This window comes from Nocardia sp. NPDC003726, from assembly GCF_053586955.1.
In genome coordinates this window covers 1-47759 of the sequence record NZ_JBSFNF010000036.1, presented here as the reverse complement: position 1 = coordinate 47759, position 47759 = coordinate 1, and the positions used below count along the sequence as shown (strand labels likewise).

The 47759-nt window shown below is 69.4% G+C and carries 46 protein-coding genes and 1 pseudogene; 23 read left to right on the top strand and 24 right to left on the bottom strand.

Annotated elements, in window-relative coordinates:
- Nucleotides 1–131 precede the first annotated feature (131 nt).
- Complete coding sequence (locus tag ACWDMM_RS31085; protein ID WP_195082608.1) at nt 132–419, bottom strand: 4a-hydroxytetrahydrobiopterin dehydratase; 288 nt, start codon at nt 417–419, stop codon at nt 132–134.
- A gap of 52 nt (nt 420–471) precedes the next feature.
- The gene (locus ACWDMM_RS31080) at nt 472–648 is read right to left on the bottom strand and encodes a hypothetical protein (RefSeq protein WP_085994939.1); all 177 of its coding nucleotides are present in this window, start codon (nt 646–648) and stop codon (nt 472–474) included.
- 230 nt (nt 649–878) lie between these two features.
- On the opposite strand from ACWDMM_RS31080, the gene typA reads away from it, so the two are divergent.
- The 6 genes from typA to ACWDMM_RS31050 all read left to right on the top strand — a co-directional run bounded on the left by typA (nt 879) and on the right by ACWDMM_RS31050 (nt 8567).
- Complete coding sequence (gene typA / locus ACWDMM_RS31075; RefSeq protein ID WP_195082609.1) at nt 879–2777, top strand: translational GTPase TypA; 1899 nt, start codon at nt 879–881, stop codon at nt 2775–2777.
- Between the two features lie 894 nt (nt 2778–3671).
- Entirely contained in the window at nt 3672–5399 is a 1728-nt protein-coding gene (locus tag ACWDMM_RS31070; protein ID WP_323124755.1) for an ABC transporter family substrate-binding protein, read from the top strand.
- Nucleotides 5396–6280, top strand: a complete 885-nt coding sequence (gene mshB, locus ACWDMM_RS31065) for an N-acetyl-1-D-myo-inositol-2-amino-2-deoxy-alpha-D-glucopyranoside deacetylase (protein ID WP_357112453.1) — start codon at nt 5396–5398, stop codon at nt 6278–6280. The genes ACWDMM_RS31070 and mshB overlap by 4 nt, the downstream gene beginning before the upstream one ends.
- A gap of 188 nt (nt 6281–6468) precedes the next feature.
- The gene (locus tag ACWDMM_RS31060; RefSeq protein ID WP_195082612.1) at nt 6469–7938 is read left to right on the top strand and encodes an amino acid permease; all 1470 of its coding nucleotides are present in this window, start codon (nt 6469–6471) and stop codon (nt 7936–7938) included.
- 36 nt (nt 7939–7974) lie between these two features.
- The gene (locus ACWDMM_RS31055; RefSeq protein WP_169332723.1) at nt 7975–8133 is read left to right on the top strand and encodes a hypothetical protein; all 159 of its coding nucleotides are present in this window, start codon (nt 7975–7977) and stop codon (nt 8131–8133) included.
- Nucleotides 8130–8567, top strand: coding sequence for a hypothetical protein (locus tag ACWDMM_RS31050; protein ID WP_323124754.1), 438 nt, complete (start codon nt 8130–8132; stop codon nt 8565–8567). Before ACWDMM_RS31055 ends, ACWDMM_RS31050 begins: the two co-directional genes overlap by 4 nt.
- A 1-nt stretch (nt 8568) precedes the next feature.
- On the opposite strand, the gene ACWDMM_RS31045 is transcribed toward ACWDMM_RS31050, so the two are convergent.
- The 3 genes from ACWDMM_RS31045 to ACWDMM_RS31035 form a co-directional block, all read right to left on the bottom strand.
- Nucleotides 8569–10401: an APC family permease gene (locus ACWDMM_RS31045; protein WP_449940866.1), complete on the bottom strand. Its 1833-nt coding sequence runs from the start codon at nt 10399–10401 to the stop codon at nt 8569–8571.
- A gap of 62 nt (nt 10402–10463) precedes the next feature.
- Nucleotides 10464–12059 (bottom strand): PH domain-containing protein, encoded by a 1596-nt coding sequence (locus tag ACWDMM_RS31040; protein ID WP_357209293.1) that lies wholly within the window; start codon nt 12057–12059, stop codon nt 10464–10466.
- Nucleotides 12056–12553 carry a PH domain-containing protein gene (locus ACWDMM_RS31035; RefSeq protein ID WP_357112442.1) on the bottom strand — a complete coding sequence of 166 codons (498 nt, stop codon included), beginning with the start codon at nt 12551–12553 and terminating at the stop codon, nt 12056–12058. Before ACWDMM_RS31035 ends, ACWDMM_RS31040 begins: the two co-directional genes overlap by 4 nt.
- 377 nt (nt 12554–12930) lie before the next feature.
- Between ACWDMM_RS31035 and ACWDMM_RS31030 the strand changes: the two genes are divergently transcribed.
- The 4 genes from ACWDMM_RS31030 (at nt 12931) to pruA (ending at nt 19027) form a co-directional block, all read left to right on the top strand.
- Nucleotides 12931–15546, top strand: a complete 2616-nt coding sequence (locus tag ACWDMM_RS31030; RefSeq protein WP_449940862.1) for a bifunctional FO biosynthesis protein CofGH — start codon at nt 12931–12933, stop codon at nt 15544–15546.
- A gap of 284 nt (nt 15547–15830) precedes the next feature.
- A complete protein-coding gene (gene fdxA / locus ACWDMM_RS31025; RefSeq protein ID WP_014987978.1) occupies nt 15831–16154 on the top strand; it encodes a ferredoxin in 324 nt (107 codons plus the stop codon).
- Between the two features lie 8 nt (nt 16155–16162).
- Complete coding sequence (gene dapC, locus ACWDMM_RS31020; RefSeq protein ID WP_449940876.1) at nt 16163–17272, top strand: succinyldiaminopimelate transaminase; 1110 nt, start codon at nt 16163–16165, stop codon at nt 17270–17272.
- 120 nt (nt 17273–17392) lie between these two features.
- On the top strand, nt 17393–19027 hold the full coding sequence (gene pruA / locus ACWDMM_RS31015) for an L-glutamate gamma-semialdehyde dehydrogenase (RefSeq protein WP_195082617.1): 1635 nt from the start codon (nt 17393–17395) through the stop codon (nt 19025–19027).
- Here pruA and ACWDMM_RS31010 read toward each other — a convergent pair whose 3' ends face one another.
- On the bottom strand, nt 19028–19891 hold the full coding sequence (locus ACWDMM_RS31010) for an oxygenase MpaB family protein (RefSeq protein WP_449940855.1): 864 nt from the start codon (nt 19889–19891) through the stop codon (nt 19028–19030).
- 168 nt (nt 19892–20059) lie between these two features.
- On the opposite strand from ACWDMM_RS31010, the gene ACWDMM_RS31005 reads away from it, so the two are divergent.
- Nucleotides 20060–20692 carry a TetR/AcrR family transcriptional regulator gene (locus tag ACWDMM_RS31005; RefSeq protein WP_195082619.1) on the top strand — a complete coding sequence of 211 codons (633 nt, stop codon included), beginning with the start codon at nt 20060–20062 and terminating at the stop codon, nt 20690–20692.
- 1 nt (nt 20693) lies between these two features.
- Here ACWDMM_RS31005 and ACWDMM_RS31000 read toward each other — a convergent pair whose 3' ends face one another.
- A complete protein-coding gene (locus tag ACWDMM_RS31000; protein WP_195082620.1) occupies nt 20694–21413 on the bottom strand; it encodes a hypothetical protein in 720 nt (239 codons plus the stop codon).
- Nucleotides 21414–21512: 99 nt separating this feature from the next.
- Complete coding sequence (locus ACWDMM_RS30995) at nt 21513–22364, bottom strand: oxygenase MpaB family protein (protein WP_195082621.1); 852 nt, start codon at nt 22362–22364, stop codon at nt 21513–21515.
- A 137-nt stretch (nt 22365–22501) separates the two neighbouring features.
- Here ACWDMM_RS30995 and ACWDMM_RS30990 point away from each other — a divergent pair, with 137 nt between their 5' ends.
- A complete protein-coding gene (locus ACWDMM_RS30990; protein ID WP_449940850.1) occupies nt 22502–23917 on the top strand; it encodes an acyl-CoA synthetase in 1416 nt (471 codons plus the stop codon).
- A gap of 47 nt (nt 23918–23964) precedes the next feature.
- A complete protein-coding gene (locus ACWDMM_RS30985) occupies nt 23965–24351 on the top strand; it encodes a PPOX class F420-dependent oxidoreductase (protein ID WP_357209299.1) in 387 nt (128 codons plus the stop codon).
- A gap of 68 nt (nt 24352–24419) precedes the next feature.
- Here the strand turns inward: ACWDMM_RS30985 and dapD are convergent, their stop codons facing one another.
- Nucleotides 24420–25367, bottom strand: a complete 948-nt coding sequence (gene dapD, locus ACWDMM_RS30980; RefSeq protein WP_357112430.1) for a 2,3,4,5-tetrahydropyridine-2,6-dicarboxylate N-succinyltransferase — start codon at nt 25365–25367, stop codon at nt 24420–24422.
- A gap of 311 nt (nt 25368–25678) precedes the next feature.
- Here dapD and dapE point away from each other — a divergent pair, with 311 nt between their 5' ends.
- The 6 genes from dapE (at nt 25679) to ACWDMM_RS30950 (ending at nt 32236) form a co-directional block, all read left to right on the top strand.
- A complete protein-coding gene (gene dapE / locus ACWDMM_RS30975) occupies nt 25679–26782 on the top strand; it encodes a succinyl-diaminopimelate desuccinylase (protein WP_195082625.1) in 1104 nt (367 codons plus the stop codon).
- A 262-nt stretch (nt 26783–27044) separates the two neighbouring features.
- Complete coding sequence (locus ACWDMM_RS30970) at nt 27045–27854, top strand: LOG family protein (RefSeq protein ID WP_195082626.1); 810 nt, start codon at nt 27045–27047, stop codon at nt 27852–27854.
- The gene (locus tag ACWDMM_RS30965; protein WP_449940844.1) at nt 27848–28417 is read left to right on the top strand and encodes an LOG family protein; all 570 of its coding nucleotides are present in this window, start codon (nt 27848–27850) and stop codon (nt 28415–28417) included. The genes ACWDMM_RS30970 and ACWDMM_RS30965 overlap by 7 nt, the downstream gene beginning before the upstream one ends.
- A gap of 4 nt (nt 28418–28421) precedes the next feature.
- Entirely contained in the window at nt 28422–30191 is a 1770-nt protein-coding gene (locus ACWDMM_RS30960) for a long-chain-acyl-CoA synthetase (protein WP_449940841.1), read from the top strand.
- A gap of 225 nt (nt 30192–30416) precedes the next feature.
- Complete coding sequence (folP, locus tag ACWDMM_RS30955) at nt 30417–31301, top strand: dihydropteroate synthase (protein ID WP_449940838.1); 885 nt, start codon at nt 30417–30419, stop codon at nt 31299–31301.
- Nucleotides 31298–32236, top strand: a complete 939-nt coding sequence (locus ACWDMM_RS30950) for a glucosyl-3-phosphoglycerate synthase (protein ID WP_195082630.1) — start codon at nt 31298–31300, stop codon at nt 32234–32236. Before folP ends, ACWDMM_RS30950 begins: the two co-directional genes overlap by 4 nt.
- 28 nt (nt 32237–32264) lie before the next feature.
- On the opposite strand, the gene ACWDMM_RS30945 is transcribed toward ACWDMM_RS30950, so the two are convergent.
- The 7 genes from ACWDMM_RS30945 to sigE form a co-directional block, all read right to left on the bottom strand.
- Complete coding sequence (locus ACWDMM_RS30945; protein ID WP_449940835.1) at nt 32265–32600, bottom strand: hypothetical protein; 336 nt, start codon at nt 32598–32600, stop codon at nt 32265–32267.
- Nucleotides 32601–33015: 415 nt separating this feature from the next.
- Nucleotides 33016–33384, bottom strand: coding sequence for a hypothetical protein (locus ACWDMM_RS30940; protein ID WP_449940834.1), 369 nt, complete (start codon nt 33382–33384; stop codon nt 33016–33018).
- 486 nt (nt 33385–33870) lie between these two features.
- Nucleotides 33871–34728, bottom strand: coding sequence for a hypothetical protein (locus tag ACWDMM_RS30935; protein ID WP_195082633.1), 858 nt, complete (start codon nt 34726–34728; stop codon nt 33871–33873).
- A 52-nt stretch (nt 34729–34780) separates the two neighbouring features.
- Nucleotides 34781–35197 (bottom strand): Sec-independent protein translocase protein TatB, encoded by a 417-nt coding sequence (gene tatB / locus ACWDMM_RS30930; RefSeq protein WP_067804157.1) that lies wholly within the window; start codon nt 35195–35197, stop codon nt 34781–34783.
- 449 nt (nt 35198–35646) lie between these two features.
- Entirely contained in the window at nt 35647–37185 is a 1539-nt protein-coding gene (locus ACWDMM_RS30925) for a S1C family serine protease (protein ID WP_195082634.1), read from the bottom strand.
- A 10-nt stretch (nt 37186–37195) separates the two neighbouring features.
- Complete coding sequence (locus ACWDMM_RS30920) at nt 37196–37594, bottom strand: hypothetical protein (RefSeq protein WP_195046890.1); 399 nt, start codon at nt 37592–37594, stop codon at nt 37196–37198.
- 61 nt (nt 37595–37655) lie between these two features.
- On the bottom strand, nt 37656–38315 hold the full coding sequence (gene sigE, locus ACWDMM_RS30915) for an RNA polymerase sigma factor SigE (RefSeq protein WP_323124753.1): 660 nt from the start codon (nt 38313–38315) through the stop codon (nt 37656–37658).
- Between the two features lie 286 nt (nt 38316–38601).
- Between sigE and ACWDMM_RS30910 the strand changes: the two genes are divergently transcribed.
- The 3 genes from ACWDMM_RS30910 to ACWDMM_RS30900 all read left to right on the top strand — a co-directional run bounded on the left by ACWDMM_RS30910 (nt 38602) and on the right by ACWDMM_RS30900 (nt 40005).
- A complete protein-coding gene (locus ACWDMM_RS30910) occupies nt 38602–39234 on the top strand; it encodes an O-methyltransferase (protein WP_371855915.1) in 633 nt (210 codons plus the stop codon).
- A 75-nt stretch (nt 39235–39309) separates the two neighbouring features.
- A complete protein-coding gene (locus ACWDMM_RS30905) occupies nt 39310–39543 on the top strand; it encodes a hypothetical protein (protein ID WP_195082635.1) in 234 nt (77 codons plus the stop codon).
- Nucleotides 39544–39774: 231 nt separating this feature from the next.
- On the top strand, nt 39775–40005 hold the full coding sequence (locus tag ACWDMM_RS30900) for a hypothetical protein (RefSeq protein WP_195082636.1): 231 nt from the start codon (nt 39775–39777) through the stop codon (nt 40003–40005).
- A gap of 16 nt (nt 40006–40021) precedes the next feature.
- On the opposite strand, the gene glgC is transcribed toward ACWDMM_RS30900, so the two are convergent.
- Nucleotides 40022–41236: a glucose-1-phosphate adenylyltransferase gene (gene glgC / locus ACWDMM_RS30895; RefSeq protein ID WP_357112413.1), complete on the bottom strand. Its 1215-nt coding sequence runs from the start codon at nt 41234–41236 to the stop codon at nt 40022–40024.
- Nucleotides 41237–41373: 137 nt separating this feature from the next.
- On the opposite strand from glgC, the gene glgA reads away from it, so the two are divergent.
- A complete protein-coding gene (gene glgA, locus ACWDMM_RS30890; RefSeq protein WP_195082666.1) occupies nt 41374–42528 on the top strand; it encodes a glycogen synthase in 1155 nt (384 codons plus the stop codon).
- Nucleotides 42529–42537: 9 nt separating this feature from the next.
- Here the strand turns inward: glgA and ACWDMM_RS30885 are convergent, their stop codons facing one another.
- From ACWDMM_RS30885 to ACWDMM_RS30855, 7 genes and pseudogenes are all read right to left on the bottom strand, one after another.
- Complete coding sequence (locus ACWDMM_RS30885) at nt 42538–43368, bottom strand: putative RNA methyltransferase (protein ID WP_449940873.1); 831 nt, start codon at nt 43366–43368, stop codon at nt 42538–42540.
- Nucleotides 43369–43412: 44 nt separating this feature from the next.
- Nucleotides 43413–43580, bottom strand: coding sequence for a DUF3117 domain-containing protein (locus tag ACWDMM_RS30880; RefSeq protein WP_011211259.1), 168 nt, complete (start codon nt 43578–43580; stop codon nt 43413–43415).
- A 141-nt stretch (nt 43581–43721) separates the two neighbouring features.
- On the bottom strand, nt 43722–44306 hold the full coding sequence (locus ACWDMM_RS30875) for a DNA-3-methyladenine glycosylase I (protein WP_323124756.1): 585 nt from the start codon (nt 44304–44306) through the stop codon (nt 43722–43724).
- A 5-nt stretch (nt 44307–44311) separates the two neighbouring features.
- Nucleotides 44312–44632, bottom strand: a complete 321-nt coding sequence (locus tag ACWDMM_RS30870; protein ID WP_195082640.1) for a DivIVA domain-containing protein — start codon at nt 44630–44632, stop codon at nt 44312–44314.
- Between the two features lie 290 nt (nt 44633–44922).
- Nucleotides 44923–46059 carry an Mrp/NBP35 family ATP-binding protein gene (locus tag ACWDMM_RS30865; RefSeq protein ID WP_195082641.1) on the bottom strand — a complete coding sequence of 379 codons (1137 nt, stop codon included), beginning with the start codon at nt 46057–46059 and terminating at the stop codon, nt 44923–44925.
- 19 nt (nt 46060–46078) lie between these two features.
- Entirely contained in the window at nt 46079–46936 is an 858-nt protein-coding gene (locus ACWDMM_RS30860; protein WP_195082642.1) for a lytic transglycosylase domain-containing protein, read from the bottom strand.
- A gap of 113 nt (nt 46937–47049) precedes the next feature.
- Nucleotides 47050–47759: pseudogene (locus ACWDMM_RS30855) on the bottom strand (lytic transglycosylase); the annotation flags it as partial.

Sequence of the window (47759 nt, the reverse complement as noted above, 5' to 3'; positions counted from 1 at the left end):
GCCCACCCGCCTTTCGCGGCCCGCCGCGCTACCTTGTGACCGCCGTGTCCGCGACGAAGGAGCAAGCGGCGGTCACTCGGACGCGAGCCACAAGGGGGCCGCGAACACGCAGCGCCGCAGGCGCTGCAAATTCAACACAGCCGATCTATTTCGTGTGCCAGCGCGACGTCCAAGGCGGTGAGGCCGCCCGCGGAGTGGGTGGACAAGCTGAAGGTGACCTTGCGCCAGCGGATATCGATGTCGGGATGATGGTTGGCCTCCTCCGCGACTTCGGCGACCCGGCGCACCAGCTCGATGCCCGCGGGGAAGGTGGCCGCTTCGACGGTGCGGATCAGGGTGTCCCCTGATCTGGACCACTCCGGCAATTCGGTGAGCGCTTCGGCGATTTCGGTATCGGAGAGCAGTGTCTGCTGCGCCATAACACTCCTTACTACTCGCCTCGGGCCGCCCCGGAAAGGGTGGCGGCGGGGGTCAGGCAGCGCGCGCCTGCTTGAGTGCCTTCTTCAGATCCTTGCCGGTCACACCGGCCGCTTCGCACTTCTTCATCCGCATGATGACCACGGGGCACTTCAGGCAGCGCGTCTTCTTCCGACAGCACTTCTTCTTCGGTTTCAGGCTCGAAACCTTCTTGGCTTTGACCTTGCCCACGGCGGTTAGCATACCCTTAGTACAAAGGCTGAAACGGTGCCACGAGTGGACTGCCGGTAGGGTGTAGTTCGCCGCGATGCCTGGTGAGTTTCGATTCTCCCCTGTTCTGCAGGGAGCCCGGCGCGTGCGTCAGGCCCCGGAGGCGGCAGCCTGCGTAACCACGGAGAGTCCGTGCGCGCCGGACACCGAGCACCGTCGGCTCCAACACCGAACAGCAGGAGGATTCAGGCGTGTCGTCTGCACGCGATTTTCGCAACGTCGCCATCGTGGCCCACGTCGACCACGGCAAGACGACCCTGGTCGACGCCATGCTGCGCCAGTCGGGCGCCTTCGCCGAGCGGGCCGAGCCCGTCGATCGCGTGATGGACTCCGGCGACCTGGAACGCGAGAAGGGCATCACCATTCTCGCCAAGAACACGGCGGTGCACCGGCACCACCCGGACGGCTCGGTCACCGTGATCAACGTCATCGACACCCCCGGCCACGCCGACTTCGGTGGCGAGGTCGAGCGCGGGCTGTCCATGGTGGACGGCGTGGTGCTGCTGGTGGACGCGTCCGAGGGGCCGCTGCCGCAGACCCGGTTCGTGCTGCGCAAGGCGCTGGCCGCGTCGCTGCCGGTGATCCTGGTCGTGAACAAGACCGACCGTCCCGACGCCCGCATCGAGGAAGTCGTCGAGGAGAGCCACGACCTGCTGCTCGACCTGGCCTCCGATCTGGACGACGCCGCCGCCGAGGCCGCCGAACTCGCGCTGGATCTTCCGGTGCTGTACGCCTCCGGGCGCGAAGGCAAGGCGTCCAAGGAGCGTCCGGACAACGGCAACGCTCCGGACGCGGAGAACCTGGACGCGCTGTTCGACGTGCTGCTCGAGCACATCCCCGCGCCGAAGGGCGATCCGTCCGCGCCGCTGCAGGCGCACGTCACCAACCTCGACGCCTCGGCGTTCCTCGGCCGCCTCGCGCTGGTGCGCATCCACAACGGCGAACTGCGCAAGGGGCAGAACGTCGCGTGGATGCACGCCGACGGCGTGAAGCAGGTGAAGATCACCGAACTGCTGCAGACCGTCGGCGTGGAGCGCAAGCCGGGTGAGCTGGCCGTCGCGGGCGACATCGTCGCCATCGCGGGCATCCCGGAGATCATGATCGGCGATACGCTCGCCGATATCGACAACCCGGTCGCCTTGCCGCGCATCACCGTCGACGAGCCCGCCATCTCGGTCACCATCGGCACCAACACCTCGCCGCTGGTCGGCCGGGTGCAGGGGCACAAGCTGACCGCCCGCATGGTGAAGGCGCGCCTGGACCAGGAACTGGTCGGCAACGTGTCGCTGCGCGTGCTGGACATCGGGCGCCCCGACGCCTGGGAGGTGCAGGGCCGCGGCGAGCTGGCGCTGGCCATCCTGGTGGAGACCATGCGCCGCGAGGGCTTCGAGCTGACCGTGGGCAAGCCGCAGGTGGTCACCAAGCAGGTCGACGGCAAGGTGCACGAGCCGTACGAGGAGCTGACCATCGACTGCCCGGAGGAGTACCTCGGCGCGATCACCCAGTTGCTGGCCGCGCGCAAGGGCAAGATGGTGCAGATGAGCAACCACGCCGCGGGCTGGGTGCGGATGGAGTTCATCGTTCCCTCGCGTGGCCTGATCGGCTTCCGCACCGACTTCCTCACCGAGACCCGAGGCACCGGCATCGCCAACGCCGTGTCGCACGGTTACGCGCCGTGGGCGGGCGAGATCCGGGCCAGGCACACCGGCTCGCTGGTTTCCGACCGGGCGGGCACGGTGACGCCGTTCGCCATGATCCAGCTCGCCGACCGCGGCCAGTTCTTCGTCGAGCCGGGCGCGGACACCTACGAGGGGCACGTCGTCGGCGTCAACCCGCGCGCGGAGGACCTGGACATCAACGTCACCCGCGAGAAGAAGCTGACCAACATGCGCAGCTCCACCGCCGACGTGATCGAGACCCTGGCCAAGCCGTTGCAGCTGGATCTCGAAGGCGCCATGGAGTTCTGCGCCGCCGACGAGTGCGTCGAGGTCACCCCGGAGGTGGTGCGGGTGCGCAAGGTGATCCTCGCGCAGAACGAGCGCGCACGGGAACTGTCGCGGCGCAAGGCACGCGACCGCGCCGCGCTGTAATCGCTTTCGCCGCAGGGTATTCGGTGTCGCGGCGAGTGGCACCGAATACCGGGCGGAACCGCAGGTCGCGGCCGTGCGCGCCCGTGGTGAGCCGCGGGCTTGCTTTCGATTCGTTCGCATCCGGATGCCGCCGGAATTCATCGCGATCACGAGGCGTCGCGGTGGCGATCGGAAGAATTACGTTGCCGTGATGTGTTGCGGTGAAGCGGGTGCGGCGTCATCGAAAAGTTCCGGTTGCTCTGTGCATATTTTTGATCAGTTCGGTGTTCCGATGCGGAATCGGCGCCTGCGCACGAATTGGTTCCCGGATACGCTCGACCGGTCGGAAATGTTCTGGAATTCCCTACCGCGGCTTGCATTGATGTCTTGCGCGGTTCGATCGAGATAAAAGGGTGGGCGATTTGCTTGTCGCGCCTCGTTCGTCCCGGGTAGCCGCCGCCGCGAGCTTTCTCCGCCGACGGACGACTAGCTGTGGTCCGACCAGGTAGGAGGCGTGGTCGTCCGCCGTACCCGCCGGATGGTGTGCCTGCGAATCGCGGTCGCCTTGTGTTCAGCGTGTCGGCGTGACTGTTCACTTCCAGCTCGAAGTCCATTTCGCTCGACGTCGCACGAACGAGCCCGATGCGTATCGAATTGCCGAACCGCTTGCGCACCGGCACGGCCTGCTATTGCATCGGCAAGGTATGCCCAGAATTTGCCGGGGTTCCGGACGGTATTGACGAGCCATGCCGACCCCGTGGCGCTGTTGTGTTTCCGCTCCGCGATATCCGCGCGACCGCGTTGTTTCCCTGCCCGGCACAGGAATCTGGGAACGGACTCGAGCGTGCGGTAGAGTTCCCGAGCGTGAAAGTGGGCGCAGGAAAACGCGCAGCGTGGCGCACGTTGTTGCCGGCCGTGGCAGTGCTGACGTTGATCAGCAGCTGTGCGGCGAATCCGCCGCCGCCCATCGAGAGCACCGACAGCCCGAAGACCACCCCGGTCAAACCCGCGGAGACGACAGTGGTCGTCGCGTTGGACACCATCGGCACCGCGTTCAACCCCCACCTGCGCTCGGACCAGTCCGCCGCGACCTCGGCGATCGCGTCGCTGGTACTGCCGAGCCCGTTCCGGCCGGTGCTCGATCCGGCCCGGCCGGGGGCGACGGCCTGGGTGCCGGATTCGTCGTTGCTGGTCTCCGCCGAAGTCACCGCGCAGGAACCGTTCACGATCACCTACAAGCTGCGCAACGAAGCGTCCTGGTCGGACGGTGCGCCGATCGCGGCCGAGGACTTCCGCTACCTGTGGCAGGAGATGATCTCCGAGCCCGGGGTCGTCGACCCGGCGGGCTACCGGATGATCTCGGACGTCAATTCCTCTGCGGGCGGCAAGACGGTCACCGTCGTGATGACGCAGCCCTACCCGGGCTGGCGCGAGCTGTTCACCGATCTGCTGCCGTCGCATCTGCTCAAGGACGCCCCCGGCGGGTTCGCCAGGGGAATGAACGGTCAGGTCAACGGCGTCCGAGTGTCCGGAGGGCCGTTCGGCATCCGCTCGGCGGATCCCGGCCGCGACGAGATGCTGCTGGAACGCAACGACCGCTTCTGGGGCACACCGGCGATGCCGGGTCAGATCCTGCTGCGCCGCGGCGGCACGCCCGCGCAGCTGGCGGGCTCGCTGCGCACCGGCGACGTGCAGATGGCGCTGGTGCACGGGGGCGTGGCGACCCAGGCGCAACTGGGGGCGATCCCGTCGGTGCGGACCGCGATCATGCCGCAGTCCCGGGTGCTGCACATGGCGCTCAACGGGCGCAAGGGCGATCTGAGCGACCCCAGGGTCCGCTCGGGTGTGCTCGCCCTGCTGGATCCGGCCCTGCTGGCCACCGTCGGCGCGCAGACCGGCAATTGGGTGGAACCCGCTCGCGCGCAGGTGCTCGCCCCGTCCGATCCCGGATATGCCCCGACCGCTCCGCCGCGGCCGTCGGCGGAGGAGGCGTTCGCGCTGCTCGCCGCCGCGGGGTACGGCCGGGCGCCCGAGCCGCCGCCCGTCGCATCCCCGACCTCGCCCGCCCCGCAGCCGCGCACCGTCGGCAAGGACGGCAAGCCGCTGACCATCCGCATCGGCGCGGTCGATCGGGACGCCACCGCGCTGGCCGTGGCCAATACCGCCGCCGACCAGTTGCGCAGCGCGGGCATCGACGCGACGGTGCGCAGCGTCCCCGCCGACGAGCTGTACGGCAAGGAATTGCTGGAGGGCACGGTCGACGCGATCGTCGGCTGGGAGGTGGCCGGTTCCGATCCGGCGACCGTGCTGGCGTCCCGATACGGATGCCCGCCGCCCGCGCTGCCCGGCGTCACCGGCCCGGCGCAGGCCATCGCCGAGGCGGCGCAGCGAGCGCCGAGCAACCTGTCCGGCGTATGCGATCCGACCCTGCAACCCGCGATCGATGACGCGCTGCGGGGCGGCGACGTGGGACGGGTGCTCGCCGAAGCGGAGCCCAAGCTGTGGGCCATGGCGACGGTGCTGCCGATCGTGCAGGACAACGCCGTCGCCGCGTCCGGTCCCCGGCTGGACGGCGCCTCGCTCAGCGGCGCGATCCAGGTCGGCATCTTCGGCGACGCGTCCATGTGGCGCAGGATCCCGTGACCGCGGCGACCGGTGGGCTGCTGCTGGTCCACGCCCACCCGGACGACGAGTCCATCACCACCGGCGGCACGATCGCGCACTACCGCCGTCGCGGGGTGCCGGTCACGGTGGTGACCTGCACCCTCGGTGAGGAGGGCGAGGTGATCGGCGACGAGTGGGCGCTGCTCGTCGCGGACCACGCCGACCAGCTCGGCGGGTATCGCGTTCTCGAACTGACCCGCGCACTGGCTGCGCTGGACGCCGGGCCGCCGCAGTTCCTCGGAGGCGCGGGACGCTGGCGCGACTCCGGGATGGCGGGCACGCCCGCCGCGAACAAGCCACGCACGTTCACGCGCTCCGGCGACGAGGCGGTACGGGCGCTCACGGACGTGGTGCTTCGCCTGCGACCCCGCGTGGTGGTCGGCTACGACCCGAACGGCGGCTACGGCCACCCGGACCACATCCGGGCGCACGAGATCACCGCGGCCGCGGTGCACGCCGCCGCAGGCGAGGGCTGGGACGTCCCGAAGTACTACTGGACGGTCACCGACGCCGACATGCTGCGTCTGCACACCGCCGCGCTGGCCAGGCGCACGGCCGCAGGCCTGCCGGGCGCGTTGCCGCCCGGATGGCGGCTGCCGGCCGAAGGGGAACTCGCGAGCGTGCCCAGCGACGCGGTGACCACCACGATCGACGTTTCCGAGGTGCTGGCGGCCAAGCGCTCCGCGCTGCGGGCGCACGCCACCCAGATCACCCTCGCGCCGTCGGGCCGGGAATTCGCCCTGTCGAACAACGTCGCTCAGCCGGTGCTTCCGGAGGAGCACTTCATTCTGGTGCGGGGCCGGCGCGGTCCGCTCGGGCCGGACGGGCGGGAGCACGATCTGTTCGCCGGACTCGAGTGACGAAATCAAGCGGTGCCGACGCGGGCGCCGTGCACGATTTCGGACATTTCACATAATTCGCCCGTCTGTTCCGGAACTTGTCCGGGCAGCGTGGTCCTGTACCCCCAGGGCTGGCAGTGGGCCGCATCGAAACGGCGGGTACCGTTCGGCGTGATCTCGCGACATCGAAACGGAGGATCCGTCGGTTCATGACAGCGCCCGGCGACAACGCCCACCTCGGCATCGAGGACCACGGGTACCACAAGAGTCTGAAGCCGCGGCAACTGCAGATGATCGCGATCGGCGGCGCCATCGGCACCGGCCTGTTCCTCGGCGCCGGTGGCAGACTGGCCAGTGCCGGACCGGGATTGTTCCTGGTCTACGGCGTGTGCGGGTTCTTCGCGTTCCTCATCCTGCGCGCGCTCGGCGAACTGGTTCTGCACCGGCCGTCGTCCGGGTCGTTCGTGTCCTACGCGCGCGAGTTCTTCGGTGAGAAAGCGGCGTTCGTCGCAGGCTGGATGTACTTCCTGAACTGGTCGATGACCGGCATCGCCGACACCACCGCGATCGCGCAGTACTTCCACTACTGGTCGGGGTTCTCCGCCGTTCCGCAGTGGCTGCTGGCGCTGGCCGCGCTGGTCATCGTGCTCGGCATCAACCTGGTGTCGGTGAAGTGGTTCGGTGAGATGGAGTTCTGGGCCGCGCTGGTGAAGGTGTTCGCGCTCAGCGCGTTCCTGATCGTCGGCACGATCTTCCTGCTCGGCCGCTTCACCGTGCAGGGCGCCGCGACCGGGCCCAGCGTCGTCACCGATCACGGCGGCCTGTTCCCGACCGGCGTCATGCCGTTGGTCGTGGTGGTGTCCGGTGTCGTGTTCGCCTACGCCGCCGTGGAACTGGTCGGCACCGCCGCGGGTGAGACGGAGCGCCCGGAGAAGATCATGCCCCGGGCGATCAATTCGGTGATCCTGCGGATCGCCGTCTTCTACGTCGGCTCGCTGATTCTGCTCGGGCTGTTGCTGCCCTACACGCACTACACCGCCGACGAGAGTCCGTTCGTCACCTTCTTCACCATGCTCGGCGTCCCCGGCATCGGCAGCGTGATGAATCTGGTGGTGCTGACCGCGGCGTTCTCCAGCCTGAACGCCGGTCTGTACTCGACCGGCCGCATCCTGCGCTCGATGTCGATGAACGGCAGCGCCCCGGGATTCACCGGGGTGATGGGCGGCAACGGCGTTCCCTATGGCGGCATCCTGCTCACCAGCCTGATCGCGCTGGTCGGCATCGCGCTCAACGGCCTCGTCCCGGATCAGGCGTTCGAGATCGTGCTCAACATGGCCTCGCTCGGCATCGTCGCCTCTTGGGCCACCATCGTGTTGTGCCAGTTGCAGTTGTGGCGCTGGTCGGTGCGCGGACGCGTCCAGCGGCCCGCGTTCCGCATGTTCGGCGCGCCGTACACCGGTCTGCTCACGCTGGTGTTCCTGTTCTTCGTCGTCGTGCTGACCGGTTTCGACTATCCGGTGGGGACCTGGACGGTCGCGACCATCGCCCTGATCGTCCCCGCGCTGATCGTCGGCTGGTTCGCCGCGCGTAAGCGGGTGCTGGCCATCGCCGCGGAGCGTGGCGGCTCCACCGGCGAATCCTGCGTGGTCGCCGCCGTGCCTGCCGACCAGGAGAATTGATCATGCGCCCGGTCGAGCCGGAATAGACTCGGCAGTATGTACAACTGGGAGGTCCAGAACGCGATCGCGGCGTTCGTCGACAGCATGCGGCCGCACTGGCAGGAGCAGCACGACCTGTATATGACGGTGCTGTACGCGTTCGCCGACATGCAGAGTCACCTGTTGACCCTCCTCGGCTACCCGCCGGTGCCGTGACGACCACGGTCGACGACCCCGCAGGCGATCGCGCTTCCGTGGCATCCGGCGCCACCCGACTCACCGTCGGCTTGCTCGGCCCGCTGATCCTCGTCGTACTGATCGTGGATGCCCTGCTCACTTTGGCGCTCGAGGTGCTGTATCTGCCGACCTATCTGGGCTCGGTCGCGTTCCCGGTCTCCGCCGTGCTGGCCGGAGTGGTGAACGTCCTGCTCGTCATGGGCGCGCGATCGGTCACGCGGCGTCCCGCGCTGCTCGGCCTTCCGGTCGTCGCCTGGGCATTCGGCTTCCTGGTGTGCGCCAGCGCCGGACCGGGCGGTGACGTTCTGCTCGGCAGTGATTGGCGGACGGCGCTGTTGCTGTTCGCCGGGCTGTTGCCGCCGCTGGCCTATCTCTATATCCAGGCGAACGCGCGCGTCTTCGGCCGAAGCTGACTCACGCGAGCCGGACCGCCAGGGTCGCGATCACGGCTTCGGTGCGAACGCGCAACGCGGCGGTGAGCACCGGTCCGCGCGGATTGTGCAGCGGCCGTTGCCACCAGTGCCTGGCTTCGACGTGCGCGAGCAGCACGGTGACGCCGAGCCCGGCGTCGGTCTGCTTGCGGACGTAGCCGACGAGGGTGGCCACCAGGCTGCGATGCGGGCACGGGAGCACCGCGAGCGGCACGCCCGGGTTCCACTGTTTCCACTGGGCGCTGAGCCGTTTGGTCGTGGCGGGATCGATGTCGGCGGCCACCGCGACGATCTCCCCCCGCATGCGCAAGGCGGCTTCCACGGCGCGATAGGTCACCTCGCTCATGGTGACCACCCGGACGACGACCAGTTCCTTCGCCTCCGGCGCGGGGCGCGGCTTCGGCGGGATCTCGCGCAGCCGCAGCTGGCCGGCGACCTCGCCGTAGTAGTTCTCGATCCGAAAGAAGAGGGTTACCAGCGCGGGAACGATGAGCAGCAGCAGCCACGCGCCCTCGGTGAACTTCTCCGCCAGCAGCACGACGCCCGCGACGGCGGTTAGCGTCGCGCCGAATCCGTTCAGCAGCGCGCGCGGCAACCACCCGCGCTCACGTGCGCGCCACCAGTGCAGCACCAGGCCGCTCTGGCTGATGGTGAACCCGATGAAGACGCCGATCGCGAAAACCGGTAGCAGCCGGTGGGTTTCGGCGTCGACCGCGAGCAGCACCAGCCCCGCGAGCAAGGCAAGGGCGCTGACACCGTATCGGAAGACCGGACGTTCGGACCGCAGCGCGAACAGCGACGGCGCCCTTCGGTCCTTGGCCAGCAGTGCGAGCAGGACCGGAAGCCCGCCGAAACTGGTGTTCGCCGCGAGCAACAGCACGGCGGTGACCGCCAGGTTGGCGAGGTAGAACAGCCAGCCGGTGCCGAACGCCCCTGCCGCCAGCTGGGCCAGGATGGTCACGTCCGGGCGCGGCGTCACGTGGTGCGCGCGGATCAGCACGGCCAGCCCGAGCAGCATCGCGCCGAGCAGGATGCCCAGCGCCACCTCGGTGTGCTGCGCGCGGCGCACGGCGGGGGTGCGGAATGCGGGCACGGCGTTGGCGATCGCCTCCACACCGGTCAGCGATGAGCATCCCGCCGCGAAGGCTTTGAGCAGCAGGACGATTCCGAGCGCCTCGACCGGCTCGATCGGGCCGGGGTCGCCGCCGATCAGCGCGACCGGCTCCGGCCGCAGCAGTCCTACGACGATGACGCCGCCGATGAGGAGGACGAACAGGATCGCGGGCCCCATCAGCACCCGCGCCGATTCCGCCACCCCGATCAGGTTGATCACGGTCAGCGCCGCGAGCCCGATCAGCGTCATCGGCAGCAGTTCGTCGGCCAGGGCGGGGAACGCGCTGGCCAAGCTGGCCGCGCCCGCGGCGAGGCTGACCGCGACGGTCAGCACGTAGTCCACGACCAGGCTCGCGGCCGCGAGCAGGGCGGCGGGCCTGCCGAGCTGTTTCTTGGCGACCGCGTACGCGCCGCCGCCGTCCGGGTGCACCGCGATCACCTGCCGATAGGAGAGCACCAGCACCAGCAACAGCGCGGCGATCGCGCAGGCCACCGGTAGCGTCCAGGAGACGGCCGCCGCTCCCGCCGCCATCAGCACCAGCACGATCGCCTCCGGCCCGTAGGCCACGCTGGACAACGCGTCCAGCGAGAGCGCGGCGAGCCCGCCCACCGCGGTCAGCCGGAACTTGTCCGCCCGCTGCATCTGCCGGAGCCTGCGGTCGGCGATCCGTGGCTCCGCATGGTGCGGCTCGGTCTTGGTCACCACGGCGTCCATTGAACTCTGCCGTCGATCGGCAACCGATCAGCGACACTTGCCGGGTGGCTTCAGCGCGCGCCGGACAGTCCCGGTGTGACGGCTTCGACGAGTTCCCACGCGCGGTCGGCGGGAAGGTCGACCACCGCGTAGCGTTTCTTGCCCGCGGCGGTGGCCGCGATGACGGTGGCGACTCCGGCGCGGCGTTGGAAGAAGGTCTGGCGCACGGTCCAGCCGATCACGCCGGGGGCCTCCAGGCAGTCGCGGTCGCGGTCGAGCGATCCGGCCCGCGTGATCAGCCAGGCGGGGTTGTCGGTGGTGCGGGGCAGCACCGCGTGCCCGAGGCCGCGGTAACGATCCTCGGCGAGGGCGAGCGCGAGCGGCAGCGCCAAGCCGGGCAGCAGCCACCACCACGGCGAATAGTGCTGCCCCGCAAGCGAGATGACGGCCAGCGCGGCGGCGATGAGCACGACCGGCGCGAGTGCGCGGGTATGTCTGCGTCGCCGGGCGGCCGCGCCGTGCGCGATCAGCGGGGCGCTGCCGGGCGCAGGGACGGTGTGCGCGTCCGCCGCGCCGGCACCGGTGGGCAGCGCGTCCGGACGGACGGGAATGTCGTTGTCGCGCAATTGTTCCGGGGCGAGCAGATGGCCGAGGGTGTGCTCAACGGCGCCGCGCGGGGACTGCGGAAGGATCCGCTGCCGGGGGTTCTCGCCGGTCATGATCGCCTCGAGCTCGGCGCCGCCCGCCAAGCGCAGCAGCAGCGGCTCGGACACCGTCGCTCCGCGCAACCGGGCCCGGTCGAGGGTGATCTGGCGGGTGGTGAACAAGCCGTGGCGCAGCTGCAAGGTCTTGCCGTCGTCTCGGACGCGCAGTCCGAAATACGTGGACAGGTAGTGCGCGCACGCGGCAGCGCTGACCACGACGACGATGACGCCGAGCAGCGCGACCCCGGCGAGCGCGAGGACGAGCACGCCGCCGTCTTCCACGTCGTGCACCGCGTCGGACCGGAAGACGATCTCACCGAGCCCGTATTGCAGCGCGAAGCCGACGATCGGCGCGATGATCGCGAAGCCGGTCAGCGACAGCGGGGCGTAGCGCACCCACGCCGGACGCCAGTGCCCGATCTCGCGCGCCCGGGTGCGCGCTGCGGTGAAACCGCCGGATTCGTTGTGCTGCGGCTGTTTTCGGGCCTCCTCCGCAGCGCCGCGGTCCGCCGTATGGGCGAGCAGCGTGGCGCGCAACGGCGGGACGACGCGGGCGTCCAGCGCGTCGAGCTTGAACTTCTCACCCGAATCCGCCTGCTGGCCGGTGCCGATCGCCAGCACCGCCAGCCCGAGGGCCCGGTGCAGCAGGTCGGCTTCGATGTCCACCGAGCGGATCCGCGACCGGGGCACCGACAGTTTCTTGCGTTCCAGCAGCCCGGTGCGCAGCTCGACGTGCGTCGGCCCGACCCGATACGTGGTGGTGAACCAGCGGGTCAGCGCGAACCCGACGATCAACGCGAGCGGGATGACGCTCCACACGTGGTTGCCGCTGCTGGTCCCGAGGATCACCGAACCGATCAGCACGGGGATGAACTTCACCACCTCGGTGATCGGGTGCACCAGCAGCATCCGCTTGTCCAGCCGCTGCCAGGGCTGCCCGGCGTCGGTCGCGTCGGCGCTCATGTCGCGTCTCCGCGGTGCTGGGCGGCGATCCGGGTCAGCCGCGTCACGGTCTGTTCGGCGACCGGCAGGTCCAGCGCGCTGATCTGCACCGCGCCTGCGGAGGACGCGGTGGTCACGGTGACCGTCGCCAGCCCGAGCAGGCGTTCGAGCGGTCCGCGTTCGGTGTCGACGGTCTGCACCCGCGAGATCGGCGCCACACGGCTTTCCTGGGTGAGCCAGCCGACCCGGGTGTACACGGCTTCGTCGGTGACCTCCCAGCGGTGCACCGCGTACCGCCACCACGGCGCGACACCGATGTTCAGCGCGGCGGGCACGAGCGCGACCAGGAAGAATCCGAGCTGCCACCCGCGATGCGCGGAGTCGAGCACCGCCCACACCAGCAGGGCCGCGAACGGGATCACCCACGCGATGGCGGCCTGCACGGTCCACAGGAGCTTCGCCTTCGGACTGGGGCGCCAGGCCGGATCGGCCATGATCGTGCGCGGCTGCGACATGCTGCCAATAGTTGCACGAAGACAGGGTCGCTGTCGCAGTCGACGATGGGCGGCTCATGCTGACACCGCCGCCCGCGCAGGTGGGTGGCCGGGTGCTTCCCCTTGCTGGACGACATCGACTGCGCGCCAACCCGATCGAGCATGACTCCGTCGTCGGTTCGCGGCGCGACAGGAGACCGCGTCGTCCGGGCGGGATCGGCTCCCACCGTCGCGGACCGAGCGCGGGGCGGCGGCACGGAATAGCCTCGGCTACCGCGCAGTTGTCAACGCTCGACGGCGCTCCGCGTCCCCGCGTGGGCTCCGTGGCGAGCGGAGCCGTGGCCGGCCCGCTTCGCCGCAACCAGCACTGGAGGGAGACAGTTCCGGATGTGTAGCGCATGATCGAGGGCGTGACCGACCTACCGAACCCGAGCGTCCCATCCGCGCCGCCCAGTCCTTCGGCCATGCGCCGGGCGCTGCGCAGGGCCCGCGACGGTGTCACGTTGAACGTGGACGAGGCCGCCGTGCTGCTGCACGCCACCGGCGACGACCTGGCCGATCTCTGCCGCAGCGCCGCGCGGGTGCGCGACGCCGGGCTGGCCTCAGCCGGGCGTCCGAAGACGATCAGCTATTCCCGCAACGTCTTCATCCCGCTGACCCGGCTGTGCCGGGACAAGTGCCATTACTGCACCTTCGTGACGGTGCCCGGCAAGTTGCGCGCCGAGGGCAAAGGCATGTTCCTCGAGCCCGACGAGGTGCTCGACATCGCCCGCAAGGGCGCGGCACTGGGGTGCAAAGAGGCGCTGTTCACGCTGGGCGACCGGCCCGAGGACCGCTGGCCGGAGGCCGCGCAGTGGCTGGACGAGCGCGGATACGACTCCACGCTGGACTACCTGCGCGCCGTGTCGATCATGGTGCTGGAAGAGACCGGCCTGCTGCCGCACCTGAACCCGGGCGTGATGTCGTGGGAGGAGATCGCGCGGCTCAAGCCGGTGGCGCAGTCCATGGGCATGATGCTGGAGACCACCTCGACGCGGCTGTTCACCGAGAAGGGCAACTGCCATTACGGCAGCCCCGACAAGGACCCGGCCGTGCGGCTGCGGGCCATCACCGACGCCGGCCGGCTCTCGGTGCCCTACACCACCGGCATCCTGGTCGGCATCGGTGAGACGATGGCGGAGCGGGCCGAGTCGATCATGGCGATTCGCAAGCAGCACAAGGCTTTCGGGCACATCCAGGAAGTCATCGTGCAGAACTTCCGCGCCAAGGACGACACCGCCATGCGGGACGTGCCGGACGCGGGCCTGGAGGAATTCCTCGCCACCATCGCCGTCACCCGCATCCTGCTCGGGCCGGACGTGCCGGTGCAGGCGCCGCCCAACCTGGTCTCGCACGCCGAGTGCCGCGCGCTGATCGATGCGGGCATCGACGACTGGGGCGGCGTCTCGCCGGTGACGCCCGACCACGTGAACCCCGAGCGGCCGTGGCCGAACCTGGACACTTTGCGGGAGATCACGGAGGCGGCGGGCTATCAGTTGGTCGAGCGGACCTCCGCGCACCCGAAGTACGTGCGCGCGGGCAACCCGTGGGTCGATCCGCGAATCGGCGCGCACGTCGCCGCGCTCACCGACCCCGCCACAGGGCTGGCGAATCCGGACGCGATCCCGGTCGGCCTGCCTTGGCAGGAGCCGGACGAGTCCTGGGAGTCGGCCGGACGCGTCGACCTCAACACCGCCATCGACACCGAGGGCCGCAACACCGAGGCCCGCAGCGATGCCGCGCTCGGGCAGGACATCGTCGGCGCCTTCGGTGACTGGGACACCATTCGCGAACAGGCCCGCGACCTCGCCGCCGCCCCCGCGCAGCGGCTGGACTCCGACGTGCTCGCCGCGCTGCGCGCCGCCGAACGCGATCCGGCGGGGCTCAGCGACGCCGAGTACCTCGCGCTGGCCACGGCCGACGGCGCGGAGCTGGACGCGGTCGCCGCGCTGGCCGATCAGCTGCGCCGCGACACCGTCGGCGATGATGTGACCTACGTGGTGAACCGGAACATCAACTTCACCAACATCTGCTACACCGGGTGCCGGTTCTGCGCGTTCGCCCAGCGCAAGGGCGACGCGGACGCGTTCACCCTGAGCACGGAAGAGGTCGCCGACCGGGCCTGGGAGGCGCATGTCGACGGCGCCACCGAAGTCTGCATGCAGGGCGGCATCGACCCCGACCTGCCGGTCACCGGGTACGCGGACCTGGTGCGGGCGGTCAAGCAGCGGGTGCCGTCGATGCATGTGCACGCGTTCAGCCCGATGGAGATCGTGAACGGCGCCTCGCGCGGCGGTCAGAGCGTGCGGGACTGGCTGGTCGCGCTGAAGGAGGCGGGGCTGGACACCATCCCCGGCACCGCCGCGGAGATCCTGGACGACGAGGTGCGCTGGGTGCTCACCAAGGGCAAACTGCCCACCTCGGCGTGGATCGACGTGATCACCACGGCGCACCGGGTCGGCATCCGGTCCAGTTCGACCATGATGTACGGCCACGTGGACAACCCGAAGCACTGGGTCGGGCACCTGCGGGTGCTGCGCGGCATCCAGGACGAGACCGGCGGTTTCACCGAATTCGTGCTGCTGCCGTTCGTGCATCAGAGCGCGCCGCTGTATCTGGCCGGCGCCGCGCGGCCGGGGCCGACCAACCGGGACAACCGCGCCGCGCACGCCCTGGCCAGGATCATGCTGCACGGCCGGATCCACAACATCCAGACCAGCTGGGTCAAGCTCGGCATCACCGGCACCCGGGTGATGCTCAACAGCGGAGCCAACGATCTGGGCGGCACGTTGATGGAGGAGACGATCTCCCGGATGGCGGGCTCGCAGCACGGCTCGGCCAAGACGGTCGCCGAGCTGGTGGAGATCGCCTCCGGCATCGGACGGCCGGCCCGAGAGCGGACGACGACCTATGGCGTCCCGAAGCACAGGGGATCGTCCGTCTCCCCGGGGCTGCAGGCGGTACTGGTCGACTGATACGCCGATCGCTTCGGGTTCCGGCGACAACAAGAGGTTCCAGCTCGAGGGTGCGGGCGGCCGGGACCGGCGCAATTCCGGCCCCGCCGCCGCGCGCTCCGGCGCTACCTCCCGCAACGTGGTCCCCGGCGCGCACGGCGGGTGGCGGAGTCCGAATCGTGCCTCGCGTCGGCGTGCGCCGGGCCCGAAGTTAGGGCAGGCTGACCAGTAGTAACGTGGGGTGCCGGGATAGGGTTTCGCCGGGCGGACTATCCCGCAGGCGAGGACAGACTAGGAGAGCGGCAGTGCCGTACATCATCGCTGAACCGTGCGTTGACGTGAAGGACAAGGCATGCATCGAGGAATGCCCCGTGGACTGCATCTACGAGGGCGGTCGCATGCTGTACATCCATCCCGACGAGTGCGTGGACTGTGGTGCATGTGAGCCGGTGTGCCCGGTGGAGGCGATCTTCTACGAAGACGACACCCCGGACCAGTGGAGCGGATACGTGAACGCCAACGTCGATTTCTTCGACGAGCTGGGCTCGCCCGGCGGCGCGACCAAGGTCGGCAAGGTCGACTACGACCCGCCGTTCATCAAGGAACTGCCCCCGATGGCGAGTGAGTGAGATCTGACGTGTCACCGCGTGGCCGGGTCAGCAGTCTGCTGCCCGATTTTCCCTGGGACACCATCGCTTCGGTGAAGGCTCGGGCGGCCGCCCACCCCGGCGGGATCGTCGATCTGTCCGTCGGCACTCCGGTCGACCCGGTCGACCCGCTGATCCGGACGGCGCTGAACTCCGTCGCCGCGGTCCCCGGTTACCCGACCACGCACGGCACCCCCGAGCTCCGCGCGGCCGCGGTCGACGCGCTGAAGCGGCGCTACGGGATCACCGGACTGGAGCCGGCGGCCGTGCTGCCCGCGATCGGCACCAAAGAGCTGATCGCGGGGCTGCCCCGGCTGCTGGGACTCGGCGCGGGCGACTTGGTCGTCATCCCCGAGGTCGCCTATCCCACCTACGAGGTCGGCGCGCTGCTGGCGGGTGCGCAGGTGCTGCGCGCGGACGGACTCACCCGGCTCGGTCCGCAGACGCCCGCGCTGATCTACGTGAACTCGCCGTCCAATCCCACCGGCCGGGTGCTCGGCGTCGACCATCTGCGCAAGGTGGTCGCCTTCGCCAGGGAGCGCGATGTCATCGTCGCCTCCGACGAGTGCTACCTGGGCCTGACCTGGGAAGGGCGCGGCGTCTCCTTGCTCGACCCCGAGGTGTGCGACGGCGACCACACCAACCTGCTGGCCGTGCATTCGCTGTCCAAGACCTCCAATCTGGCCAGCTACCGCGCCGGATTCGTGACCGGCGACCCGGAGCTGATCGCGGAACTGCTCGAAGTGCGCAAGCACGCGGGCATGATGGTGCCGTTCCCGATCCAGGCCGCGATGACCGCCGCGCTCAGCGACGACGCGCACGAGGCGCGCCAGCGGGAGCGCTACCGCGCCCGCCGCGAAGTGTTGCGCACAGCGCTGGAGGCCGCGGGTTTCCGGATCGATCACTCCGAGGCGGGCCTGTATCTGTGGTCGACGCGCGGCGAGCCGTGCCGGACCACGCTGGAATGGCTCGCCGATCGAGGCATCCTCGCCGCTCCCGGCGACTTCTACGGCCCCGGCGCGAGCGAGCACGTGCGGATCGCGCTGACCGCGACCGACGAGCGGATCACGGCGGCGGCCGAACGGCTGGCCGCGGGCTGACGCCGGCATCGCCCGGCTCCGGCGAGCGCAGCAAACGCTCAGGGGTCTGGTCGCCGCACCACCTTGTGCAGCGGCGTGTCGGCGTCCGCGTCGGCTCTGTCCGGCGAGCTAGCCTGAGGTATGGACGCTGTCACGGTTGTCCCTACGCCCGCCAATGAACCGGTGCACTCCTACGCGCCCGGAAGTCCGGAACGGGAGCTACTGCTCGGCAAGCTCGCCGAGCTGTCCGCCGAGTCCGTCGACGTGCCGCTGGTGATCGGCGGCAAGCATCGGCCCGGTCTCGGCGAACGGCACGATATCGTCGCCCCGCACCGGCATCGGCACGTGCTGGGGACCTACACCCAGACGACGCATTCGGAAGCGCACGCGGCCATCGACGCCGCGACGGCCGCCGCCCCGGGCTGGCGAGCGCTGCCGTTCGAGGAGCGCGCCGCGGTGCTGCTGCGCGCCGCGGACCTGCTGGCCGGGCCGTGGCGGGAGACGATCGCGGCGGCCACCATGCTCGGGCAATCGAAATCCGCCCAGCAGGCCGAGATCGACGCGCCGTGTGAACTGGTCGACTTCTGGCGGTTCAACGTCGCGTTCGCGCGCGAGATCCTGGAGCAGCAGCCCCGCTCCAGCGCCGGGGTGTGGAACCGGATGGACTATCGGCCGCTGGAAGGATTCGTCTACGCCATCACGCCGTTCAACTTCACCGCCATCGCCGGGAATCTGCCGACCGCGCCGGCGCTGATGGGCAACACGGTGGTGTGGAAGCCCTCGCCGACGCAGACGTTGTCGGCCTTCCACACGATGCGGCTGCTGGAGGCGGCGGGCCTGCCGCCCGGCGTGATCAACATGGTCACCGGTGACGGGGCGCAACTGTCGGAGGTGGCCTTGGCCGATCCGCGGCTGGCCGGTATCCATTTCACCGGCTCCACCAAGACGTTCCAGTATCTCTGGCAGCAGGTCGGCGCGAATATCGGTCGCTATCACGGCTATCCGCGCCTGGTGGGGGAGACCGGAGGCAAGGACTTCATCGTCGCGCACTCCTCGGCAGACCCCGGCGCGCTGCGCACCGCTCTGATTCGGGGCGCCTACGAATACCAGGGCCAGAAATGCTCGGCGGCCTCGCGGGCCTACATCGCGCGGTCGGTCTGGCGCGCGATGGGCGATGAGTTCTTGCACGACGCCGACGGGCTCACCTACGGCGACGTGGCGGATCTGTCGAATTTCGGTGGGGCGCTGATCGATCGGCGCGCCTACGACAAGAACGTGGCGGCCGTCCGGCGCGCCGCCGACGCGGGCGTCGCCATCCCGGTCGGTGGAACCTACGACGACAGCGAAGGCTGGTTCGTGCGGCCGACGGTTTTCCTGACCGACAACCCGCGCGACGAATCGTTCGCCACCGAGTACTTCGGGCCGATCCTCTCGGTGTACGTCTACGACGACACCCAGCCCGGCGCCTACAGCGCGATACTCGCCGAAGTCGAGTCGGCGGCGCCCTACGCGCTGACCGGCGCGGTGTTCGCGCAGGACCGGTACGCGATCGAACAGGCCGACGCCGCATTGCGTTTCGCGGCGGGCAACTTCTACGTCAACGACAAGCCGACGGGCGCGGTGGTGGGGCAGCAGCCGTTCGGCGGAGCACGCGCCTCCGGCACCGACGACAAGGCGGGCTCGCCGTTGAACCTGCTGCGCTGGGTAGCGCCGCGGACGATCAAGGAGACGTTCGTGCCGCCCGTCGACTTCCGCTATCCGCACATGGACAGGTGATCAGACCAGCGGCTTTCCCTGTCGCAGGCGCCTGCGTAGGTCGAACAGATAGGCGTTGAGCGGGAACATGCGCGCCGCGCGCGGCAGCCGTCCGTGCACGGCTCCGATGACCCGCAGCAGCCGGTCCAGCCGCCGCTGGTCGCGGTCGGTCCAGGTCATGCCCATCTCGTTGCGCAGGTGCTGCGGAAGCAGGCCGGTGACGACGAAACGCTGCAACCCGGCGAAGCCCACCTGCACCGGTCGCGGCATCATCTTCAGGTCGATCAGGCCGTTGAAGTAGTCCCGCAGCTCCGGCTCGATGCCGCGCAGTTTCAGGTTCTCCTCCCAGTACCGCTGGAACTCGGCGCGATTCGCCGGCCACATCTCCGGCCGCATCTGGAGGGTGGTGCCCAGGCGCGCGGCGTAGGCGTAGAAGGCGTCGGCGGCCGCGTCGTCCATCGGGCCGTGCATCCGGGTGTAGAGGTCATCGATGCCCCAGTACAGGCACGCCGCGACCCACAGCTGGAGGTTCGGGTCGAAGGCGTTGTACTTGACCGGGCTCGCGGCGGTGGAGCGCACCGACCGGTGCGACACGTTGACGGCCTCGCGGTAGGCGTCGCGTTCCTCGTCCGACCCGAGCAGCGCCACGGCGATGTAGGTCAGGGTGGTGCGCAGCCGCTTGATCGGATGCAGGGTGACCTTGCCGCTGTCGACGGTGCTCTCCAGGACGCCCCGGCCGACCGGGCGCAGGCTCAGCTGCATGATGACGTTGGCGGCGCCGCCGAGGAAGGCGGCGATGCCGTCCACGAACTGCGCGGCCGTCTCTGGGGTGAGGGTCTGGCTCGGATCCGGTTCCTGCTCGGCGGTGCGCAGCGGCGCGGTCATCGTCGACCTCGTCTTTCGTGTCCGCCCGATCCCAGCGGATCGGTCGATGAGAAGATTATGCCCTAACCCTCTCATCGACTCGGAAGCCTGTCAATCGCCGCGAGGCGGTGGTGACGGTGTGCGATGCTGAAAGTGTCATCGTGTCGCCGTTGCGGATAGGGTTGAGGTATGGCCAGGCTGACCAGACTGCTGCCGTTGGTGCGCAGCGCTGCCCCTGAGGATCGCAACCAGGCGCGGGTGCTCGACGCGGCGCTGCTGGCGTTCCTCGACTTCGGCATCAAGCGGACCAGCATGGTGGAAGTGGCCCGTCGCGGCGGCCTGTCCCTGGCCACGCTCTACCGCCGCTTCGCGAGCAAGTCCGATCTGATCAGGGCCGTCGGGCTGCGGCAGACGCGCGAGTTCATCGAGGAGGTCGACGCCGCGCTCCAGCGTCAGGTCGACCGGGACGCCGGCGCGGAGGAACAGATCGTCGAACTGTTCGCCGCGTTCATCAACGGCCTGCGCGGCAATCAGCTGATCCACCGGCTGCTGGCCACCGAACCCGAACTCGTGCTGCCCTACCTCACCACCCAGGGGGCGCCGGTCATCGAACTCGGCCGGGATTACGTCGCGGAGTTCGTCACGCGTTTGCAGCGCGAAGGCAAGCTGCCCGACTACGATCCGGCGCCGTTGGCCGAGATGATCGCGCGCACCGCGCTGTCACTGGCGCTCACGCCGCAGACCGTCATCCCGCTCGGCGACGACGCGGCGATCCGGCAGTTCGCGCGCGATCACGTGGTGGTGTCCTTCCGCGTGCGCTGACTCAGCGGTGCTGCGGCAGGCCGAACAGCATGGCTCCGAGCGCGGCCATGACGTCCGCGGTCTGCTCGGCCGCGGTGCCGCGGGTGTGCGCGGTCACCGCGAAACCCGGACCGAAAGACGTCGAGGCGACCTCCGGCTCACCCAGATCCGACCAGCCCCACTTGGTGCCCTGGACGAACGGCCACCGGGCGGTGCCCCAGTCCTGTTCGGTGCCGTCTTGCGCCGTCGATCCGGCGGCGGCCATCCATTCGAAGATCGGCGATCCTGGATCGGTGCGCAGTTTCACGGCCAGGAAGTCGGACACATTCGCGACGCTGGTCGCCCCAGCGCCCCAGCCGGGGCCGGGCACGGTCTCGGTGAGTCCGTATTCGGCGGCGACGGCCGCGATGGCCTGGGGATACTTGGCCTCCATCGCGGTCGCGGCTCCGTCATCGGAGTAGCGGATCATTCGCTCACCTAGCGCACGGTCTTCGGGTGAGCCGTCGCCGTGGCGCAGGGCGTAGTCGGTGAGGAAGAGTTTGGCCAGCGACAGGCTCGAACGGGACTCGTGCTCGTTCGGTGTACCCCAGCCGATGCCGATCGCGGTGCGCACGGAGATCGCCGTGCGCGGCGGCACTGCGGCGACCTCGGTTTCGGCCGAGTCCTCCGCACCGGCGACCGGTGCGGACAGCGCCAGGAACGCGAAGGCGATCAGCCCGGTCAACGTCGTTCGGTAGCCCATCGTCTCCTCCTGGCCGGTGGCGCCGGATCGCGTCGCGGGCGCGATCAGCAGTACGAGATGCGATTGCCCAGTGATAACTGTGGTGAAACGACGGACGGTTCAGACCAGCCGGAGCCCGAGGCGGCGCCGGATGCGCATATCCAGCAGATAGGCGTTGAGCGGGAACATGCGGACCGGTCGCGGAAGCCGGGACTGGGTGGCCCCGACAGTGCGCAGGATGTGACCGAGTACGCGCTCGTCGCGGTCGGTCCAGGTCATCCCCATCTCGTCGCGCAGATGCTGAGGCAGCAAGCCGGTCACGAAGAAGCGGTGCAGGCGGCCGAGGGCCACCTGTGCGAGCCGGGGCAGCATGCGCAGGTCGATGAGGTCGTCGAAGTAGGCCCGGACCGTCGGGTCGATGCTGGTCTCGGCGAGATGCGCGGCCCAATACTCGGCGAAGGCGCGGCGGTCGGCGGGCCACATCGCCTCGGGCATCTGGAGAGTGGTGCCGAGCCGGGCGCCGAGACGGTGGAACGCGTCGGCGGTCGCCTGGTCCATCGGCCCGTGCATGCGCTCGTACAGATCCTGCGCTCCCCAGTGCAGGCAGGCCGCGACCCACAGTTGCAGCGTGGGATCGAAGGCGTTGTAGCGCACCGGACTCGCGTCGGTGGAGTGCACCGGACGATGCGAGACGTCGACCGCCTCGCGGTAGGCGGCGCGTTCCTCGTCGGTCCCGAGCGTCGCCACGGCGAGGTAGGTCAGCGTGGTGCGCAGCCGTTTGATCGGATGCAGCATCACATTCCCGCTGTCGACAGTGCTCTCCACGACGCCGTAGCCGACCGGAGGGTTGCTCAGCTGCATGACGACGTTCGCGACGCCGCCGAACAGGCCCGCCACGCCGTCGATGTATTGCCCGATGTCGAAGGAATCCGGCGGTTCGGGACGATGCGTCGCGGGAAGTGGCCTGGTCATCGTCGACCTCGCAGTGCTGAGAAAGCTGTACGACAACGTTCTCACCACGTCAGCGTGAGTGTCAACCGTCACGTTCGACGTCGGTTCAGGCGGGATGCCGCGACGCCGGCGTGCATTCGGCGAAGTAGCGTGAGCGAATGCCGTTCGGTCCGCCGCTGCTCAGCTCCCTGAACCCGCTCGCCGTCGCAGGCGGAGCGGACATCCCCGACGCCGTCACCATCGACGGGACCACCCTCTCAAGCAGTGATCTGCTCGGCGCGGCCACATCGGTGGCCGAGCGCGTCGCGCGCGCGGAACGGGTGGCGGTGCTGGCCGAACCGACCGTGCAGACCGTGCTCGCGGTGGTGGGTTGCCTCATCGCGGGCGTCACGGTGGTGCCGGTGCCCCCGGACTCGGGAACCGCCGAACGGGCGCACATCCTCGCCGATTCGGGTGCTCAGGCGTGGTTGGGAAAAGCGCCCGATGGCGCCGAGCTGCCCGTGGTGCCGGTGCGGCGGCACGCCAGGTCGTGGCACACCTATCCCGAACCCGATGCGGGCGCCACGGCTTTCGTCCTCTACACATCGGGGACCACCGGGCTGCCCAAAGGGGTGATACTCAGCCGCGGCGCGATCGCCGCTGGTCTGGACGCCCTCGCCGAAGCATGGGCGTGGACCGCGAACGACACGCTGGTGCACGGGCTTCCGTTGTTCCATGTGCACGGGTTGATCCTCGGCCTGCTCGGACCGCTGCGGGTGGGCAGCCCGCTGATCCACACCGGCAAGCCGACGCCGCAGGCGTACGCGGCGGCCGAGGGTTCGCTGTATTTCGGGGTGCCCACCGTGTGGTCGCGCGTGGTGGAGGATCCCGACGCGGCGAAGCGATTGGCCGGCGCGCGGCTGCTGGTCTCCGGTAGCGCGCCGCTGCCGGTGCCGGTGTTCGAGCGGCTGCGCGAGCTGACCGGGCACGCGCCGGTCGAGCGCTACGGCATGAGCGAAACCATGATCACGCTGTCCACCCGGGCCGACGGTGAGCGCAGGCCGGGCTGGGTCGGCACGCCGGTGCGCGGCGTGCGCACCAGGATCAGGGACGAGTCCGGGTCTCCGGTGCCGCACGACGGCGAGAGCATCGGCGGTCTGGAAGTCTCCGGGCCCATGCTGTTCGACGGCTACCTCAACCGCCCGGAGGCGACCGCGCAGAGCTGGACCGAGGACGGCTGGTTCCGGACCGGCGACGTCGCCGCCATCGACCCGGATGGCTTTCATCGCATCGTCGGCCGGGAATCGGTGGATTTGATCAAGTCCGGCGGTTACCGGGTCGGCGCGGGCGAGGTGGAGACGGTGCTGCTCGGCCATCCCTCGGTGGCGGAGGCCGCGGTGGTCGGCCTGCCCGACGACGACCTCGGCCAGCGCATCACCGCGTTCGTCGTGCTGCGCGACGCCGCGACCGAACGCGAGCTGATCGACCATGTGGCCGGGGAACTTTCGGTGCACAAACGCCCGCGTGAGATCCGCGTGGTCGACGCGCTGCCGCGCAACGCCATGGGAAAGGTGCAGAAGAAGCAGCTGGGCTGACCGCGAACGATTGACCTCGAGCTAGGTAGAGGTTCTACGGTCGGCGCATGACTGCGACCCTGACCCCCGAACAGATCGAATACCTGAGCACCCAGCGGCTGGGCCGCCTGGCCACCGTCCGCCCCGACGGCTCCCCGCAGAACAACCCGGTCGGCTTCCGCTACAACGCCGACCTCGGCACCATCGACATCGCGGGCTGGAACATGGGCGCCTCGTGGAAGTTCCGCAACCTCGCCACCAACGACCGCGTCGCGTTCGTCGTCGACGACGTGGCGTCGGTCCAACCATGGCGAGTCCGCTGCCTCGAGATCCGCGGCACCGCCGAACCCCTCACCGACGTCGACCCCTACATCCCCGGCGTCTCCCGCGAAATGATCCGCATCCACCCGCACCGGATCATCGCCTTCGGCCTCCCGGCCCAGGCTCCCGCCTGATGAGAGCTTCGTGAGTGGCACACGGTTGCGAGAAGACCTCTCCACCATGTGCCACTCGCGGAAGTGATTCAGTCGTTGGCGTGGAGGTCGGCGTTGAGTTCGATGCCGGTGCCCTTGCGGGGGACCACTTCGACGGCGCCGGTGGTGGAGTTGCGGCGGAACAGGAGGTTGTCGCGGCCGGCCAGTTCGGCGGCCTTGATCAGGGTGCCGTCGGGGGTGGTGACCTTGGTGCCCGCGGTGAGGTAGAGGCCGGCTTCCACGACGCAGTCGTTGCCGAGGGGGATGCCGAGGCCGGAGTTCGCGCCGAGCAGGGACCGTTCGCCGATGGAGATGACCGTGGTCCCGCCGCCGGACAGGGTGCCCATGGTGGACGCGCCGCCGCCGATGTCGGAGCCGTCGCCGACCACGACGCCCGCGGAGATGCGGCCCTCGACCATGGACGCGCCGAGGGTGCCCGCGTTGAAGTTCACGAAGCCCTCGTGCATGACGGTGGTGCCGGAGGCCAGGTGCGCGCCGAGGCGGACCCGGTCGGCGTCGCCGATGCGGACGCCGGAAGGCAGCACGTAGTCGACCATGCGCGGGAACTTGTCCACGCTGTACACCGTGACCGGCCCGCGGGCGCGCAGCTTCGCGCGGGTGGCCTCGAAGCCATCGACCGCCGCAGGGCCGTGGTTGGTCCACACCACGTTGGTCAGCAGGCCGAACTGGCCGTCCAAGCTCACCTCGTGCGGCTTGACCAGGCGGTGCGAGAGCAGGTGCAGGCGCAGGTAGACGTCGTGCGCGTCGACCGGGGCCGCGGACAGGTCGGCGATCGTGGTGCGCACCGCGATCACGTCCACCCCGCGCGCGTCGTCGAAGCCGAGCAGCGCCGCGTACTCGGCGGGCGCCTCGTCCAGCCGCTTGGTGCCGGTCTCGGCGAACTCGCCCAGCTGCGGGTTCGGGTACCACGTGTCCAGCACGGTCCCGTCCGCGGTCACGTTGGCGATACCGATGGCTGCTGCTCCCTGGATGCTCACGGCCTAGAGGTTACCGACCCGTGCCGGGCAATGGTGCGGCTGCTCCGGCGACCCCGATCACCAGGCTCGATACACGTCCGGCTGCCGGACCGGTGGGCCGAGTGTCCTGGTGGGGACCTGCTGCTGCGCACGTGTCGGTCCGCCCACCGGGCCGCGCCGTCCGCGTAGCGGCAGGTTCCGACCATGCCGCTGATATATCGCCGACCCGGTGGTTGCCGACGTCGTCCGCGCGGACGGCTATCCCGGGCGAGGGGCGGCACACCGGCCGGTACCGGCGGCCGTGGTGGGGGACCGGTCGTAGGGTGAAGCGTGTGACCATCGACCTGCATGCCGACCCGATCACCTTGACCGCCGCGCTCGTCGACATCCCGAGCGTCTCGCGCGACGAGGCGGCCGTCACCGATGTGGTGGAGCGCGCGCTGCGGGAGCAGACCACGGGGTTCGAGATCCTCCGGCACGGGAACGTGGTGCTGGCGCGCACCCATCGCGGGCTGCCCACCCGGGTGATCCTGGCCGGGCACCTGGACACCGTGCCGATCGCCGACAACGTGCCAGGCCGGTTCGCGGTGAACGAGGCGGGCGAGCGAGTCCTCTACGGCTGCGGCTCGGTGGACATGAAATCCGGCGACGCGGTCTTCCTGCACCTGGCCGCCACCGTCGCCGACCCGGTACACGACCTGACCCTGATCTTCTACGACGGCGAGGAGATCGCCGCCGAGTTCAACGGCCTGGGCCACATCGAACGCGACCTGCCCGAGTGGCTCACCGGCGACCTCGCCGTGCTCGGCGAACCGTCCGGCGGCTGGATCGAGGCCGGTTGCCAGGGCGCGATGCGTATCGGGCTGCGCACCTCCGGCGTGCGCGCGCACGCGGCGCGGGCCTGGCTGGGGGACAACGCGATTCATCGGCTGGCTCCGATACTGGGGCGGCTGGCCGACTACCGCGCCAGGGAAGTGGACATCGACGGCTGCGTCTATCGCGAGGGCCTGTCCGCGGTGCGGGTCGAGGCCGGAGTAGCGGGCAACGTCGTGCCGGATGCCGCCGAGCTGGAGGTCAACTTCCGTTTCGCGCCCGACCGCACCATCGACCAAGCCGTCGAGCACGTGCGCGAGGTCTTCGCCGGGCTCGAGCTGTCCTTCGAGGTGATCGACGCGGCGCCGGGCGCGCTGCCGGGGCTGACGGCCACGGCCGCCAAGGACCTCATCGCCTCGGTGCAGCGCCACGGCGGCGGCGGTGTGCGCGCGAAGTACGGCTGGACCGACGTCTCGCGTTTCGCGGCCCGCGGCATCCCCGCCGTCAACTTCGGCCCCGGCGATCCCAACCTCGCGCACAAGCGCGACGAGCACGTGCCGGTCGACCAGATCACCGCCGTCACCGCGATGCTGCGCAGCTACCTGAGCGGCACACCGGACTGACCCGCTGCGGCGTCGTTCGTGGTTGGCGCCCCCGCACTCCGACGCGGCTCGGACCGGTGTCCGTCGCGTGGCACCGACGACACCCCCGAGATCGCGCGCGACCGCGCGGCACGGTCACCGCAACCGGTGATCAGCGCAATGACATGCGCACCGAGCGATGAGATTGCGACCGCGTCTCACCCCGCCTGCGTCCGGCTGAACATCGGACGACTTCTCCCGTCCAGCCCGGGAGACCCCCTTGCCGGGCGGTAGCGTGGAACGCATGTCCACCGACGCCGCGGACCGTGAGGTCACCAACAAACCGAAGTCGACACCGAAGTTCCGCGGGCCGATCATGTTCCGCCGCGACCGGGCCGACGGTGTCAGCACCGCCGACCGGAACTTGCTGGACAAGCGCGGCGACACGGACTGGGTGCACACCGATCCCTGGCGGGTGCTGCGTATCCAAGCCGAGTTCGTCGAGGGCTTCGGCGCTCTCGCCGAGGTCCCCCGAGCGGTGACCGTCTTCGGCTCCGCGCGCACCTCCGCCGACCATCCGGAGTACCAGGCCGGGCTGGCCATCGGCGCCGCGCTGGCGCGTGCGGGTTTCGCGGTGATCACCGGCGGCGGTCCCGGCGCGATGGAGGCCGCCAACCGCGGCGCCTGCGAGGCGGGCGGCTACTCGATCGGCCTCGGCATCGAGCTGCCGTTCGAGCAGAGCCTCAACGACTGGGTCGATCTGGGCATCAATTTCCGGTACTTCTTCGTCCGCAAGACGATGTTCGTGAAGTACTCGCAGGCGTTCATCTGCCTGCCCGGCGGCTTCGGCACGCTCGACGAGTTGTTCGAGGCGCTGACGCTGGTGCAGACCCACAAGATCACCCGGTTCCCGATCATCCTGTTCGGCACCAGGTATTGGTCCGGGCTGGTCGATTGGTTGCGCGATTCGCTGGGCGGCTCAGGCAAGATCTCCCCGGGCGACCTCGGACTGCTGCACGTGACCGACAGCGTCGACGAGGTCGTGGACATCATTCAGGCCGCCGCGATAGCAGGCGGCGCCGAGGACGCGATCGGGACGGAGGATCAGTGGTGAGCGAGCGGCCTTTCGCCGTCTGTGTCTATTGCTCGGCGAGCACGACCGACCAGGACCACCTGTCGCTTGCCGCCCGGGTGGGCACCGAGATCGCCCGGCGCGGTTGGCAATTGGTGTCCGGTGGCGGGCACGTCTCGATGATGGGCGCGGTCGCCACCGCGGCGCGCGCCGGCGGGGCGAACACGGTCGGCGTGATCCCCAAGCACCTGGTGCATCGTGAGGTCGCCGATGTCGACGCCGACGAACTCGTCGTCACCGACACCATGCGCCAGCGCAAGCAGGTGATGGAGGACCGCGCCGACGCCTTCCTCACCCTGCCCGGCGGGATCGGCACGCTGGAGGAGTTCTTCGAGACCTGGACCGGCGGCTATCTGGGACAGCACGGGAAACCCGTTGTTGTGCTTAATCCCAATGGATTCTTCGACGGTTTGTTCTCCTGGCTGGAGGAGCTGTACGAGCGGAAGTTCGTGCCCCAGACAGCACTGTCCCGGATTACCGTGGTGACCGATCTCCCGTCCGCCTTCGCGGCGCTGGAGGCGCGCCTACCCCGTGAGGAGAACTGAAGACGTGAGCACCGCTGCCCGCTCGACGGTGAGTTTGGCCGACCTCGCCCGGCATCTCCCCGCGATGGCCATGGACGCGCCTGGCATGCTGCGCAACGCGCTCAACATGCTCGTGACACCGGATTCCAAGTCGTCGGTGGGCCTGTACTTCCAGCGCAACGCCCACCGGCATCCCGACCGCCCGTTCCTGCGGTTCGAGGGCTCGGTCTACACCTACGGCGCGGCCAACGCGGAAGTCAACCGGTATGCGAGCGTGCTCGCTGCGCGAGGGGTGCGGCGCGGTGACGTGGTGGGCGTGCTGATGACCAACCGGCCGGAGACGCTGTTCGTCGTGCTGGCCACGGTCAAGCTCGGGGCCACCGTGGGACTGCTCAACCATCACCAGCGTGACCAGGTGCTGGCGCACAGCATCGGCCTGCTCGACAGCGTGCTGAACGTGGTCGGCGCGGAATGTGCCGATGCGATCGACTCGCTGCCCGAACCGCCCGCCAACGTCCTCGCGGCCGACGAACTCCGCGCGGCCGCCCGCGACGCCGACGACGGCGACCCGCCGAGCTGTGCGGAAGTCACCGCGCGCGAGCGGGCGTTCCTCATCTTCACCTCCGGTACCACCGGACTGCCGAAGGCCAGCGTGATGACCCATCTGCGCTGGACCAAGAGCATGGCCGGACTGGGTGGCCTCGGTATCCGCCTGCGCGGCAACGACACCATGTACTGCTGCCTGCCGCTGTACCACAACAACGCCCTCACCGTCGCGTTGTCCGCGGTGCTCGCCTCCGGCGGCACGTTCGCGCTCGGCCGGAGTTTCTCCGCGTCCCGGTTCTGGGACGAAGTGATCCGCGAACAGGCCACGGCGTTCATCTACATCGGCGAGCTGTGCCGCTACCTGGTCAATCAGCCCGCCAAGCCGACCGACCGGCAGCATTCGATCCGGCTCGCCGTCGGCAACGGATTGCGTCCGGAACTGTGGGACGAGTTCAAGTCCCGGTTCGGCATCGACCGCATCGTGGAGTTCTACGGCGCCAGCGAGGCGAACATCGCCTTCGTCAACGCCTTCGGCGTGGACCGAACGGCGGGTTTCGGCCCGCTGCCGTATGCGGTCGTCGAATACGACGAGGAGACCGGAAAGCCCAAGCGCGACAAGAGGGGCCGCCTGCGCCGTGTCGGCACCGGTGGCGTCGGCCTGCTGCTGGCGAAGGTGACCGACCGCTCCCCGTTCGACGGTTACACCGACAAGGACGCCTCCGAGGCCAAGCTGGTGCGCGACGGCTTCGAAGCGGGGGACGTCTGGTTCGACACCGGCGATCTGGTGCGCGACCAGGGCTGGCACCACATCGCGTTCGTGGACCGGCTCGGCGACACGTTCCGCTGGAAGGGGGAGAACGTGGCGACCACCGAGGTGGAGGGCGCGCTGAGCAAGGCGGAGTCGATCGAGCAGGCGGTGGTCTACGGCGTGGACATCCCCGGCGCCGACGGTAAGGCGGGCATGGCCGCGGTGACGCTGCGGCCCGGCGCCGAATTCGACGGCGCGGCGGTGGCGAAGCTGGCCTACGAGCGATTGCCCGGGTATGCCGTTCCGCTGTTCGTCCGGATCGTGCACGAGCTGGAGCAGACCTCGACGTTCAAGAGCCGCAAGGTAGAACTGCGCAAGCAGGGCTACGCCGATGACCCCGACAGCACGCTGTACGTCCTCGCTGGCCGCACCGAGGGCTACATCCCCGCCTACGCCGATTACGCCGCCGATGTAGCGGCGGGGCGCGTCCCGAAGAGCTGACGGTCACCCGCGGAAACAGCCTGGTGGCGGTGGTCGCCACCGCGGTGCCGCAGGACTGCGCGCTGATCTTGTGGCACTGGACTGGTACGGTCTGGGAATTAGGAGACGACCGGTTTCGCGAACACTTGGTCACCCGGCGGGTACCCCCGGACCCGCCGCACGACTCGACCGCGATCCTGTTTCCTGATTTGTACGGCCTGATTCGCGGAGAGGCGGGACAGCGACATGTTCAGCTCGACCGCGGCGCCGCTTCCCACGCTGTGCGGACGGCCGGTGGCGACGGATCGAGCGCTGGTGATGGCGATCGTGAACCGCACCCCGGACTCGTTCTACGACCGCGGCGCCACCTTCACCGACGCGGCGGCCATGGATGCCGTGGCACGCGCGGTGGACGAGCGCGCCGACCTCGTCGACATCGGCGGAGTGAAAGCCGGGCCGGGTGATTCGGTGGACGCCGCCGAGGAAACGCGCCGGGTGGTGCCGTTCGTGGCGGCCATCCGCGCGAAGTACCCCGAGCTGCTGATCAGCGTCGACACCTGGCGCGCCGAGGTGGCGGCGGCCGCGGTGGGCGAGGGAGCGGACCTGATCAACGACACCTGGGCCGGTGCCGATCCCGACCTGATTCCGGTGGCCGCCGCGCACGGCGCGGGTGTGGTGTGCAGTCATACCGGTGGCGCGGTGCCGCGCACCAGGCCGCACCGGGTGCGCTACGCCGACGTGGTGGGCGAGGTCACCGACACGGTGGTGCGGGCCGCGGAGAACGCGCTCGCGGCGGGGGTGCGCCGGGATTCGATCCTGATCGATCCGACGCACGATTTCGGCAAGAACACCTACCACGGTCTCGAACTGTTGCGCCGAGTCGACGTTCTTGTAAAAACCGGATGGCCAGTCTTGATGGCGCTGAGCAACAAGGATTTCATCGGGGAGACTCTAGGTGTCGGTCTTTCCGAACGGCTGGAGGGCACATTGGCGGCGACAGCGTGGTCGGCGGCGGCAGGCGCCAGAGTCTTTCGTGTCCACGAAGTCGCCGCGACCCGGCGGGTCGTGGACATGATCGCCGCTATCCAGGGCATCCGGCCCCCCGCACGAACCTTGCGAGGTCTGGCATGACATTTCAACACCGTGAGCCCGCTTGGGCGACGACCAATACCTGGGACACCCCGAACTGGCGCGTGGACGAGCTCGTCTGCGCGAAGGCCGGGCGCACCGTGTCGGTGGTGCTGCCCGCGCTGAACGAAGAACGCACCGTGGCCGACGTGGTGGCCAGCATCCGGCCGCTACTCGGCACGCTGGTGGACGAGCTGATCGTGCTCGACTCCGGTTCGACCGACGCCACCGCAGAGCGGGCCCGCGCCGCGGGCGCCGAGGTGATCAGCCGCGAGCAGGCGGTGCCGGAGCTGGAGCCGGTCGCGGGCAAGGGCGAGGTGCTGTGGCGCTCCCTGGCGGTGACCAGCGGCGATCTGATCGCCTTCGTCGACTCCGACCTCATCGATCCCGATCCCGCCTTCGTGCCGAAACTGCTCGGCCCGCTGCTCACGGTCGATGACCTGCACCTGGCCAAGGCGTATTACCGCAGGCCGTTGCGGCAGGGCGGCGCGGTGGACGCGCACGGCGGCGGCCGCGTCACCGAGCTGGTCGCCCGGCCCCTGCTCGCGGCGCTGCGACCGGAGCTCTCGCAGGTATTGCAGCCGCTCGGCGGCGAATACGCGGGCACGCGCGAACTGCTCACCTCGGTGCCGTTCGCACCGGGCTACGGGGTGGAGATCGGGCTGCTGCTCGACACTTACGACCGGCTGGGCATGTCCGCGATCGGCCAGGTCAACCTCGGTGTGCGCACGCATCGCAACCGGCCGCTGGCCGACCTGGGCGTGATGAGCCGCCAGATCCTCGGCACCGTGCTCGGTCGCAGCGGCATCCAGGACTCCGGCGCCGCGCTGACCCAGTTCCCGCTGATCGGGGACGAGTTCACCGCGCATCGCACCGAGGTCTCCCTGCTGGACCGGCCGCCGATGAACACCCTCCGGCCCGCCTGCGCCGCGGCCTGACTCGTTCTCACGCCGTACGCGGGTGCGGTCAGACCCCTTCCGCATGCGGATCGCGCATGTATCCGGCCTCGATCAGGGTGCGGAAGGCCGCGTACTTGTAGACGCACTCGGCGGGTTCACAGATCCGGTGGCGCTGCATGATCTCGTGAGCTTCCGCCACGGTCAACGGCTCGACCAGTGCTCGCTGCGGCCTGCCGATCGGACAGGTCGGCAAGGCGGGGACGGGCAGTTGTTCCGCGATCGCGTGCTCGGCGACGCCGACCCGGCGCCTTCGAGTCGCCGGTCCGTGCAGCAACACAATGGTGGCGACCAGGCTCGCTGCGCCGACGAGCGAGCAGAGGACGGCGATCTGGGTGGCGGTCACGGCGCATTCTCCTCTCGGTGGGGCGGGCCGGGCAGAACGTGGCGGGGCCGAAGCGCAACGCACCGTCACCTACGTGCAGTTAACTTGTAGCAAATCAAGTGTGGGCCGAGTGGGCTCGCCATGCAAGTGGAATCGGGAGGCGCGGGGGGGCCGGTCTCGGCTCTGTCGCGGGGTATGCCCGTCGGCTGGCGGACCAATCCGCCGCGTGGGCGCAACTTTGGCGATGGTCGGCGTTCTCCGCAGTTGAAGCGGGGTGAAGTCGCTGTCACCGGCTTCGCTTAGCCGGGGGGTGAGCAGATGTCCGAGTGTTGCGGGCGCGGAAACGGCCCGTCCGGGAGGTGGGCTGGCCGCGGTGCGTCGGGCTTGGTGTGATCGTCGCATCTTCCGCAGCGCCGCGCGTGCGGTTAACCTCAGGCTACTTGTCGTGGCGAAGGTGATCCGGCAGCAGCACCTGGTCCGCCGCTTCGCCGTGGGCCGGATCTGCAGTCGCGTCGCGGGGTTCATCAGCGGCAGGCGATTGCTCGCGTTCCTCGAGCCCGGCGTCGGCCGACTCGGCGTCGGCCGACTCGGCGTCGGCGGATCGCGGTTCGTCGGATCGCGGTTCGTCGTCCACCGGGCCCTCCGTCTCGGGCGACATGGCCGACTGCTCCCGCTCGAGCCGGGCCTGGAGATCGGCGACGGTGACGTGCGCCTTCGACCCGGCCGGCCGCAGCAGCACGCTGATGATCAGGCCGACCATGCCCACCGCCAGGACGGCCCCGCCGATCAGCAATAGCGGATTCACGATTTCCTCCTAGCCGGACGCTCACATGTCCGTTTCGCGGAGAGTGGTTATCGTCCAGCTATTCAATCATCCGTGTATGAACTCGGTGGGGGCAGGGCTGGTGACCGGCGCCACATCGAGTAGGTCGGGCTTGTGGAGGCTGTCAGAGTTGCATCTGCCAGGTAGCGAACGGGTGCGCTGCGTTTGTTGGTGGATTGGGGACTTCGACCGTTGGTGCGGTCCTGCGCTCGCATGCGGTGACCAGATATTTGCTGAAAGTTATTGCGTCAGTGGGTCGGACACGCGCGGGAAATCTCGACACGCGGACTCGGTCTCTTCCACTTGCCGATAACGAGATCGAACATCCGGCGGTCGGTGCAAGGGGACGCGAGATGCGGCGCCGCAGCGTCCGGCCGGACGGGAACGTCGATTGTTCGGCTGGCGCACCCGTGCTCCGCGCGAAGCCGAGCCGATCGCGGATCGGCGGGTTTCCGCCCGGGTCGCGGCTCAGCGGCGCAGACCCGTTGCGGGCGATCTGTTCTCCGGATCGTGGCGGTAGACCGGCGTGAGCAGTTCGGCCTCCAGCGGTTCGCCGGTGGCGCGGTCGAAACGGCAGGCGATCAGCACCGAGAACAGGTGGTTGCCCGCCCGCTCGTGCAGGGTGGCCAGCCGGGTGGCGAGCAGCCGGATCGCGCCGAGCGAACCGGGCGGATGCATGCCATCGATCATGAGCACGCTGCCCCGCCCATCGGGCCTGGGAAGCCTGCCCAGGTAGGCGATGTCGTGCGGTTCGGGTCCACCCGGCCGGTACACCCGCCGCGCCGCCCGATCCTCGATGCCCCGGCGCGCGTCGCCCATTCTGGCCACCGCGCGGCGCAATCGCGGGTCGGCGGCGACCAACTGACGCAGACTCGGGGAAAGCTCCGGCCCGCCCAGCACGATCAGGCCGTCGCGCCGCAGGTCGATCGGACGGCCCGGTAGGAAATGTTCGACCGCCACGTTGAACCCGAGTTCGCGTAGCAGCTCGGCCAACCGTTGCGGCGCCGCGGGATCCGGCGCGCCGATCACCCGCCCGGCCCGCACCTCGGGGACGAGCACGGTGAGCGAACCGTGCCCGAAGAACAGCCCTTCCGGCGCGGGCCCCTGCGTACTCACCTGGTGGATGCGGGCCCGGGAAAGTCCGGCCGCCGCACCGATTCTGGCGAACGTCCAGCCTTCGGCATGGAGCTCCCGGATCACGGCACGCCGAATCCTGGTCAGTTCGTTGATGGTCTGCTGGGCCGCCGCCACCCCGTCGGTGGCCGCCTTCAGTCGTTCGACCTTGTCCTCGATCGCGAACACGCGCGCCACGTCATCGGCCGACATGTGCGAAGTCTAGACAGCTGAACAGCTCAATGCGTCTAGTCTGCTTGACGACTCAGGTGGCGTCGGTGTCGATCGGGGGACGCTCGTTGCGCTCCAAAGGCTTATCCAACTTGGGCATCGGATAGTCCGGCATCCCGCTGTTCGTGCTGTAGAGGTCCTTGGGATCGGGCAGCGCGCTGTCGAAATCCCGGAACAGTGAATCGTCGCCATTGAGAAGATGTTTGGTCACCATCGCCCGCGGCGTCATACCGCGCAGCTGATTCAGGTCGGCCAGCGGCTTGCGCAGATCCTCGAACTCCGGCCCCAGCTCCTCTTTCAGTTGCGAGGTGGCGCCGCTCGCGTAATCGCGCACCTGCCGCAAGCTGCGCGTGGTCCAGCGCACGGCGCCGGGCAAACGCTCCGGGCCGAGAATCACGAGGGCGGCGACGAGCAGGATGACCATCTCGCTCCAGCCGATGTTGCTGAACACGTATCCAGGCTACCTGGCCAGCTCGGCAGGCCGTCCATTGATAGCCGACCGGGAAATGAACGGTGGGTGTTGTTCGGGCTTTTCCAGGCCCCGCAAACACCCACCGCGCACACCAGACAATGACCTATGTGGGGTAGATCACAATCTTGCCGTTGTGTATTCCGCCGTAGCAGTACTCCACGCCGTCCGTCGCCACCGCGGTATGTCCCCCACCGGGGCGGCAGTCGAACCAGTCGACGTACGTGTCGTTCGTGGTAGCGCCGGCCGAGGCTCCGGAAAGCCCCATGGTGGTGACCGCCGCCATAGTGGATCCGAGAACGAAAATGGCGAGATGACGCATTGAACCCCCCATGCTGCTCGATTTCGACAGCGTGACTCTATCCGATGCGGTTTTACGGGATCCAGCGAAAATCAGGGGGTTCGGCGATATTCGTTGCCGCGGCGAACGGCTAGTCGGATTCCAGGGTCACCGGGACGTCGACACGGCGGCCTTCGCGGATGAGCTGGACCACCACGGTCTGTCCGATCTTGTTGGACTGTTCGGCCACCGTGAACTCATCGGAACTGGTGACCTCCCGATCGCCGACCCGCACGATGACATCGCCTTCCACGATGCCCGCCCGCGCGGCCGGACCGTTCGGTGAGACGTCGGCCACGGCGGCTCCGCTCATGACGTCGTTGGCGACCGTCTTGCTGCGAGCGGACAGGCCCATGGTCGGGTGGTGCACCACGCCGTCGCGGATCAAGGTCTGCGCGACCTCGGTCATCTTGTCCACCGGGATCGCGAAGCCGAGGCCGACCGAGCCGCCGGTCTCGCTGCGGATGGCGGTGTTGATGCCGATGACCCGGCCGTCCATGTCCACCAGCGCGCCACCGGAGTTACCCGGGTTGATCGACGCGTCGGTCTGCACGGCGTCGATCACGGCCTTCGTGTCGCTGCCCTCGCCCTCCAGCTTCACGGGCCGGTGCAGCGCGCTGACGATGCCCGAGGTCACCGTCTTGCTCAGGCCGAGCGGCGAACCGATGGCCAGCACATCGTCGCCGACCTGGACGTTGCCGGACTTGCCGAGCTGGGCGACGGTGAGATTCTTCACATCGACCTTCAGCACGGCCAGGTCCGTCTTCGGGTCGCGGCCGACGATCTGGGCGGGCACCCGGGTGCCGTCGGAGAACTGCACCTGGATCGCGGAGCGGTTGGTCTTGTCCTGCGCGGCCATCGAAACGACGTGGTTGTTGGTGACCACGTAGCCGCCGCCGTCGATCACCACGCCGGAACCGGTGGCGCCATTCTCGCCGACGGTCACCCGGATGGACACGACCGACGGCAGCACGGCGTTGGCGACCTGGGCGATCAGCCCGTGCGGACGGTTGCCGTCGCCGCCCTGCTCGAGCGTCACCTTGCGCGAGGTGAGGGTCGATGCGGTGTCCGCGGTCAGGCGCCCGACCAGCCCGCCGAGCAGGCCGATGACGAGCGCGACCAGGGCGAGCAGCGCCAGCGCCTTCGGCGCGACCCTGGAGCCGAACAGCACTTCGCGGGCGCTGAGCTTCTCGGCCCGCGGCAGCGCCTCCGGCTTCGGCGTCGGCACCGCGGGAGCGCCGAGGCGCGCGACGGCCTCCGGATCACGCCACGGATCGGCCGGTCCCGCGACGGGAGCCTGGCCACCGGCCGCGTCGGGATCGCGCTGCAGGAGTTCGGTGGAGCCTTCGGGGCGGCCGAAGGCCTCGGCCAGCACCGCGTCGGGCGGCCGGTTCTGCGGTTCGGGACCCGACTGCGGCGCGGGCCCCGCCTTGCGCAGCGGCAGTGGATCGGCGAACGAACCGGACAGGCCGGACGGTCTGCGGAAGGCCCGCGCGGTGTGCGTGTCGACATGGGGCCGGTAGACCGGGCGCGGACCGAGCACGGGTGCGTCCGGCGGACGGAGATTCCCGCGGTTGGCCGCCGAATCCGAGGTGTCGGCCGATCCGGAATTCGTCGATTCGGTGGTCACTCGGGAAACTCTACTTGCGCCACCATGTGGTCCACCGGGTCGCGGTGAACGAATCGGTCAGAAAACCGAAAACCGCGTCGTTGCGCCCGGACTGACCGGATGCCGAGGACGGCGTGCGGCCACTGGACGCGCCGCCTGGCAGCTCCGCGAGGGGGATCCTGGTCAAGCTGTCGTGCAGCCCGGTCGGGATCGCGACCTGACCCGCGTGCCGCAGCGCGATGCGCGCCTGCTGCTGGGCGTCGACCTCCGCCGCGCACTCCGGACACAGCGAGAGGTGCTGAGCGGCGCGCAGGTAGGCGTTCATCCGCAACTCACCGTCCACGTACGCCGCGATCGCCTCACTCGCCAGATGCTCGGTGGGGCGAAAACGGGGCGGACGACGACCGGACGTGCTGAAGTCGCCACTCATTCGGTGCTCACCCTTCCAACCGACATCGACCGATGTTCGGGCGATGCCGGCTTCCGACGAATCACCCTATGTTCGCTTCAGCGGCGAACCGCTGCTCACTTCCATTATGCGCAAGGTAGTCGCGCAGGGCCTGGCGTCCACGGTGGATCCGACTGCGCACGGTGCCCAGTTTCACGCCGAGCGTAGCGCCGATCTCCTCGTAGGACAGCCCCTCGATGTCACACAGGACCACCGCGGCGCGGAACTCCGGCGCGAGCGAATCCAGGGCCGATTGCAGGTCGGGATCCAGCCGGGCGTCGTGGTAGGCCTGCTCCGGCCCGGGGCCGTCGGCGGGCACCCGGTCGTAGTCCTCCGGCAGCGCTTCCATCCTGATCCGGTTGCGGCGGCGCACCATGTCCAGGAACAGGTTGGTGGTGATGCGGTGCAGCCATCCCTCGAAGGTGCCGGGTTGATAGTTCGACAGCGAACGGAACACCCGGATGAACGTCTCCTGGGTGAGGTCCTCCGCGTCCTGTGCGTCGCCGGAGAGACGGTAGGCCAGGCGATAGACCCGGTCCGCGTGCTCGCGGACGAGTTCGTCCCACGTGGGCATCGCCGACCGGTCACCGGTGGCATCGAAGGCAGCAGTCCCGCTCAGCTCGACCGCGTCCTCGGCGGACTCGGCCTCGACCGGCAGGATCTGCTCGGGCAGGGTGGCGTATTCGCGCGCCGCATCGACCATGTGGATGGGGCTACCTCCTACTAGGGACCGCAAACGTAGGGAACTCGCTCCGGACCGGGTCTACGGTCCGTCACGTACGGATACAACCGACAACCGGTATGTCGTTGTTCCCGCGTCCCGTGTAAACACGGTCGGTGGTCTTGCGTTGCCCATACTCTTTCTGGTCCTGATATGGCCGGGTTATGGAGATCCTGAGGGTCGCCTGAGAAAACCGGCGGCGGAAATGGCGGGCGGCGCGTGTTGTCCGGAACGCCGAGATCACCCGCCCGGCGTTAGCCTCATACCCGTGGCATCGAATCTGGAGCGGAATCTCGCCTATGTGGAGGAATCCGTCGTGGAAGACGAAATCCTCGTCAGCGCGCGGGAACGGGCCACCGAACTCGGCGCGGTGCCGGTGCCGCCCTCGGTGGGCGCGCTGCTGAGCATGTACGCGCAGTTGCTCGGTGCGCGGGCGGTGGTCGAGGTCGGTACCGGCGCGGGGATCAGCGGGCTGTGGCTGCTCGACGGCATGCGCGAGGACGGCACGCTGACCACGATCGATTCCGAGCCGGAGCATCAGCGCGCGGCCAAGGAGGCGTTCCGCGCCGCCGACATCCCGCCCGCGCGCACCCGCATGATCAACGGGCGCGCGCTGGACGTGCTGCCCCGGCTGGCCGACGGCGCCTACGACCTGGTCTTCATCGACGCCGCGCCGCTGGAGCATCCGGAGTACGTCGCCCAAGCGGTGCGTCTGCTGCGCGAGGGCGGCGCCATCCTGCTGCACAACGCGCTGCTGGGTGGGCGCGTCCCCGATCCGGCGCAACGCGATCCGGCCACGCAGGCGGTGCGCGCCGCGACCCGCGCCATCGCGGAGAATCCGGAACTCACCTGTGTGCTGATCCCGGTCGGCGACGGGTTGCTCTGCGCCGCACGAGGATAGCGGTTCGCGCGCGTTCTGATTTCATCCCGGAATCCGGGGTATGCGCTGAGAAAGAACTCAGTGAGGAAAACTGTTATGCGTGAACTAACTCCCCTCGAAGTAGCGGCGATGGGGGACGTCGTGACCGAACGGCGAACGAGTTGGCTGCGGCCGACGATGTTGGCCCTGCTGCTCGTGATTCTGGGAGCGGTGGCGGTCATGATCGTGGTGAGCAACACCGATTTCGACACCGGCCCCGAGAAAACCACTCCGCCCCCCGGATCCTGCGAGCCGTTCTGCACCCAGAACGTCGCCCCGCCCGCACAGTAATCCCGCCGTCGGCAGCGCCCCTCCGGCCGAATAGGCCCGCCGCCGAAGTATTTCCGGACTTCCGGGCCGCGCGCCAGCTTCTCATCGCGATGGCGCCACCCGCCGGTGACCGGTGGCGTTCGCGAAAAGCCCACCCTGGCGCCACGGTTCGGCGCATGATGCCGCGAAATCCGAAAGATCGCCGATACTGGTAGAGGTCACGTTCCGAATGGATCGGGAAGCGGGTGCGGCATGGTCATGATGATGTTTCTCTGGGATGAAGACGAGCGTCGTCCCAAGCCCATCCATTGGGGCCGGACCATGATCGCGTTCGCCGGGGTGCTGCTGTTCGCCGTGCTGGTGGTCTATTTGGTGAGTACCGCCGATTTCGGCGGCGCTTCGAAATCCACCGTGCCGCGCACGCCGGGCCCTTGCGCGCCGTTCTGCATCAATTCGCCCGCGCCGCAGCCGGGCACGCCCTAGGAACGGTCCGGGACTGTCACACCCAGACGCCCTTGCCCACCGTGACGACGCCCCCGTTGCTGACGGCGAAGCGGCTGCGATCACGCGCAAGGTCCACCCCGATGATCTCGCCCTCGCCCACGACGACATTCTTGTCCAGGATGGCGCGCCGCACCACCGCGCCGCGCCCGATCCGCACGCCCGGCATGAGCACGCACCCTTCGACGGTGGCGCCGTCGTCGACCATGACGTTGGCGCTGAGCACCGAGTTGCGGACGGTGGCGGCCGACAGGATGCTGCCCGCGCCGACGATGCATTCCTGCGCCAGGCCGCCCTGGGCGAACTTCGCGGGAGGCAGGTTCTCGGCCGCCCCGCGGATCGGCCAGTGGCGGTTGTAGAGGTTGAACACCGGATGCACCGAGACCAGGTCCATATGCGCGTCGTAGAACGCGTCGATGGTGCCGACATCGCGCCAATAGCCGCGGTCGCGATCGGTGGCTCCTGGCACGTCGTTGTCGGCGAAGTCGTAGACACCCGCCTGCCCCGCCGCCACCAGGGCCGGGATGATGTCACCGCCCATGTCGTGGTCGGAATCGGAGTCGTCCGCGTCCGCCCGGATCGAGTCGACGAGCACTTTGGTCGTGAAAACGTAGTTGCCCATCGACGCGAACGTGACATTGGGGTCGTCCGGGGTGCCGGGCGGATGCGCGGGCTTCTCCAGGAACTGGGTGATGCGGCCGGACTCATCGCTGTCGATGCATCCGAACGCGCTCGCCTGGCTGCGCGGCACCCGGATGCCGGCCACGGTCACGCCTGCGCCGGATTCGATGTGATGGCGCACCATCTGCTCCGGGTCCATCCGGTAGACGTGATCGGCGCCGAAAACCGCGATGTATTCCGGGTCCTCGTCGTAGATCAGGTTCAACGATTGCAGGATCGCGTCCGCGCTGCCGGTGTACCAGCGCGGTCCGAGCCGCTGCTGTGCGGGCACGGGGGTGATGTACTCGCCCGCGAAACCGGACAACCGCCAGGTCTGTGAGATGTGCCGGTCCAGCGAATGCGACTTGTACTGGGTGAGCACGCACAGCCGCAGGAAACCCGCGTTGACCAGGTTGCTGAGGACGAAATCGATGAGACGGTAGGCGCCGCCGAACGGGACGGCGGGCTTGGCGCGGTCGGCCGTGAGTGGAAAGAGTCGCTTGCCCTCACCACCGGCGAGCACGATTCCGAGTACGTGCGGCTGGCTCCTCACACCTGCCAAACTACCGGGTGAAGCGTCTGTGAGTGGCCGCCGCGGAGCCGAACGTCTAGTTTGGATCGGTGAGTTTCGGCACGAACGGCGGGCACTCGGCGGTGGATTCCGGCGAGCGGGACCGGCTTCGCGTCGCGATGCTGACCCGCGAGTATCCCCCCGAGGTGTACGGCGGAGCGGGCGTGCACGTCACCCAACTGACGGCGCATTTGCGTCACCTGTGCGAGGTGACCGTGCACTGCATGGGAGTCGAGCGCGCCGACGCCGTGGTCCATCAACCGGATTCCGCGCTCTACGCCGCCAACGCCGCGCTGCAGATGATGTCGGCCCAGCTGCGGATGGCCGACGCGGTGGGTGAGGTGGACGTGGTGCACTCGCACACCTGGTACAGCGGCTTGGCCGGTCATCTGGCCGCGGCCCTCTACGGCGTCCCGCACGTGCTGACCGCTCATTCCCTGGAACCGCGCAGGCCGTGGAAGGCCGAGCAGCTCGGCGGCGGCTACCGGCTCTCGTCCTGGTCGGAGCGCAACGCCGTGGAACACGCCGACGCCGTCATCGCGGTGAGCGAAGGCATGCGCCACGACGTGCTCGACGCCTATCCCTCGGTGGACCCGGACCGCGTGCACGTGGTGCACAACGGCATCGACGGCGCGGTCTGGCATCCCGGCCCACCGGCAGGTGACGAACCGCCGGTGCTGGCTGAACTCGGTGTGCGGACCGACCTTCCCATCGTCGCCTTCGTCGGCCGCATCACGCGCCAGAAGGGCGTCGGCCATCTGCTGGCCGCGGCCCGCGACTTCGACCCCGACATCCAGCTCGTGCTGTGCGCGGGCGCGCCGGACACGCCCGAGCTGGCGCAGGAGGTGGCCGCGGCGGTCCAGGAGCTGCGACGCCGGCGCGGCGGCGTGTTCTGGGTGCGCGAGATGCTGCCCACCGAGCGGATCAGGCAGATCCTCGCCGCCGCGTCGCTGTTCGTGTGCCCGTCGGTGTACGAACCGCTCGGCATCGTGAACCTGGAAGCGATGGCCTGCGCGACCGCCGTGGTCGCCTCCGACGTCGGCGGCATCCCCGAGGTGGTCGACGACCGCAACGGACGACTGGTGCACTACGACGCGGGCGCCGCCGCCGACTACGAGCGCGGGCTCGCCGCCGCCGTGAACGAGGTGGCCGGTAACCCGGAGCTGGCCGCCCGGCTGGGCGCCGCGGGGCGCGAGCGGGCCGTCTCCGAGTTCGACTGGGCGCGCATCGCGGCCCGCACCGTCGCGGTCTACGACGAGGTCAGGAAGGGCTGAGCCGGGCGATCACGCCGCCCGGCGGTAGGTGCCGACGACGACCGACGCGGTCACCTCGACCGTCTCCGGCAGCAGCGCCAGCCGCTGCGCTCCGGCGGCGGCGTGATGCGCGGACGGACCCATGCCGACCACATGGCCGACGTCGGTCCTGGCGAGCGTCATCGGATACTCGACCAGCGTCCGGTCGACGGGCTCGAGATGTCCCGCCATCGCCGCGTCGAGCCTGCTGTTCTTGTCGGGGTCGACGCGCACCATGTCCAGCGGCTCGATCAGCTCGCGCAAGTGGCCCGCGGTGGGCGTGGCGACCACGAAGCGACCGTCCTCGGCGAGCACCCGGGCGATCTCGCCGGGGTTGCGCGGGGCGAAGACGGAAAGTACGCAGGCCAGCGCGCCGTCGCGGATCGGTAACCCGCGCCATGCGTCGGCGAGCACGGCCGCGGCGCGCGGGTGCGCGCGGGCGCACCGGCGGACGGCGGGTTTGGCCACGTCCAGCCCGATGCCGACGGCCGGGGGAGCGGCGTCGAGTGTCCGGGCGAGGTAGTAGCCGGTGCCCGCGCCGATCTCCAGTACCGGGCCGTCGGTCCCGCGCGCGGTGGCGGCGCGCGTCACCGCGTCGGCGATCGGCGCGAAGTGGCCTTCGCTCTGAAAAGCGGCGCGGGCGTCGAGCATGGCCGCGGTGTCCCCGGTCATCTTGGTCGACGCACCGGTCAGCAGGCTGACGTAGCCCTGTCTGGCGACGTCGAAGCTGTGCCCGCGACCGCAGCGCAGTGCTCGATCCCGCGGCTCGAGCGCGAGCGGCGCGGCGTCCTGGTGCGCCCGCGAACATTCCGGGCAGGCCAGGACGCCGGCCGCGGCGGCGAGCGCCGAGGGGTCAGCCGGGCCACTCAGCTCGTGACGCTCTTCAGTTCGTCACCGAGCGCCGCTGCTTCGTCCGGCGTGAGTTCGACGACCAGACGCCCGCCACCCTCGAGTGGAACCCGCATGACGATTCCACGCCCTTCTTTGGTTGCCTCGAGGGGACCGTCCCCGGTGCGGGGCTTCATGGCCGCCATCCTCTGCTCCCTCCAGATCTGCGCGGTCCTTTGCGCACTTTCTTGGAACTCCAGTTGTCACCAACCAGTGAGCTCGCCGGCGTTTGGCGAGCTACACCCGTCCCATTCTTCCCTATCGCCGATGTGGACGGATAGCTGAGTTCAAAAAGTGACCGGTCGGCTCGTGTCGGGCCGGGCGCTGCCCACCCAGCAGTCGGCCACATGATCATCGACCATTCCGGTCGCCTGCATCAGGGCGTAGGCCGTGGTCGGCCCGACGAACCGGAAGCCACGGCGCTTCAATTCTTTTGCCATAGCGATGGATTCGGGTGTGGTGGCCGGTACCTCGGCGCCGGAGCGCGGGCGCGGGCGCGGCGGCGGGGCGAACGACCAGAGCAACTCGTCCAGGCCGACGTCGAGGTCACGGGCGACGCGGGCGTTGGCGATGGCCGCGTCGATCTTGCTGCGGTTGCGGACGATGCCCGCGTCGGCCATCAGCCGGGCGACGTCGTCGTCATCGAACTCCGCGACTCGCGCGATCGAGAAATCGGCGAACGCGGCGCGGAAGGCGGGGCGTTTGCGCAGGATGGTCAGCCAGGACAGCCCGGATTGGAACGCCTCCAGGCAGAGTCGCTCGAACAAGGCGTCGTCGCCGTGCAGGGGCTTGCCCCACTCGTTGTCGTGATAGTCGCGGTAGAGCTGAGAATCCAGCGGCCACGCGCAGCGGACCAGCCCGTCGTCGGCGATGGCGCTCACTTCGACTCCGGCGCGATCGGCGTCTGCCAGTGGGCCGCGCGAGCCTCGGCCAGCTGGTGCTGGAGCTCATCGATCCGCGCGGCCAGCCGGGCCAGCGCCCAATCCACTTCCCCGGCTTTGTAGCCGCGCACCACCTGCTGGAATCGCAACGCGCGCACGTCCGCCCCGGTGATCCCTTCCACCGGCAACACGGTGGCCGTCGTGCCCTCCGGCAGCGGCCCCAACTCCTCCGACCGCCCGAACACCGCACTGGCCAGTAGGAACAGGACCGCGGCGACCAAGCCGACGATCAGCACGTACAACAGCATGGTGAGCATGGCACGAGCTTATTAGTGCGTGCTGTGTTTGTTTTCCAGCGCCTGCGGCGCTGGGTGTTCACGGCCCCCTTATGGCTCGCGTCCGAGCGACCGCCGCTTGCTCCTTCGTCGCGGACGCGGCGGCCACTCGGACGCGAGCCGGGCCGCGAACGGCGGATGCTCGGTCTCGCTTCGCTCGAAAGACGGGGTTGAGGTGAGCTGGGCGCGTCGGCGTTGGACGGCGGCACTTCGATGTGGGTGACTTACCGGACTTGGGTCCGGTGCGGCCTCTACTTGGTTCCGGTGCGGCGTTACAAGTGCCGGGTGGTGTCGATGCCGAGTGACATGCCGGCGAGGCCGCGGCGGCGGACGGCGAGTTTGTCGGCGACCTCGGCCAAAGCCTTGGCGGCGGGGTTCTCGGGGTCGCGCAGCACGATCGGGGTGCCCTCGTCGCCCGCTTCGCGCAGCGCCTGTTCGATGGGGATCTGGCCGAGCAGCGGCACGGTCGCGCCCACCGCGCGGGTGAGCCGGTCGGCGACGGCCTGCCCGCCGCCGGAGCCGTACAGGTCCATCCTGGTGCCGTCCGGCAGGTCCAGCCAGGACATGTTCTCCACCACGCCCGCGATGCGCTGCCGGGTCTGCAGCGCGATCGCGCCCGCCCGCTCGGCCACCTCGGCGGCGGCGGGCTGCGGTGTGGTGACGACCAGGATCTCGGCGTTCGGGATCAGCTGGGCGATGGAGATCGCGACGTCGCCGGTGCCGGGCGGCAGATCGAGCAGCAGGATGTCCAGGTCACCCCAGAACACGTCGGCGAGGAACTGCTGCAGCGCCCGGTGCAGCATCGGGCCGCGCCAGACCACGGGGGTGTTGCCCTGGGTGAACTGCGCGATCGAGATCATCTTCACGTCGTGCGCGATCGGCGGCATGATCATCCGCTCCACCTGCGTCGGCCTGGCGTCGGTGCCGAGCATGCGGGGGATGGAATGACCGTAGATGTCCGCGTCCAGCACTCCGACGGACAGGCCGCGCGCGGCCATGGCGGCGGCCAGGTTCACCGTGACGCTGGACTTGCCGACACCGCCCTTTCCGGAGGCGACGGCGTAGACGCGGGTGAGCGAGCCGGGCTGGGCGAAGGGGATGACCGGATCGGCGGAGTCGCCGCGCAGCTGCTTGCGCAGTGCGGTGCGTTGCTCGTCGTCCATCACGTCGAGGTCGACGGTGATCGCGCCCACACCGGGCACGTCGGCGATGGCCTTGCTCACCCGCTGCGTGATCTCGGTGCGCAGGGGGCAGCCCGCCGTCGTCAGATAGATCTCCACGTGGACATCGCTGTCGGCGCCGATGACGACGCTTTTCACCATGCCCAGCTCGGTGATCGGCTTGCGGATCTCCGGGTCGTCGACCTTCGCGAGGGCACCCCGCACATCCGATTCCGTAACCACTGGCATGGCAGGAATTTTAGGCGTGTCAAATTTTCGGCAGGTCTCCGGCCCGGGGTGCGACCCCCGTGCTGTAGGAGGTCTCCCATGCCATGACGTTCGCGACGTAGGCCATCGAGTGGTTGTAGCGGAGGATCGCCTTGGACTGTTGGGCCAGGTCACGCATGTTCAGGCCGCCGTCGCAGAGGTAGCGTCCCGCCGTCAGCGCGGCGTCGAAGAGGTTCTGCGGATCGGCGATGCCGTCGCCGTTGCCGTCGGCCGCGTAGCGCTTCCAGGTGTCGGGCAGGAACTGCATCGGGCCGATCGCGCGGTCGTAGCCGTCCAGGCCGTCCAGCGCGCCGTCGTCGGAATCGCGGACGACGTGGTTGCCCGTGAGCGAGCCGTCCAGCACGGGGCCGTAGACGGGGCTGAGCGGGTTGCCGTCGGCGTCGGCTTTGCCGCCGTACGCGTGGGTGGACTCGACCCGGCCGATACCGGCCAGCAGCGACCACGGCATGCCGCACACCGGATTCTCGGCCGCGAGGATCCGTTCGGCGTTCTCGTACGCCGCGACGGCGACGCCGGGGATGCCGAGCGGCCCGGCCGGCATCGCGGCGGCCTGCCGGCCGCTCGGCAGGGCAACGGTTTTCACCACGGGCGTCGCCGTTGGCGCGGCCTTGGCCATGGCGTGCGCGGCGAATTCGGCCCCGGCGACGGGCTCGGCGAGCGCTTGCGCGGCGCCTTGGACGTCGTCCTCCGGGATGTGTACGGCGGTCGCGAGCGGCGCGGTGTCGCCCACCTCGGAGGCGGCCGTGACGGATACCAGCCCTGCGGGAACCAATCCGGTCAACGCGATGACGGAACTCCGTCGGACGGTGGCAGGCGGTTGTTTTCGATGACGCCCCACGGTGTGGTGACCCTCCCATGACTCGCTGTGAGCCCTTTGTTATGGAACCAAGGGAAGGGTACCGCATCCGAGATCTTTTTGTTACTGCTTCGTGATCTGATGCAAGGTTTGAATCACTGCTGGGGCGCGGCCGGTGGCGCGGGAAGGGGGATGACGATGCCGAAGGGCAAGGTGATGCCGGGCGGCGGCGTGGGTGTGGGCTCGGCGGCGGGGGCCGTTTCGGGCTCGGGTGCGGGCGGTGTGGTGGTAGCGACTTCGGATTCGCGGCGGGATTCGTCGCCGGGGGCAGGTAGGTCCGCCGGGAGGGGAGTGGGCTCCGCGGTGGCGAGCGTGGTGTCGGGCTGTCCGCATCCGGCGGCGAGCTGGTCTTGGGTGCCCGGCTGTCCGGCGGCGCCGGGTTGTGCCGCGACGCCGGGCTCCGCGGGCTTGCCCGCCAGGGCGGGATCGGAGTTACGCGGCTCGGCCGGCGCCGCGCCGTAGGACTGCTGTGGCGCCAGCGGTACGCGGGCGGTCCCGGGTAGGTCCGGGAACGGCATCGGTGCTGGAACAGATTGCCCCGCACACGGATTCACCTGCGGCGGAGCCGGGCAGAAGATCCCGCACGGGATCGGCGGCAGACCGGGCAGCGTGATCATCACCTGCGTGGGCTGCGGTCGCGGCCGCGGCGTCCGGTACTGTTCGGCCGGCTCGGTGGCCGGGGTGGTGGTGCGCACCGCGGTCATGTCGGCGCCAGGCCCCACCGGCGGCAACGACCCCGGCGCCACCAGATCCGGCGACACCCGCACCGGCGTCGGCGAACCACCCGTCCGATACGCCCGCGCCC

Excerpts from the sequence above, each read along its gene's own strand:
- ACWDMM_RS31085 (WP_195082608.1), bottom strand. The coding sequence starts at position 419 with ATGGCGCAGCAGACACTGCTCTCCGATACCGAAATCGCCGAAGCGCTC.
- ACWDMM_RS31060 (WP_195082612.1), top strand. The coding sequence starts at position 6,469 with ATGACAGCGCCCGGCGACAACGCCCACCTCGGCATCGAGGACCACGGG.
- ACWDMM_RS31055 (WP_169332723.1), top strand. The coding sequence starts at position 7,975 with ATGTACAACTGGGAGGTCCAGAACGCGATCGCGGCGTTCGTCGACAGC.
- ACWDMM_RS31040 (WP_357209293.1), bottom strand. The coding sequence starts at position 12,059 with ATGAGCGCCGACGCGACCGACGCCGGGCAGCCCTGGCAGCGGCTGGAC.
- ACWDMM_RS31035 (WP_357112442.1), bottom strand. The coding sequence starts at position 12,553 with ATGTCGCAGCCGCGCACGATCATGGCCGATCCGGCCTGGCGCCCCAGT.
- ACWDMM_RS31030 (WP_449940862.1), top strand. The coding sequence starts at position 12,931 with ATGATCGAGGGCGTGACCGACCTACCGAACCCGAGCGTCCCATCCGCG.
- pruA (WP_195082617.1), top strand. The coding sequence starts at position 17,393 with ATGGACGCTGTCACGGTTGTCCCTACGCCCGCCAATGAACCGGTGCAC.
- ACWDMM_RS31010 (WP_449940855.1), bottom strand. The coding sequence starts at position 19,891 with ATGACCGCGCCGCTGCGCACCGCCGAGCAGGAACCGGATCCGAGCCAG.
- ACWDMM_RS31005 (WP_195082619.1), top strand. The coding sequence starts at position 20,060 with ATGGCCAGGCTGACCAGACTGCTGCCGTTGGTGCGCAGCGCTGCCCCT.
- ACWDMM_RS31000 (WP_195082620.1), bottom strand. The coding sequence starts at position 21,413 with ATGGGCTACCGAACGACGTTGACCGGGCTGATCGCCTTCGCGTTCCTG.
- ACWDMM_RS30995 (WP_195082621.1), bottom strand. The coding sequence starts at position 22,364 with ATGACCAGGCCACTTCCCGCGACGCATCGTCCCGAACCGCCGGATTCC.
- ACWDMM_RS30990 (WP_449940850.1), top strand. The coding sequence starts at position 22,502 with ATGCCGTTCGGTCCGCCGCTGCTCAGCTCCCTGAACCCGCTCGCCGTC.
- ACWDMM_RS30985 (WP_357209299.1), top strand. The coding sequence starts at position 23,965 with ATGACTGCGACCCTGACCCCCGAACAGATCGAATACCTGAGCACCCAG.
- ACWDMM_RS30970 (WP_195082626.1), top strand. The coding sequence starts at position 27,045 with ATGTCCACCGACGCCGCGGACCGTGAGGTCACCAACAAACCGAAGTCG.
- folP (WP_449940838.1), top strand. The coding sequence starts at position 30,417 with ATGTTCAGCTCGACCGCGGCGCCGCTTCCCACGCTGTGCGGACGGCCG.
- ACWDMM_RS30950 (WP_195082630.1), top strand. The coding sequence starts at position 31,298 with ATGACATTTCAACACCGTGAGCCCGCTTGGGCGACGACCAATACCTGG.
- ACWDMM_RS30935 (WP_195082633.1), bottom strand. The coding sequence starts at position 34,728 with ATGTCGGCCGATGACGTGGCGCGCGTGTTCGCGATCGAGGACAAGGTC.
- ACWDMM_RS30920 (WP_195046890.1), bottom strand. The coding sequence starts at position 37,594 with ATGAGTGGCGACTTCAGCACGTCCGGTCGTCGTCCGCCCCGTTTTCGC.
- sigE (WP_323124753.1), bottom strand. The coding sequence starts at position 38,315 with ATGGTCGATGCGGCGCGCGAATACGCCACCCTGCCCGAGCAGATCCTG.
- ACWDMM_RS30905 (WP_195082635.1), top strand. The coding sequence starts at position 39,310 with ATGCGTGAACTAACTCCCCTCGAAGTAGCGGCGATGGGGGACGTCGTG.
- ACWDMM_RS30900 (WP_195082636.1), top strand. The coding sequence starts at position 39,775 with ATGGTCATGATGATGTTTCTCTGGGATGAAGACGAGCGTCGTCCCAAG.
- glgA (WP_195082666.1), top strand. The coding sequence starts at position 41,374 with ATGCTGACCCGCGAGTATCCCCCCGAGGTGTACGGCGGAGCGGGCGTG.
- ACWDMM_RS30880 (WP_011211259.1), bottom strand. The coding sequence starts at position 43,580 with ATGGCGGCCATGAAGCCCCGCACCGGGGACGGTCCCCTCGAGGCAACC.
- ACWDMM_RS30870 (WP_195082640.1), bottom strand. The coding sequence starts at position 44,632 with ATGCTCACCATGCTGTTGTACGTGCTGATCGTCGGCTTGGTCGCCGCG.
- ACWDMM_RS30865 (WP_195082641.1), bottom strand. The coding sequence starts at position 46,059 with ATGCCAGTGGTTACGGAATCGGATGTGCGGGGTGCCCTCGCGAAGGTC.